We start from the raw sequence: 45,068 nt of genomic DNA, 5'->3' as shown, positions 1-45,068 counted from the left end.
GCGCATCTCCCGCACGGCCCCGAGCCCGTGCCCCATGATCACCATCGGACGCGGGCCGTTCAGCTCGCGTGCGGTGTACAGCCACGCCGCACACTCATCCTGCCCAGAGGGGAACGAGACCTCACGCCGCCGCACCGCTGCCGCCTCGCGCCGATCGTCAGGCCCACTGATTTCCATGACTCGCGTCCTCCCGCTCCACCACCACTCTTCTTGGACGTCGTCCAAGAAGCAGGTCGCGGTTACGGTAAAGGCTTCTTTGACGTCAGTCAAGAAGGCGGCTGCAGGGTCACGGTCCGCGTTGGCGGCAATCCAAGTGACGTCGGCGGTGTCGATGATGCGGTGGCAGCTGCTGAAGGGCGGTCCGGCCGGGGGCCGTCACGGCCAGAGTGTCGGCGACCTCGACACGGTCGGCTCCACGCGTCCGAACACTGTTCATCAATTGATGCATTCCTGGACAGATGATGAGGTAATCATCGCTGGTCAGCGATGATTATTGAGCATTCGTTGTCCATGTACAGCCTTTTTGTGGACATTGCTCGGGCGGACCTGAGTCTACAAACAGCACTCGATTGCGGTCAGCAGGACGCCGCCGGGAAGCACGCCGGCGGTGGTGGGTTCAGGGGGTGACGATCGGGAAGGCGGGGTCGAATTCGTCGAGCAATGCCGCGAAGGTGTCGAGGATCTTGTGGTCGCCGTCGAGGCCGATCTTGCCGGCGGCAGCCAGCTTGCCCGATGTCTGTGGTTCCAGCAGTACCGACACCAGCAGCGGTTTCGGTCCGGACACCGTCAGCTGGGGCGCGTCGGATCTGCCGCGGCGGGCGTTGAACACACCGCGGCGGACCCAGGTGGTCCACTGTTCGCCGAGGTCGGCGAAATCGAAATCGATTCGCAGGTCGACTTGTGCGGCCTTCTCGCCGATGATGTGCACGGCGACGAAGTCGAACAGGATATCGATCGGCATCGCCAAGATGGTGTCCTTGCTCGCCGAGACATACGGCGGCGGCTGGGTCCCCTCCCGCAGTTCCAGCGCCGCGGTCAAGAAGACGCCACGCCACTGCGGGCCCTCGGCCTGGTACCCCATCTGCTCGTAGGCATCGGCCTGTAGTTCCTTGGCCTGCTGGTTGTCCGGCTGGGCGAAGACCACCTTGTGCAGGATCTCGGCCGCCCACCGATAATCGGCGGCCTCGATCGCCCGGCGGGCTTCGGCGAGGATGTTGTCGACCCCGGCGAAGGCGACGAACCGTTGGGCGGACTCGACCGGTGGGTGCGGGTGCAGGGAGACCGGGTCGCCGTCCCACATGCCCAGCTCCTTGGTGAACACCGCGCGCACATCGTGGTGCACGGTCCCGTGATAGCCGCGGTTGACCCAGTTGCGTCCCAGCTCGTCGGGCAGCTCGATCACCTCGGCCGCCTCCAACGGTGTGTAACCCTTGTTCGCCAGCCGGAGCGCTTGGTCGTGGATGTATTTGTAGGTGTCGCGCTGGGATTCCAGGAACTCGGCGATATGCGCGTTACCCCATACCGGCCATGTATGCGGCCCATAGTGCACTTCGGCTTCCGCGCCCCAGCGCTGCAGCGTCTCGTCGAGGTAGCGGGCGAAATTGCGGGCATCGCGAGTGCGGGCACCGCGCAGGGTCTGGATATTGTGCAGCGAGTGGTTGGCGTTCTCCGCGCACGTCAACGCCTTCAGCTGCGGAATCCAGATATGCATCTCCTCGGGTGCCTCCGTATCGGGGGCATACAGGAACTCGAACTCGATGCCCGCGAGTTCGCGGCGCGTACCGGTTTCGGTGATCAGGTCGGTCGGCGATATGTAGGACACCGTCGGGCCCTTGCTGGCCTTGATCCCGATCCCGCAGGTGACCAGGCCCTGCGGGCCCGCCGGCAGCATGGAACCGAAAGCATAGAAGCTGCGGCGTGCCATCGCATTGCCTGCGACCACGTTCTCCCCGATCGCGTACTTGTCGAACTGGTGACCCGGGGCGATGATCGGTACCTTCCCTGAGGCCACGTCCTCAGCCGACACCACGCCCTTCACTCCGCCGTAGTGATCGATATGGGTATGGGTGTAGATCACCGCCACCACGGGCTTGTCGGTGACGTGCGCGCGGATCAACTCCATACTCTGGCGCGCGGACTCGACCCCGGCCATGCAGTCGACAACCACGATCCCGTCCTCACCCTCGATCACGGTGAGGTTGGCGATATCGTTGTTGCGGGCCTGATACACCCCGTCGGTCACCTTGAACAGGCCACCGACGCTGATCAACTGCGACTGCCTCCACAAACTCGGGTGCACCGAGTCCGGCACCGGCGGGTCACCGGCGAGATAGGCGAACTCCTCAGGATCGAACACCACCTTCGAACTGTCGGTATCCGAGTACACCGGACCCGGCAGAGGCGCGATCAAGCCCCGCTGCACATCAGCGAAATCGGCTCGGTTGCCCATATCGTAGAAATCCGCCGCCGACCGATTGACCTCTGCGGTGACCGCACTGGGCGGCTTCGGCTTCTGACACATGAGCACTCCTAATCGGGTCGAGGATGCCGATCACCTCGACCCTGTCCCGCCCGCGACAAACCGTCATCACCCACATCGGATGAATCCACCCCGCACCTGATCCACCCGAAAGCGATGTTCGTAAAACGATTGTTTCCTGAACAGTCGGCTGATCCGCTTTCCCGATCGGGAACCACCAGGTCGCGTGACCTCGCCATGCGTTCATAAAACGTGTTGTGAAGTTCGAACGCCAGAGTCGCCGAGAGGCCCATTTCTGAACATTCGACCGGCGGACCGTTCCCTGGCAAGTCGCCAGCCGCCGAGTTTCGTCACGTGGCGCCGGTGCCGACCTCGTACACAAGCAGCGGCAAGGAAGCATGCGTCGAAGTCGCATGGCTACCGGGCGGCGATATCGGAGTCCGGGATTCCAAGAACCCGGCCGGCCCTGCACTGACCTTCACTCATACCGAACGGGCAGCATTCACGGCCGGCTTCCGGAACGGCGGCTCCGCCACCGTCGGGTCCCCGTGACACCGGACATCACCGTGCCGACAGAGATCGCCCACGACGGTGAAGCATATGCCGCACCTCAGTCGAGCACGGCGTATGCCTCGACCTCGACCAGCACATCGGGTTCGAACAGGTAGTCGACGCCGATCGCCGACAGTGGCGGTAACGGCTGCGGTATCCCGAGCTCGTCCACCACGCGTTCGATACCGGCGACGAAATCGTCGTACTTGTCCGGGCTCCAGTTCGTGACAAAGAAGCGCAGGCGTACGACGTCGGCGAAGGTCGCGCCCGCCCCCGCCAGACCGCGGGCCGTGCTGCGCAACGCGTGTGCCAGCTGGCCGGCCAAGTCGCCGGGCGCGACGGGATTGCCTTCGGCGTCGCGGGCGATCTGGCCGGCGACGTGCACGTGGCGAGCGCCTGTGCTGATCGAAACGTGGTGGTACGGAACGGGAGCGAACATGCCCTCCGGAGTCAGCAACTGCACTGCCATGGTGTCCCTTTCACTGGTAAGAGCAGGTATCTGATGTCTACCTGGTGCACCGAGGGAACTTCAACGAGACTAGGTTTCATGACGGAAACCGCTTCACCACAGCCGGGCAGCCCGCAGCTCACCCAGCAGCACCGCGACCTGCTCGATCAGGTGCTCGACAAATGGTCGCTGCAGATACTCGACGCGTTGTGCGAGCACGGGCAGCTGCGCTTCAACGAACTGCGCCGGGCCATACCGGTCGTGACACAGAAGTCGCTCACGGCCGCACTCCGGCGGCTCGAACGCAACGGGATGATCGAGCGCATCGTCACCAGTACCCGCCCCGTCGCCGTCGAGTACTGCCTCACGCCGCTGGGCAAATCGTTGCAGGACCTCATCGACGCCCTCCTGAGCTGGGCGACCGGCACCCTGCCCGATATCGAGCGCGCCCGCGCCCGCTACGACGACCAGCTGGCCTGATCAGGCCATTTCCGGGACCCGCAGATGCGCGAGCGCCAGTTCGAACTCGCGTACATCGACAGCTTCGACGCCGGTCTCCCGCGCGGCATCGACCCGCAGCGAAGCCGACTGCTCGCGGCTCGCTCGCATCGCCTCGGCGCTGTTGTAGGTGGTGCACGATACGGCGCGACCGGACTTCCGGTTGATCAGCAGACTCGCACTGCAGAAACCGTCGAGCAATTCCATCGCGGGCAGGGTGGCGGCCTTGTAGATATGAACGGCGGAATCGAGACGACTCGGATCGGTCTTGACCCAGGTCGCCCGCACACACGCACCCTCCTCAGAGTGGTGCACCCGGTGCAGGCCTGCTATCTCCCATTCCTCGACCTGGGCGCTTTCGCCGAACTCGGCGATGGCACGTTCCCGGATCGGGCCGATCCGTTCGCTGCTGTCGTGCATCGCTTCGACGGACTCCCATGAACTGGTCGCGATGCAATGCCCGGTTGCCCGGTCGACCATGAGGGACAGCCCGACGCATCCGGGGATCTCCCGGAGCGCGGGCAGGACTACATCACGCATATGCGCAATTCCGGTGTCGATAGCGGAGGGTTGCGCCTGAATAGTGGTAGATCGCGCGAACACGATCCACCCCCTCTCTCTTCAGGGCAGCGCCCCGGTGGCGCCACCGGTGTCTTTCACCCTTCTCCCCCGCCGCCACGGAGGCAAGAGCGGAAACCGGCGACGCCGCACCGACCCCGAACCGTGACTCACCAGGCCACGAGCAGTTCCTTCGGACCCCGCACCAGCAGCCCGGACTTCCACGGCACCTCGTCGACCGGCACCGCGAGACGCAGTTCCGGGAAACGTTCCAGCAACGCCTCGAGCGCGACCTGGAGTTCGACCCGTGCCAGCTGCGCACCGAGGCAGTGGTGTGCCCCGTACCCGAAGGCCACGTGCGGATTGCGCTGCCGGGTGAGATCGAGCGTCTCGGGATCGTCGAAAACGGCCTCGTCGCGGTTGGCGGACTGGGTGTGCACGAACACCGCGTCCCCCGCCCGGACCGTGACCCCGCTGAGCACCACGTCTTCGGTTGCCACCCGCGGCTGCCCACCGCCGGCACCGAGCTGGGTATGCCGGAGCAGTTCCTCGACCGCACCCGGGATCAGCTCGGGTTCGGCGCGCAGCTGCTTCCAGTATTCGGGCTGGGTGAGCAGCACATAGGTGAAGTTGGCGATCTGGTTGGCCGTGGTCTCGTGGCCCGCGATCAGGATTCCGACACCCAGATTGACCAGTTCGCGCTCACTGAGGCGGTCTTCGTCGTCTCGCGCGGCGACCAGGGCGCCGAGCAGATCGTCGGTGGGGTTGCGCCGGCGCTCGGCGACCTGCTCGGCGAGATAGCCCTCCAGTGAATTGCGGGCGTCTTCGATCTGTTCGCGGGTGTAAGCGGTGGTCGACAGGATCGCATCGGAGAAATCGCGGAAGCGGTGCTGATCCTGCGGCGGTACGCCGAGCATTTCGCAGATGACGGTGACGGGCAGGGGTAGCGCGAATCCCTGGACCAGGTCGGCGGGTGCGCCGGCGCGTTCGAGTGCGGTGAGTTTCTCGTCGACGATCTGGCGCGTGCGCGGGCGAAGTTCCTGGACCCGGCGGCTGGTGAACGCCTTCGCGACCAGTTTGCGCAGCCTGCTGTGTTCGGGCGGGTCCATGCTCAGCAGCGAATCGGGGCGGGTCGGCGCCGGGGTGGCGCGGGGAACATCTTCCCGGTCGACGGTGACGGCGCGGCTGAAGCGCGGATCGCCGAGGACCAGTTTCACGTCGTCATAGCGGGTGACCAGCCAGCCCTGTCCGCCGTAGGGCAGTTCGACCCGGGATACCGGCTCTTCGCGGCGCAGCTTCGCGTAGAGCGGATCCATATCGAGGCGAACCGGTTCGCCGAAGGGGTACTGACGCACCTCGGTGTTCACGGACATTCGGTCTCCCTTCCCGGCACCCGACGGCTCGAAGCCGTTGTAAGCGATTGCTTACTTAGGCAGGGTAAGGGGTTGCGTACTGGGTCGTCAACGATGAAACAGCGTTATGCCGGAGGGAATCTCGCATCGTTGCGTTCCAGCAGAACTCCTGCCGCACGTAGCACATGACCAGCAACTTCACCCGGATCCGCACTGTTCAACGGCTCCCGGTGCAGTACCGAACGGACCAGCCCGATCCCGAGCAACCAGGCCAGCACAAGATCGGCCCGCACATCCCCGTCGTCCGCCTCGGTGAGAGTCGACAGCGCCCGGATGTACTCCTCCCCCAGTTCCCGGCGGATCACCGACGCCCCCTCTTCGTGCCCACTGGAACGTAACGCTGCCTGCAACCAACTCCCGGGCGAAAGCGCCTCATTCGGCTCGAGCGCCCGTTCCAGCAACCTGGACAACAACGCGTCCACCGGCCCCGCATCGAGCACCGACCGGCCGCGGTCGGTCATGGTCGCCCGGAAGAGCTCGTCTTTATTTCCGAAATATCTGAACAGCAATGCCTGATTGACCCCCGCACGCGTCGCGATATCCCGCACGGTCGCCCGCTCGTATCCACGTTCGGCGAACAATTCCTGCGCGGCCGCCAGAATCGCGGCCCGCGTGGCCGCGGAATCCCGCTTACGGCCGCTCGGCTCGTTTCCGCTGACCATTCGCCCTCCGATTCATCCGATGTCCGGAAAAGCAGCGTAAGGCACAGGATCAGGACAATGCGGGCGACCGGCCACCTGGACGCAGTACAGAACCCGCCCGGTGGATTCCCGAGCCCACCGAAATGGTTCGTAAAACCCGTCGGACAGACCCGGATCAGGCGGGCACCGCGGCACTTCGTTCCGGGCGGCCGGAAAGTCATCGGATACCGACTGCCGCCGAGCGTTACTCCTGATAGCCACCGAGGGAGTTCAGGTCCGCAACACCTCGCGTGCCTCCATCAGCGCGAACCCGAGAAGGTTGGTCCCCTTCCAAGCGGTCGGGTCCTCGATTCGCGGGTCGTCGGCCGTCAACCCGACGCCCCAGATCCGGTCCACCGGACTGGCTTCCACCAGGACTCTCTCCCCGGTTTTCAGCAGGAATCGCCGCAACTCCTTGTGCTGACCGAATTTCGCCAGGCTACCGTCCACGACGATGCCGTACCGGTGCTCGGTCCACAGATCCTCTACGAACCCCCGGATACTTCGCCCCAATGCTTTCGCCTCACCCGGATGCGCCGCGGCCAGAATCTTTTCCGCGCTGGCCCGGTCGTCGAACAGCATCGCCTTACGCCACATCATGTAGTGCTCGGCCGTCCGGAAATCTACACCGCCGACCGTGAACTCCACCGGCCACCATTGACTCAGGCAACTCGCACCGATCGCCCCGTCCGGACGCGGGTGGTGCCCCCAGAACGGCAGATATTTCACCCGCCGGTCACCGTCCAGGGCGGCGATCAGTTCGCCGACACTCCGAGCCTTCATTCGCCCGAGTCTGCTCCACGCCGTTCGGAAAAGCACCCGGATTTCGGCCGGTGAATCGCGAATCGGTGCGCTGCCGGGGTTACTGGGTGCGACGACGAGCACGCAGGCCCGCGAATCCGATCAGTAGATCGGCGATCACCTCGAAGATCACCGCGAATCAGATGGCGCCGGATCCGGATTCACCGCCAGTGGGCGTCACCGACTGCCGCTGCCTCGGCGCCGCCGTCGGCGAAAATGATCTGTCCGGTGACGAAACGGTTTTCGGTACCGGACAACCAGCAGATCAGTTCGCTGATCCATTCCGGCCGTCCCGGGAATCCTCCGAACGGTTGCGGCGCAGCGGATTCGATCTCGTTCCGAGTGTCCTCGTCGGCGAAGATCCAGGCAGCTGCCGGTGTATCCACGACACCCGGGGCGACGATATTGAGAGCGATACCGGCCCCGGCCCACTCCGCCGTCGGGGCGACGGTACGCACCCACCGATTCAGCGCGCGTTTCGCGATACCGTAGGCGCCGGCCGGCCCGGCGACTGCGGGGTCGGCTTCGAGGTAGGCGAGCGCCGCGGCCTCGTCGTCGTCGAGACAGGCACGTACCACGCGTTCGTCCGCCGGGGCCAGCGCTGAGGTCGACGAGACCGCGACAGCACGCGGTGCCGGGCTCTGCGCCAGCAGCGGCCGGAGCCCCCGCAGGGTCGCGACTGCACCGAAGTAGTTGGTTTCGAGGAGGCCTGTCCGGCCGCCGCCGGCGATGGCGAGCACGGCGTCGATCGGCCCTCGCTCCGTGACCTGATCCACCAGTGACTGCCGGCCCGCGGGCGTGGACAGATCTGCGCGGATATCCGCCTCGTCCAGGTCGCATCCGATGACGGTCGCGCCGCGCGCGCGCAGCAGAGCGGTGGTCGCGGCACCGATCCCGGAAGCAGAACCCGTGACCACATAGGTCCGCCCGGCCACCCCGGGGAACGACATCATCTCTTACGGCCCAATCCGGCGGAGATCAGCCGATCCCATACGGTCAGCTCACGCTCCGCCGCGCCGATGCCGCGGATCGACGGATCGGATCCGTCCGGCATATCCGGCCGCCACAGCACCGCGGGCACTATCCCCGGTTCGAGAATTTCCAGATCGCCGAACAGTGCGCGGATTTCGTCATCGGTACGCCACCTCCCCCGGCCGAATGTCGACTGCAGTTTCTGCTCCGCGGCCTCGGTCTCGGCATTACCGCCGGACCGGAAGTGGGAGATGAAAACCTGGCTACCCGAGGGAATCTGATCGCACCAATAAGAAACCACACCGCCCGGGTCCTCATCGTCGTTGAGGTGGTGCAATATCGCACTGAAGACCACCGCCACCGGCCGGCTGAAATCGATAAGCCGATTCACCTCGTCGCTGTGCCGAATCCGTTCCGGTTCGCGTACATCGGCCCGCAGCACGGTGGTGTTCTCATCGGCGACCAGCAGTGCCCGGCCGTGCGCGAGCACAACGGGGTCACTGTCGACATAGACCACCTTCGCTCCGTCGGTATATCGCGCCGCGATCTGATGCACGTTATCGGCGGTCGGCAGACCGCTGCCCAGGTCGATGAACTGCTCGACCCCGCTGCGGGCGATATCGCGCACGGCGCGGACCAGCGCTTGCCGGTTGCCGAAGGCAATCGCCACCGATCCGGGCAGGTCGACCTTGAAGTGATCGCCGATCTCCTGATCGACGGGGTAGTTGTCCTTACCACCGAGCAGGTAGTCGTACACCCGGGCGATACTCGGCGTTCCCGGATCCACCACGCCCACATCATCGTTCATCACACACTCCCATCGACGCAGTCTGCCGCAGTCTCATGCTAGGCAGCCGGGCAGATCTCTGCCCACACAATCGTTACGCTGCTGATAAACGGGCCCCGGCCGCCGCTCCGATCGGAAGATACCCGCCACACACCGGACCAGCAGATAACCGAATTCCGGTGGTGATTCCCGATACAGGGATCACCCGGTGAGGCTTACGAGCGCCCTGCAGATCACCCCCGTCCCGGAGGGTATCCGGAACCCACGATCGGCCGACCGATATCAGGTCAGGCGCAATGCCGTCGCCCTCCAGCCGGTGATCGTGTATTCGACCCGGCCGGCGAGGGCGAGCCTGCGGGGACCGCGCTGGTACATGGCGATCAACTCGAAGGCCCGGTCGTCGACCGGGAACAACCGATACTTGGTCAGTACCGCGGTACCCAGCATCCGGCTGGGGATGTGATCGCCTGCCACCAGGGCGCCGATGGTGTGAACCAGCGCGGGGACACACAATGTGCTCAGTTGCGCCACGGGGCGGCGGCGATCCAGGACCTCCAGCAGGATTCGCAATGTCTTCCCGGCGAATTCCCGCGCGTCGACCGGTTCGGGCCGGGTATCGGCCGCGTGCGCGGCCCTATGGGCTCGGCGGATACCGGCCGGGGCACTGCTATTGGCACGCAGCGACCTGCGGCCGACGCGGGACCGGCAACCAGCGGGAGTTTCCGCCACCGCCTTCCGGGGCGCGTAGGTCACCGTCACCGCCCCACGGACAGCACCGCCCGACTCGTCCGGCGCCGACGCGAGCGCACCACCGTCATCGGCCTTTCGCGGCTGCATCCGCGCCGACGGAGTCTCGGCGGGTAGACCGGCGGCCCTCGACCGAGGGGGCGCCGCCCCACCGGACTGTCCTGCCGACGGTTCGAAATCAGGCACCCGATGCAGCATCGGCTGGAAATCACGCATTCGACACCCCCTCCATGAACGGATCGCTCCACCCGCGTTCCGGTCGCGCCAGCATTGCATCGATGACGGCTCCGGTACAGACGCATCCCGGGTCGATTTTCCGAAACCACCTTCGGCACGGCGTGTCTCGCGACGAGGTGACTTCGGCGCGTCGTGGGCCGGACCGGCTTGTCGGCATCGATTGCTAACTTTGATCGTTACGCCTGATCGCACCTCGAGACCGGGAGAGTGTTTTGCTCGGCCATTCCCATGCCACCAGCGGCGCGCTGGCTTTCGCTACCGCCGCCACCGTCGTTCCCGTCCCGGTGATGGAATTCGTGAACGGACCCGTCGACGTCAGCGCGCTCGAATTGATCCTCGGCGCACTGATCACGGCAGGTGCCGCATTGCTCCCGGATATCGATCACCCGGGCGGCACGATCGGGGATTCGCTGGGACCGGTGAGCAATGTGGTGGCAAAGGGGGTCGCGGCCGTATCCGGCGGGCACCGCAAGGGGACGCACGGGCTGCTGTTCGTCCTACTCGCTGGCTGGGCGACCTGGGCGGGCGTAGTCTACCTGGGCAGATACTTCACCCTCGGCGTCATATTCGTCATGCTGGCCTTCGGTTTCCGGGCACTGCATCTGACCCCGAAGGGCGATTCGTTCCGCGCCTGGGGGCTGTGTGTGCTGCTGGCCGGCGGCGGAACGGTCCTGATGGACCGCTGGCTCCCGGATTCCCCGTACTGGCTCCCGTTCGCGATCGGCCTCGGTGCGCTCATCCATATCGTCGGCGACTGCCTCACCGACCGCGGCTGCCCGCTGCTGTGGCCGCTGAAGCCCCGCCTGGCCGTCCCGATCATCTCCCGTACCGGAAACAAGGTGGAGACCTGGGTCCTCACCCCGGCGATGGGCCTGGTCACGATCGCCCTGCTGTACATCTACGCGGTGCCCCGATAGCTCCGTCCGAACCCTCCCACATACGCGCATACCGCGGTATGATCGGGTCATGACATCGACCCGGATCACCGTGACGCTTCCCTCGGAGCAGGTCGACGAACTGCGCAATATCACCGACAATCTGTCCGGCTATGTCGCCGCCGCGGTAGACCGACAGATCAGACACGACCTACTTGCCGAGGACCTCCGTCGGTACGAGGAGGAACACGGCCGTTTCACCGACGAGGAACTACGCTCCGCGCGAGCTGAACTCTACGGCGGAACCGCTGACAGCAACGTAGCGTGAACCAGCCATTCGCCGCCGTGGTCCTGGACTCCGAGGGGCTTTCGGCCTGGGTCCGCGGGGACCGCTCGATGCTTGCGCGGCTACGCCTGTACAACGATATGGACGCCGAATTGGTGGTCTGCGCGAACACCATCGTCGAGGTCAGCCACTCGAAAACGAATATGCCGCAGCTGCAGTGGGTGCTGTCACGTACCAGAGTCGAGCCGGTCACCAAAGCAGGTGCGCATGCGGCCGCAGCCTTGCTGAAGCAGGCCGGGTTACACGGCCACAAATACGCGATCGACGCCACAGTAGCCGAACTGGCCCTCCGTCAGCCCACCCCCGTCGCGATCATTACCTCCGACCATGACGATATGACGAAGCTCTGCGGTGACAGAGTTCGTATCGTGGCAGTCTGATCGGCTCCCCGCAGTCCGAACAATGCGACCGCCCGAGAAAGCATGTCCTCACCTGCGGATATTGGAATAGTCTGCGGCTATGACCGACGCAGCGGCGGACCGTTACCTTCCGCAGACCGGACTTGCGGCCAAACTCAACTGGTTGCGGGCCGGGGTGCTGGGCGCGAACGACGGGATCGTATCGACCGCGGGGCTCGTGGTGGGCGTGGCGGCGGCCGCGTCCAGTACCGACACGATCCTCACCGCCGGTGTCGCCGGGATCAGTGCCGGCGCCATATCCATGGCGGTCGGTGAGTACGTATCGGTGAGCACGCAGCGTGACGCGGAACGCGCGATGCTCGCACAGGAGTGCCGGGAGCTGGAGGAAGACCCCGCGGACGAACTCGACCAGCTCACCGCGATCTATCACGCCAAGGGCCTGTCCGCCGAGACCGCCCGGCAGGTGGCCGAGGAACTGACCGCATTCGACGCTTTCGCCGCGCACGCCGAGGCCGAGCTCGGTTTGAATCCCGACGAACTGACCAATCCATGGCACGCGGCGTTGTCCTCGGCGGTCTCGTTCACTCTCGGCGCGCTGCTGCCGCTGCTGGCGATCCTGCTGCCACCGACTCCGGCCCGGATCCCGGTCACCATGGTCGCGGTACTGCTCGCACTGGCACTGACCGGCTCGATCAGCGCATGGCTCGGTGGCAGCAGCCGGGTGCGGGCAGTAGCCCGGGTGGTGATCGGCGGTGCGCTGGCCATGACGGTCACCTACTCCATCGGTCAGCTCGCGGACGTCGCCGGGATCTGATCGCCGTGAGATCCCTTGCCCAGCAAGTTTTTATCTGAAGTGAACCAGCGGCGGGTCGCATATTTTGCTGTACTTGGCGGGTGAGTTCTCTTTTCGCCGTACTGCCGGCGGCCGGTCTCGATTCGGCCGAACGGGCATACGAGCGTTATCAAGCCCTTTCGGACACATCCGAGCCCAGCCCGCCGGTGCAGGCGGTGGGTGTGGTGTGCACCTTGATCCACCGTTCCGGGACCGGTTTGCGGGTCTACCATCGGCCGGACGCCCGCGGCGCCCTGCTGGAAGCCACCGTCCCCGACCGGTTCGATTGTCTGCGTGCCCTGCTGGCGCTCACCGCCGACCGTGATCTGGCCGTGCTCGATGTCGCGACCCGCCGCCTCTACAACCCGCGCGGCGCCACCCGGATAAAGGTGACCACGGGAAACTTCACCCTGCCGTATCTCACCGAGAGCATTCTCGACGAGATACTGGAAACTCCCCCCGATCCGCAGGACCCTGCCCTACAGGTCACCCGCGCGCCCATGTGCCATATCCGGGCCCGCCGGCTCCCGGAAGGGATATTCGAACTCGAACACCGCGATCTCGACGCGTTCTTCCAGCTCTACACCGATAACGCCCCCCTGGTCCGCAAAACCATCTGGGCCTGGGCGACCCGCGATCCGTGGTGGCAGCAGGCCATCGCCTGGCAACCGGTCGACGCATCGGACGGACAGCGCACCGAACCCGCGGACGATATCGACTCGGTACTCGCCGAACTCCGCCAGATGGCCGACGAGACCCCGCTCGAACTGGGCGCACTGGACCTGATCTCCGCCCTGGGCGACGTAGACAACCAAGCCCAAGCCATCCTCGACCGCGCCGATACCGACCCCCCGGCCTCACCCGACCCAGCATGAATTGCCGATATCCGTGGTCGAGTCCCGGCCCGTGTCCGTCGCTACCAACAGCCGGAAGCGAAGACCCGGGTTCACGAGGGCCACCCCTGGCAGCTCCAACTCTCGGTCAACCTTTACGGGCGGGGCCCGCCCCTGGTCTGCAGCGACAGAGCGAAGGAGCGCAGCGACTGAGCGCCGGAGTGAAGACCAGGGGTTAATAGGGCCCCGCCCTCGAGCCGCGGAGCGGCTCCAAAATTACAGCCCGCCCCTTCACGAATGGTCCACGCCGAGACCAGTCCCATGAGCCTTGCTAGTTCATACAGAGACCCTCGACGCCAGTGAGCACCACCAGCTCCTCTCCGCGGTTCCTCTCGCCGCTACCACCACCACGGCATCGGCGCGATCAACAGTGCCCCGCCCCGAAATGCCGCAGACGGCCCGATATACACAGCCCCGCAACGCAGAAGGCAGAAGGCGGTGCCGAAAGTCCCCCTACTTCAACCCCACCCGAACCTGCACCGAATCCTCGTCCGTACTCTGCAGCGCCTGATCGATCAGACTACTGATATTCACCTGCGGCCCCGCAGCGCCCAGCGATTCGGTGAGCGGGGCCAGCCCCGGCTGCAGCGAGGCCAGTTCCGGCCCGATCTCGTCGAGCACAGTACGCAAACGCTGCAGCAGCGGGACGAGCCCGTCCCCTTGGAGGTAGGTTTCCGGCGACCCCTCGGCGCCGGTGAACCTGCCCACCGACTCGACGAAATCGTCGAGAACTTCGGCAAATCGGGTGAATTCGGTGGCCGCCGACGAGGTCGCCGGACCCGCCCATTCGCTGTCGCCGGCGGCGGTTTCGAAGTTGTCCAGTAGTTCGGCGATCCGGGGTTCGCGGGACATGATGGTGGCCGCGAGCAGGTCCGCCGCGCGGGTGAGTTCCGGGAGCACCGCGTCGGTGCCGTGCAACGCCTCGCTCATTGTGCGCACCAGTGAGCCCATCGTGGCCGGGTCGAGCTGGTTCATGGTGCGGGTGACCATGCGCGCCGCCTCGGGGATCGACAGTGGACTGTGGATATCTTCCGATTCCAGCCGCTGCCCATCCGATATATAGGGCCCCGCACCCGTTTTCGGTACGAACTGCACATAAGGTTCGCCGAGCGCGGACAGGTGCTCGATCGTGACGACACTGTCCGCGGGCAGCCGGTGCGAATCATCCACCCGGAAACCGACTTCCACACCGTCGGTGACCCGGTCCACAGCGGTCACCCGGCCCACCTCGATACCGGTGAGCAGCACCGGTGACCCCACGCCGAGACCGCCGGAATCGTCGAGAACCAGGGAGGCGTTCACGAAATCACGGAACGGGTCGGCGCGTACCACACCGAAAGTCAGGTAACCCGCGCCGAGCACGGTGATGGCCGCGATTCCGCCCAGCGACGCCAAGGGACCGAGTTTCATCGCACGGCTCCGATCATGCGCAGGGTTTCGATGATCCGGTTCACCTGGTCGTCGGTGGACAGTCCCGGGGTGTGCACCGCGCCGATATCCACCTTCGGCCCGTTCTGCACGAACGGGATGATCTTGTCTCGTAACAGCTCGACCAGCATGTTCAGATTCGAGGGTTGACGCAGATCCAGCGGGCCTCCGGTCGCCAGCGGTACGAACGCCGCGGCGGCCGCCCCGCCGGATTGCGCGAGCGGCGCGAGCCAGCTCAACGACTGACCGACCGGGCCCAGTCCGCCGAAGATCTCGGTGACTCCGGCGATGGACGCGGTGGCGTCGTTCATCTGCTGCACCGATTCGGGCCGCAGAATATTGTCCAGCTCGTCCTGGATCCCGTGCATGACCTGCGCGTTATCGGCGACACCGTTGAGCAGGAGATCCACTTGGTCCAGGTGTGCGGCCAGGTCCACCGCGTCGGTCGCCAGGACCTGCGCTATCCGCTGCGTCTGCGCCGGGTCCTGGGGCAGCACCGAGTTGAAGCGGTTGACGATGTCCTGTAGCTGCCCGACCGCGCCGCTGTTGACGAAGAACGCGATCGAAGCCATGGTGTCCTCGAGCTGGACCGGCGGCTTGGTGCGGTCGCGGGTGATGGTGTCGCCCGGCCGGAGCAGGGTGTCGTAGCCGTCGGGCGGTGTGGTCAACGCGACGTGGATATCGCCGAGCACGGTGTTCTGACGCAGTTCGGCGACCGTGGTCGCGGGAAGTTCGACCGCATCCTCGACCTGGATATCCACCACGACGTACCCCGGTCCGGCGGCGGTACCGGGAACGACCTCGACCTTCTCCACATTGCCGACCTGTGCTCCGTTGGCGATAACCTTCGCGCGCGCGGGCAGGTTCAGCACATTGGCGAATTCGATACGCAGCGGATAGCTCCCACCGGCGACCGTGGCGCCGGGTACCGGAATATCGGAGGGATCGAACGCGCACCCGGAAACAGCCAGCGCCGCGGCGAGCCCGCAGGCCGCCAGTCCGCGCCGCAGCCGGGTGCGGTCGAACGTGATTCGTCGTGTCGTGTCGAATCGAATACGAAATGTCATCGCGCACCCGCCGATCCCAGGACCAGCCGCACCAGATCCAGATCCATCATTCCGTTGGCCGCGCCGGCGCAGCGCCCGGGCGACAGTGCGTTCGCCGCGGCACAGACCTGCTCGGCGTTCTGCTGCGGTATCGCGACCCGCGGCGGTGCGTAGGTCAGCCCGGGCGCGCCGGTCGCCGGGTCGGTGACGGTGCGCAGTGCCGAGGTCAGCACCGGTGTGGTGCGCACGATATCGCTCAGTGAACCCACATTCGCGCGTAGCAGTTTCACCAGTGGCACCAGATTGTCGAGGGTGGACATGAGCGGATCGGACAGGATCACGGTCAGGTCGTTGAGCATCGGCAGGATTTCGCGCAGGCCGTCGAACAGGGCGATACCGGGGGTGAGCAGTTCGGAATGCGCCTGGTTCAGGGTCGGTCCCAGCCGGGTGAGCATCGATTTCAGGTCACCCCAATGTTCGGCGACCTTGTTCGACACCGACGCGTAGGCGTCGAAAATACCGGCCAGATGGGCGATATCGGCGTCCGGGGATTCCAGTACCCGGCCGAGCTGGTTGATCAGATCGTTGATCTGCGTACCGGTTCCGGCCGTGGCCGAATCCACCGCGTCCAAGCCGCCCGCCAGCGCGTTCGGCTGGTTTTCGGTACCGCCGACCTGATCGGACAGTTCGGCCAGGGCGGTGATCGTCTGGGTGAGACTCTTCGGGGTCAGGGTTTTGGTGAGGCACTGCCCCGGATCCTGTTCCGCGGCGGAGTCCGCGCCCGGCAGGACCGCCAGTTCCCGGTCGGCGACCACGGTATCGGACACCGTGGTGGCACCGGCATCGGCGGAGACCGGGTGGTCGGCGTCGATCTCGAAATCGACCCGCACCTTCGCGCCCGCCGGGGCGATCCGGGTCACCGAACCGACCGTTATCCCCCGCATCGAAACCTGATTGCCCTGGTAGAGCCCGATACTGTCGGGCATGATCGCGCAGTAGGCGCGGGTCTGCTTGAGCGGTTCGAAGGCGATCACGTACGCCGCGGTCACCGCGAGCACCAGTACCAGTGCGCCGGCGATCGACATCAGGGCCGGCGAGGCCAGCACCTTTCTCAGCATCAGCACCCCTTCCCGGGGAGGGGGACGCAGACGAGGGCGCCCGGATCGAGGCCCGGTGCGGTCACCGTGGTGCCCGACTGGTCGACCCGCACCCCGCCGTCCGGTCCGACCAGTTCACGCAGTTTCCCGCTCAGGCTGTGCGCCGAGGCGATCATCGGCTCCAGCTGGTCGCCGTACTCCTGTAGCCGGGGCAGCGCGTCGGCGAGCTGCTGAACTTTCGGTTTCAGCGTCTCGTTCCAGCTCGGCGCCAGTGCGCTCACCCGCTGCACCACCGAAGTGAGCAGGCTCAGGGCCTGGCGTAGTTCGGCCCGCTTGTCCTGCAGCACCGTCTCCATCAGGTTGGTGTTGTCCATCAACCGGCCCAGATCGGTTTTCGCGCCGTCGTACATGGTCACGTATTCGTCGGCGGTCGCGATAGCGTTCGATACCTGGTCGCGCTGGCGTTCGATGGCGTCGAGGTAACTGCCGACGGTATCCAGCACACTGCGCAGTGATTCCGGTGCCGCGTCGATGGAGGTGTCCAGCGAGGCGAGATTACGGCGCAGGGTATCGCCGTCGGTTTCGCGCAGCGGCGCCGTGGCGTCCTGGAAGGTATCCATCAGGCTGTAGGGCAGGCGGACCCGGTCGGCCGGAATCGGATTGTCTTCGAGGGGAGCGTCACCCGCCGGGAACAGTGCGACATAGTGACCGCCGACCAGGGTGAGCATGCGGATATCCAGTGAACTCTGATCACCGACGAAGACGTCACGGTCGACGGTGAAACTCATCAGAACCCGGCCGGGCTGCAGGTCGAGCGATTTCACCTCGCCCACCGGTACCCCGGCCAGGCGGATATCGTCGCCGGTTTTGACCGACTGCGCCTCGCTGAGTTCGGCGGTATAGGTCTTCTTACCGAGCGGCACCACATACAGCGCGCCGACCGCGACCCCCAGCGCCACCACCGCGCAGACGCCGATGATCCCCAGCCGCAGTTGTTTCCGCAGTTTCGTGGGTTCGTCGGTGATCAACTGATCCCGGTCGAACCAGCGCCCGAGCGCCGAGGGGAACCGGGCGAAGGTCATCCGTTGCATATCGCCACCTGCTGTCCGCCGATCAGCACCCGCACCGGTGCCGGAACCTCGGCCACGCCCTTACTGCATTCCGGCCGGAACCCGGCCGGGGTCCGCGGGAAGGCCGTATCCACCGCGGCCAGCAGGCCCGGCATCCGGCCGAACGTATCGAGGGCCTGCTGCGGATCGGGGAAGAGGTTCCGGATCATGGCATCGATATCGGGGCCCATCTCCGGGCTCAGCCCCAGCGCGGCCAGCAGGCGGTCCACCGGTTCGAGCACCGACGGCGCGCTCATCGCGAAATCCGCGAGCCCTCCGACATTGCGTTGCAGCGCCTCGAAGATATCGGTGAGCCGGGCCAGCAGCGGTACCAGGTGATACAGCCGGCCGCCCACCCGTTCGGCGAGGTCGGACATATTGCGGACCAGCGTTCCGATGACGTGCTGACGGTCCTCCACGTACTCGCTGAGTGTGCCGATGGCGTCCAGCGCCGGCCCGATCCCCGACCCGTCGCCCTCGATCACCGCGAGCATGCTCTCGGTGAACTGGTTGACCGCCTCCGGCGACAGGGTCGCCAGCACCGGTTGCAGACCGTTGAACAGGCTGGTCACATCGAAGGACGGAACCGTCTGCTCCGGGCCGATATTCGCGTCGCCGGCGAGCCGGACACCCGGATTCGGCTGCTGCTGCAGATCGATATAGCGCTGGCCGGTGAGGTTCTGATAGCGGATCGCCAGCGTGCTGTTGTCGTAGACCGGGGTGTCGGTGGTGACGGTGAGGCGGACGTTCGCCTTATCACCCTCCAGGGTGACGGCCTCGACCTTGCCGACCTGCACCCCGAACATCCGCACATCGTCACCGGTCTTCAGACCGTTGGCGTCGGTGAACAGCGCGTGATGGGTTTCGGTTTCACCGTCCACGGGCCGTTTGATGGCGCCGATGACCAGGGCGAGGACCAGCGCCATCACACCGGCGAAGAGGGCCAGCCGCCACGCGGCGCGCCGGGCGGTCACCGGGCACCTCCCCCGACTCCGGTCAACTCGACGTCGAGGTCGAGCACCGGCCCCTCCGGACCGTCCTTGAACGCGACCCCCAGCCGTGTGAGCAGCGTGCGCAGATCAGCGGCCGATTGCTGCGGGTCCGGCACAGCCAGGGCCATCAGGTTCAGGGTGGGCGCGAGCATATCGGTGTACCCGGACAGCTGTCCGGCGCTGTTCATGGTGTCCGCGAGGGCGGGCAGGATCTCCCCGGTCAGCGCCTTCACCCCGGCATCGAAATCGGCCCGGTCGGTACGCAGCACATCGATATCGACGATCTGGTCGAGAACTTCGATCGTGGCACCGGCGAACTGCCCGCCGCCTTCGAACGCCGGCCCGAGCCGCCCCACGAGTTCGTTCGCCGGCATCGACTGGTGGTCGGCGATCACCCGGCCGGCCGTGATCAGGGCCTCCGCCAGCGGTGTGAATGCTTTGACGTCCGCCGCGGCCTGGGAGATCACCTGAGCCATATCCGCGGTGAACACGGTGCCGCTGGTCTGCGACAGGCTGCGCAGCAGCGCCCCCATGGTCGCGTCGTACACATCGGCGGCCCGGCGACCCGTCAGGTCCACCACGGCACCGGAACGCAGCGGCGCACCGCCGGACCCGGGCCGCAGTTCGATCTCGCTGATCCCGAAGAGGTTCGCGGGCGCGTAGTCCACCACCATGCTGTCGTCGATCCCGTGCAACCGGTTCTCGTCCAGGGACAGGCTGATCTGCTGGGTGCCGCGCCCGGCCGGGACGATATCGGTGACCGAACCGACCTGTACGCCGTCCACCCGCACCAGCGTCCCGGCCACGACACCGTCACCGATCTGCTCGGTCCGCAACGCGACCCGCAGCCCGTCGTCCGAGGTCATCGTCCGGTAGCCGTATCCGGCCAGCGTGACCACCGCCAGCACCGCGACCACGAGCACGCCGACCCGCCGCGCGCTGCGCGGACCGGCGGCGACCCCGGGCATTCCGTACTTCGGCATCTGTCCCTATCCCGTGAAGCTGATCGCCGCGTTGAATCCCCACAGCACGATCGTCAGGACCATGTCGATGGCGATGATGGCGACGAAACTGGCGCGTACCGCCCGCCCCGAGGCGATACCGACACCTTCGGGCCCGCCGGTGGCGAAGAATCCGTAATAGCTGTGCACACAGATCACCACGGTGCCGAACACCGCCACCTTCACCGTGGCCGCGATGATGTCGAACCCGGCGATGAACTGGAAGAAGTAGTGGTCGTAGACCCCGGCGGACTGACCGTGTACCAGGGTGATCAGGCCGCGGCAGGCGAAGTAGGAGCCGATCAGCGCGATCAGGAAGGTCGGCACGATGGCGATCGCGCCGGCGATGACCCGGGTGGTCACCACGAACGGCACCGACCGCAGCCCCAGCGCCTCGATGGCGTCGATTTCCTCGGAGATACGCATCGAACCGATCTCCGCGGTGATCCGGCAACCGGCCTGCGCGGCGAACCCCACCGCGGCGGCGATGGGTGCCAGTTCCCGCGTGGTCGCGAAGGCCGAGACGATTCCGGTGACGGGCCCCATCCCGAGCATGTCCAGGGTGGCGAAGGATTCGACTCCGATCGAGGCGCCGATCACCAGCCCCAGCACGATCATCATCGGCACGGTCCCGCCGCCGACGATCACCGAGCCGCGACCCCAGGTCATATTCGTGATGACCCGCAGCGTTTCGCCCCGGTAGCGGCGCAGCGCCAGCGGTATCGAGGAGAGCACCTGCCAGCAGAACACCACGACGAAACCCAGCGAATCCACCGCGCCCAGGACCCGGCTGCCGCGCCGGAAATAGCGCGCGACGAGGCCGAGCCCCTTCGGGGCGTACGAGGTGGCCGCCATCATGCCAGCCTGGTGGGCAGGAACATGGCGGTCACCTGGGTCATCGCCAGATTGACGATCACGATCGAAACCACCGACAGCACCACCGCGGCGTTCACGGCGTCGGCGACCCCGCGCGGGCCGCCCTTGGCCTCCAGCCCGCGCTGACAGGCGATGATCACCACCAGGAACCCGAAGATGATCGCTTTGAGCAGTGAAACCCACACATCGGCGGCGGTCGTGAACGATCCGAAGGTGGCCCAGTAGGACCCCGGCGTCACGCCTTGCCCGCCGATGGCCACCAGATACCCGGCGACGATACCGACGAAGATCACCAGAATGTTCAGCAGCGGGGCGACGAGCAGCATCGCCACCATGCGCGGGATCACCAGCCGGTGTATCGGACTGATCCCCATGGTGTGCAGGGCGTCGATCTCTTCCCGGATGGTGCGGGCGCCCAGGTCGGCCGCGATGGCCGCGGCCCCGGCTCCACCGAGCAGGAATCCGGTGGCCATGGGGGCGCCCTGTTTGATCACCCCGAGGCCGCCGGTGGCGCCGAGCAGCGAATCGGCACCGAGATTGTGGATCAGGTTGCCGACCTGGACGGAAACGATCACACCGAACGGGACCGCCATCAAGATGGCCGGGAAGGCGGTGACCGTCACCAGTCGCCACGCCTGGATCAGCATCTCCTGCCACTGGAAGCGGCCGCGGGCCAGGTCCGAAGCCGTGCCGGCAACGGATTCCTGGGCCATACCGACGGCCCGGCCGAAGGTTCGCACCGAGGACACGATGGTGCCCGAGAAGTTCTTGCCGACGATCTCCCGTGCGGATTTCTCCCGGGGTACCGGCGGCGGGGTTCCGGCGGAATCGGAACGGGGGTCCGAATCGATCGCCGCGGTATGGCTCTCGGGAATCATCGCCGAGATCCGCATACCGCCGCCGCGGCACACAATATTGCGAAGTTCATGCGCTCAATCTCTCCGGTCCGGCATCGATGCCAACGGAGAGGAAGCTAATCGTTACGGGAGGTGACAAACAAATTCGCGGCGGTGTGACAGTGCCCACGAGAAATATCCCCGGCGCATCAACTATCGCCAATTGTGTGGACAGTCACTCGACCGCCGAAAGTAAATGAGAACAAGTTCTACCTGAATTTCCGCCGCCCCGACAAGAAGAATTCGCACCGATTCGCCGGCCGTCCGAGCCGGCGCGAATCATTCGTCCAAATCGACGCGAACGGATAACAAATCCGTGCCCATTACCCGGACGACGGCACTGTTGCCACGGGGTAGCGAAGACAGCCGTCGCACCGGATCGTCATCGGGCACCAGATGCGCAGTGCCGGAGTACCATTCACCGCGCAATCGCACCCGGACCCGGCCGTCCGCGCGAATATTGCGCACGTAATCACTGCGATCACCGAACTCGGAGACGAACCAGAACTCGTTACCGCTACGGCGGCCACCGATCGGGACCACCCGGGGCCGGCCACTGACCCGGCCGGTCGTCTCCAGCAACTGCTGCACGGGCACCCGCCGGTTCAGCGGATTGGCCACGCGGCGCTGAATAGTTGTGACGACGCGATGTTTGATACTTCGCAAATCGGTCATGTGGCGACGGTAACACCGGAATCGGAGTACGCGCCCGCCCGCGCACCCGAGACAACGAATCATCGGATCATTCGACCGATACGCGCGCTATGGGCCACAATTCCCCCGTGCGAACTCAGTTCACCAACGAGCTCGTCGCGTTGACCGCGGATCTGACACAGATGTGCCGCCTGACCCACGAGGCGGCCGAACGTATGACCGATGCCCTCGTCGGGGCCGATCTCACCGCGACCTACGAGGTCTTCGCCCTCGACGAACGGTTACAGACGATGTACGGCGCATGCGAAGCCCGCACCGTCGTCCTGCTGGCACTACAGGCGCCGGTGGCGCGCGACCTGCGCCATGTGGTCACCGCCATCCAGATCGCCGGTGAACTGTCCCGCATCGGCCACCTGTTCAGCCAGGTGGCCGACCAGGTGTACCGGAGCCATCCCGAACCGATCGCCGCGGCGCCGGTCCTCGATCTGCTCGGCCGGATGTCCGGACGCACCGCGCAGGCCACCGCGCGAGCCCAGGGCGCGGTCACCACCGGCCGGCACACCGTCGATGACGACGACGGACAGGCCACCATGCAGGCGCTGAATCAGAAGCTGCACGCCACACTGTCCGCCACCGACAACGCGACCGAAACGGCCATCGCCCTCGCCCTCGTCGGCTACCAACTCTCACGCACACTCGACCACACCGACCGTATAGAGCGGTTGATCCATTTCCTGGACACCGGAGTCCCCCCGACCGCCCAGATCGTCCCGGACGACGAAGCCACCGGCTGAAAGCGCCGGAAAACTCGCACGGATACCCCACCCGCTCCCAATCATGGGAATTCCCTATGCTTTTCACGGGCCTTGGGCAGTTGGACACCGAACGTCGACGAAATGTTCACCTGCCGGCACATCTTCATACCACCGAACGCACCGGACCAGCTCCGGTCGAAAAACGTCACGACGAGCGCATCCGGCGTACCGGCAGCCACGGGACTCCCCCTCATCAAGCCCCGCGGCCGCCACGCGGCAACCGGCCCGGACAGCCGGCCCGCGATTCGCGCCGGGTATACGAGCCCTCGTTCGTGGCAGGCTCACCCCCGAGTCGGCGCCGGCACGGCGGCTCGGGGGTGGTGCCGCGGGGCGAGTATGCCGAATCTCACACAGCGCAGTAGCTTCGAGTTAGCTGGGCGACCGGTAGCTTGACGCTCGGCACAACCCGGAACTCGGCAAGGAAATTCGTTGAAGCCCACAGCATATGAAGAAGGTCCGGGCGTATCGCCCACCCCCGCACGATTCTCGGAGGTGGCGCGATGAAATCGCTGCTCTCCGTACTCCCCGCACCGATACGTAAGTTCGCCGCCGTCGCCGTACCGATTCTGATCGTGGTGGTCCTGGCCGCGGGATATTTCGTCGAAGGACGCGACAGCACAACCGACCCCGCGGCGGGTGCCGCGAAATCCGTCAGCGGCTCCGCCACCGAAATGCGTTCCGCGCTGGACCGCCTCCCGGTGAAAGCCGAGGCCGGGATGGCCGGCTACAGCCGGGAGAAGTTCCCGCACTGGGACAACAACGAAGCAGAACACGGTTTCGGCCCGGAATTCGCCCAGTACAGCAAATGCACCACTCGCGAAGTGATGATGCTGCGCGACGCCACCGGCGAGGTCACCCTGGACGCGAAGACCTGCGATCTGAAGATCGGCAAAGGTGGCGGCTGGCAGGACGCCTACGGGGTCATGGACTCCAAAACCGGCAAACTGAAGCCGTACAAATTCATTACCAACCCGGCCGGTGTCGACGCCGAACATATCGTCCCTCTCGCCGAGGCCTGGCGGTCCGGTGCCAAGGACCTGGATACCGACACCCGCCGCCGGATCGCCAACGACGCGGTGAATCTCATCGCCTCCGACCCCTCCGCCAACCGGTCCAAAGGTGACCAGGACCCCTCGGACTACCTGCCACCGGGAAGTTTCCGGTGCGGATATATCTCGCACTACGTCCAGATCAAGTTAAAGTACGGGCTGAGCGTCGATCAGGACGAGCAGACCGCATTGCGTACCGCGGTGGACGACTGCGCAAAACGAGGTGAGTTCAAATAGCCGAAGTCATCGAGTTGCCGGCCGAAACGTCGGTTATGACCCGGGAAGCCGGGACGATATCGGGTGCCCTGGATATCACCCTCGATCCGGGCGGTCACGGTCTGGTGCGCTATCGGGAAACCGAGGAGTGGTACACGATCGGCAATCTCGATGACACCCCACCCCGCACCTGGAAAACCTGCGCCGAATTGGCGGAGGCCATCGCGAAGGGGACGGGTGCCCGCGATGCCGCGGGCAACACCATCCCCTTCGAATGCTGACGGGACAGCCGGTGCGTCAGCGCGCCGGCACCCTTTCGTCCCAATCGATGCGGTAGCGCTGTTCGGTGCCGACCATCTTCTCCGGGTTAATCGTCCGGGCCATGATGGGCATGATCAACTGCATTATTTTGCGGGCCACCGGGCCCGGGGTCTTACTGTGGTTGATCTTCGCGGCGCGCGCCGCCACCCCCTCGACCCGGGACCGGCGCGATCGTTCGTAGGCGGCGAACGCGGTCTCGGGATCGGGGATATCGCGGAGACAGCGTGCCAGTTCGACCGCACTCTCGATCGCCAGTGAAGCCCCCTGGCCGGAACTGTTGGACGGCGCGTGCACCGCATCGCCGACCAGCACCATGCGCTGCCGGTACCAGCGCGGCACCGGCGGCATGATGTGCAATGCGCCGGTGACCTCCAGTTGTTCCGGAGTGGTCGCCCGGGCCAGTGGGCCGCCGGGATGATCCGCACCGTAGGTCTCGCGCAGGATCTCCAGCCAGCGCTCTGACGGGATATCGCGGGCCTCGGTCAGCGAAAGATATTCCGCGCTGGGCAGATTCGCCCCCCAGCCGATCCTGCCGTCGCCGATCGGCCAGTACAGGTAATATGCCCGCTTCCCGTAGGCGAAGACTATCGTTTCGTCCGGGGTCTCGATATCGCATTCCACCGTCGCGCCGAATCCGAGCATGCCGGTGAATTCCGGGCCCGGAGCCGCCGGATCGACCAGCTCTCGCACGGTGGAACGGATCCCGTCGGCGCCGATGAGCACATCGGCTGAGGCGGTACTGCCGTCGGCGAACCGGGCGGTGACCCCCGAATCGGTCTGGTCGACGGCCACCAGGCGTTTGCCGAACTCGACAGGCACCCCGGCAGCCAGGGCGTGCTCGTGCAGTACGCGATGCAGCTCGGCGCGATCGACCAGCTGCATCGGCGGCTGATCCGGCAGGCTGGGTGCCGGAAGCAGTTTGCCACCGACAGACAGCGACATTCGCGGTATCGGCACGGCGATATCGCGGACAGCGTCGCCCGCACCGATCACATCCAGGGCGGCCACGCCGTTCGGCGCCAAGGCCAGCCCGCTGCCGATCGTGAACGCGGGCCCGGGATAGGCCTCGTAGACGCGGGCCCCGATACCCGCCTTCCGCAGTGCGGTGGCCGCAACGGGCCCCGCGATTCCGCCGCCGATCACCAGCGCGGTCTGTATTCCGGACACAGGAGTACTCCTTGTTTATGGCGCCGCCTCCGGCGGCGCGGGGTTCGGGGCCCCCTTGGTCTCGTTCTTCACTCCCGGCGGTCGGTCGCTGCGCTCCCTTCCGCTGGTCGCTCCAGAACGAGACGGGCCCCGAACCTCTGTGGTTGGCGAACCGTCCTGCGCCCCGCCTCGACGGGTGCGCTCGAGGAGCCCATCCGCAGCCGGTCGATGACCGGACCGCAGGCGGACGTACGCCGACCCGGTTATCCTGTGTTCTGCCAAACTCGTGGCCGGGTGTGCGTACGCGCGGACAGGGTCCGAGACGGTGATCCGGTCTCGGTGGTGGTGTAGCCGCACCACCTCCGAGCCCGGTGTAATTCACTGGTCGGTGGGTCTATCAGCTCCCTCCACATATGCGCGGGCACGAGCCGCGTCCACACCTTTCCCGGTATGCCACGACTGCCATTCCGCCTGGCCGGAGAAGGTTCCGTCGAGAAGTTCGGTGCGCAGCGCCCGGGTCCATTCGGCCTCCGCTTCCAGCACTGCCAGCCCGTACTCGGATTCGATGAGGAAAAGCCTGGGCAGCGTCCCGGAGAGCTCGGCGAACTCCTTTTTCACCTGCGCGATCTGTTCCCGCAGCGCGCTGAGCCGCCTGCCCAGCAACTCCGCGACTTCGTCCGGGGGGAGCGCCGCCAGTATCGACAGGCCGGCGATATAGCGGCCACGTTCGGGCTGCGGTTCGGCGATCAGCTCCCGGGTCCAGTCCACGAGTTCGGCCCGGCCGGCCTCGGTGATCCGGTAGATCACCCGTTCGGGCCGCGCACCCTCCCGTTCGCTGCCCACCACCTCGAGAAAACCGGCCTTGGCCAGGTTCTGCACAACCGTGTACAGCGACCCCCACTTGATATCCATATCCCGGTCTTTGCCGTACTCCCGCAGCCGCGCCGCGATCTGGTACCGGTGCATGGACTCGTCCCGCATCACGGCGAGCACGGCCAGCGCGAGCAGGTTGTTCACCTTGCGCTTCTTCGCCACCGCAACCTCCTTACTCGTCTACGAATATACGTCTACGAGCAACCTGGTTCAACAGTCACTCCACTGCGGCGGTCTCCACCGCGCGGTATATCGATGGGCCGGCCACGCCCGCTACGCGCCGGTCGGCCGGTCCGCCGGAGGGGACCCCCCGGGGAGCTCGACCGCCGTGCTGTCGTCCAACGCGCGTATCTTCGGCGGGACATCGAGTTTGTGAATATCGCCGAACTGGCCGAATACGGCGTACCCCTCGTCCACCAGGTTTTGGTACAGCTCCGCGAAGTGTTTGTCCCGCCGCTGATTACATTCCAGGGAGACTTCCTGCACCGGAGTCTCAGCTCCCTTGATCGCGGGATCGTTCGTTTCGCGCATCAGCCAGTGCTCATCACCTTCGCGGAACTGCCCATCGAAGCCGGTGTGGGCGTACTCGCGGGCCATCAAATCGTTGAACGTGTGCCGAGCATCCATGCCCTTGGGCATATGCGGGGCGAACCTGTCGAGCGTCTCACTCAGATACGTATCCATATCGAGAGCGGGCTCCCCGGCATCGAGCGCCTTCTTCCGCGCCGCGAGCGCCTGCGGCATCTGGCGTAGTACGTAATACCCGAGAACATGCTCCGGTCGATGGTTTTGCAGTAGCGCCGCGAACTGGAGGCCCTCGCCCTCTTCCCCCGATACGACCTTGACGCGCTCCACTTTCCCTTTGAGGACGATAGCCGCGACCTCACCTCGTTCGGACGCGAACACCCTCTCGAGAAGGGAGTCGTATACCTTCCGGAAACCAGCCGGCACATCCGGCACTCGTCCTTCGACGATTATGATGCGTTTTTTTCCCGCGGTCGCCCGGATCCACTCATCCAGGTGCCACATCAAAGCCCTGGATTGCGCAAGGTTGTAATTTTTGTTGTGCACCGTCGACGCGTACACATTATCGCCCGCGTAGAGCAACCAATGGGATCGCCGGTCTCCCTCACCGCTCGTGAGCCGGGCCTGCACCTTGTTGTCGAATATGCTGGAGAGCCGCTTCCGGGCGGCCTCCTCGAGGCCATCTGCCGTATCCGCTGCCTCTCGCAAAACTTTCCCAACATTTGTGGGGTAACTGTGGACGACCCGGCCCATGCTGACGCCTGCCTCCAATGCTCGGATGCGCATCATTTCGACGACCCTGTGAATGCCGGACATGGCGGCCATTTTCACCTATACACACACAGTTGCGATGAACAGTAGGTCCCGGAGTTGGCAACAGCGACATCAGGAATCGGGCAATAGGTGTTCCGGGCGGACGCCCCGCGGCGAAAGGTCACCCACGCTCGAGCAGATGAGGTGGTGCGGCCTGGCGCCACGAATCGTGGATTATGGCCCATAATTCGTCGTGGTCGTCGAGGGCGGACAGCCGCACCCGGACCCACGCGTTCCCCGATTCGTGACCGGCGATCCAGAACTTGTCGGGTTCGGCGACCACCAGTTCGTCACGGTCGATGATCGGGCAGCGCACGGCCATCGAGGTTTCGTCTTCCGGAAGTGTGAGGAACAGCCGGCGTTCCACTCGGAAGATCGGCATCCCCCAGGCGAACTCTTCGCTGGTTCCCGGCAGCGAAAGAGCAAAGGCGCGAACATCATCCCCGGTCGCAGTCATGGACGTGAATTGTGCCCGGGAGCACCGACAAACGTTTCCGTGCCGGATCGACGCGATGCCCGGTCAGCCACCGGCCACTGTCCCCGCGAGTTCGACCCCGGCCCGATCCAGTTGGCGCAGCGCCGAATCGACCGTCGCCGGGGCGACGCCCGCGGTCAAGCCGAGCAGCACCCGGGTGGAGAAACCGGCCGCGGCCGAATCCAGGGCGGTGGCCCGGACACAGTGGTCGGTGGCGATTCCGACGATATCCACGGAATCGATATCGCGTGCCCGCAGCCAGTCGGCCAGGGCGGTGCCGTCGGGCGCGGCGCCTTCGAAACCCGAATAGGCGGCCGAATACTCACCCTTCGAGAAGATCTCCTGCACGGCGCCGGTATCGAACCCGGGATGGAACTCCGCGCCGGGCGTGCCGACCCGGCAGTGCGGCGGCCAGCTGTCCACGAAATCGGGGGTATCGGAGAAATGCGCGCCCGGATCTACGTGATGGTCGCGAGTGGCCACCACCACGTCGTACTCGGAGTCGCGCAGGTACTCGCTGATCAGCCCGGCGACCCGGGCGCCGCCCGCCACCGCCAGGGAACCCCCCTCGCAGAAATCATTCTGCACATCGACGACGACCAGCGCGCGTTTCATACTGTCAGTTTCCTCTTCGCGTGCGGTTCAGGCCACAAATGTGGTCGGCACCGCCGGATCGCCGTCCGATAGTTTGAGGCCCTCCCAGGGCAGGCTCACCAGTCCCCGCGCCACCAGGTCCCGGGATTCGGCCAGCGGCGGCCGGTCGAGCAACTTGCCGCCGCGCACCAGCGGGACCATCAGATCCCGTACTTCGAGACCATCGGCATCCGGGGTCCGGCCGGTCGCCGGGTAGACGATCTCTTCGAGGATCGTGCCGGTGGACCGTGCCAGGCGCACTGCCCGTTTCGCGCCGCCCCGGGATTCCTTGTGACTCGACCGCTTGGCCACCGGCACACCGTCCACCTCGACCAGCTTGTACACCATGCCCGCGGTCGGGGCCCCCGACCCGATCACCAACTGGGTGCCCACCCCATAGGCATCGACGGGTTCGGCCCGCAAGGCCGCGATCGCGTACTCGTCGAGATCACCGGAAACGACGATCCGGGTGTTGCGGGCGCCGAGATCGTCCAGTTGCCGGCGGACCTGGCGGGCCAGTTCGCCCAGGTCACCGGAGTCGATCCGGACGGCACCCAGCTCCGGCCCGGCCACCTGTACCGCCAGTGCCACACCGCGAGTGATATCGAAGGTGTCGACCAGCAGCGTGGTGCCGGAGCCCAGCGCCGCGACCTGACTGCGGAAGGCTTCGATCTCGTGCGCACCGTCGCGGCCGCTGTGTACCAAGGTGAACGCATGCGCACTGGTACCCGCGCCCGGCACCCCGTAGCGGCGCACGGCCTCCAAATTGGAGGTCGCGTGGAAACCGGCAAGGTACGCGGCCCGCGCACTCGCCGGCGCGGCCTGTTCGTGGGTGCGGCGCGAGCCCATCTCGATCATGCGGCGCCCGGCCGAGGCACTCACCATCCGCGCGGCCGCGGACGCGACGGCACTGTCGTGGTTCAGTACCGACAGCGCGAGCGTCTCCAGCACTACGCATTCGGCGAACGAACCGGTCACCGACAGAATCGGTGAACCCGGAAAATACAATTCGCCTTCCGCGTAGCCGTCGATATCACCCGTGAAACGGTAATCCCGCAGCCAATCGACGGTCGCGGCGTCCAGGAACCCGGCGGCGATTTCCAACTCCGCCTCGCCGAACCGGAATCGCGCGAGGGCGTCGAGCAGGCGGCCCGTACCGGCTACCACGCCGTAACGGCGGCCGTGCGGCAAACGCCGGGCGAACACCTCGAAGGTGCACCGTCGAGCCGCCGAACCATCGGCCAGCGAAGCTGCCAGCATGGTGAGCTCATATTGGTCGGTCAGCAGGGCGGTACTGCCGGCCGTATCGCGCGGGTCCACGGTTGTTCACTGTAAACAGGCCGGGCCCGGGACCGCCGAAAGCATCCCGGCGCGGCCGGGACGGCACCATTCCGGACAGGGACTTTCCGGGCGTTGTGCCACGAAGTTCGCCCATTATCCACGGTGGCCCGGAGGCAGGCGTATTCTCGCTGCTCCGGGTGTTGTGAATTACTCCTCGAGTCGTACCCTTGGATTCATGGCCTTGTGCAAGACAGCACCCCGCTCCCGGACGATCGTGGTCCGCGCAGGCGCCGCCGGCGCCGCGTTGTCGGCGGCACAGGCGACCCCCGAGGCAGTGGAAGCCACCGAGATCCTGGAGGCAGAGGACCGCCCGTGGGTCACGGTGGTGTGGGACGATCCGGTCAACCTCATGCACTACGTCGCCTATATCTTCCAGAAGCTGTTCGGCTACAGCAAAGCCAAGGCGACCGAGTTGATGCTCAAGGTGCACAACGAGGGCAAGGCGGTCGTATCGTCCGGTTCGCGGGACAAAATGGAACAGGATGTCCGCCGGCTGCACGCGGCCGGGCTGTGGGCGACCATGCAACGAGACGACTGATCGGACGGTTACCGTAGCGACGTGCGTAAATGGAGCCGGAAGAACTCATTGAGCGGTCTCAAACTGCGGTCGGAGATGGACGCGCGCGAAGCGAGCGTGCTGCGCTCGCTGGTCGGCGCTGTGTCCGGATTGCTGAGTGAGCGAGCGTCGTCGGCCCCCGAGGACGAACTCGCCGCCCTGACCGGACTGCGCAGCGGTAACACCGTCCCGCCGGACGATCCGCGACTCGCCCGGCTGCTGCCCGAATTCCATCGCGCCGAACCCGGTTCCCCGGACGCGGACCGCGCCGACCTCAACAGCGCGCTACGCGGACTACACGAACCGGAGATCATCGACGAGAAACTCGCGGCCGCCGGGGTCGTCCTGCGTACCCTTCCCGAAGAGGGCGGCAAGATCGCACTCACCCCGGAGGAAGCCGACGCCTGGCTCGCCGCGCTGACCGACGTCCGGCTGGCCCTGGGTGTGGTCCTGGAAATCGACGCCGACACTCCGGAGCAGTTCCCGCCCGACGACCCCCGCGCACCGCATCTGGATGTGTACCACTGGCTCACCTGGATGCAGGATTCACTACTGCAGGCGATGGCGCCGTGACCGGCGCACCCGGACCGCGTAACGCGCTCACCGATATCTCCGGTCTGCTGGTCGGCCACCACCATGTACTCGACCCGGACGCGACCCGCGGATCCGGCGCCGCCACCGGCTGCACCGTGGTCCGCGCGCCGGGCGGGGCGGTCGCCGCGGTCGATGTTCGCGGCGGCGGCCCGGGCACCCGGGAGACGGATCTCCTCGACCCCGCGAACACGGTGCGGCAGGCGCACGCGATCCTGCTCACCGGCGGCAGCGCCTACGGCCTGGCCGCCGCGGACGGCGTCATGCGCTGGCTGGAGGAACACGGCGAGGGCATCCCGATGGACCCGAGCGACCCCGGGCGGGTAGTGCCGATCGTGCCCGGTGCCGTCATATTCGATCTTCCGGTCGGCGACTGGTACACGCGGCCCACTGCCGAATTCGGTTATCACGCAGCCGAAGCCGCGGGACCGGACTTCCTGCGTGGTTGTGTCGGTGCCGGAGTCGGCGCGCAGGCGGGTGCCCTCAAAGGCGGGATCGGTAGCGCGAGTATCCGGCTCGAGGACGGGGCGGCAGCCGGGGTCACGGTGGGCGCGCTGGTGGTCGCGAACCCGGTGGGTTCGGTTTTCGATCCGCGTACCGGGTTGCCGTGGGGAGTCGGGACGGACGGCCCTGAATTCTCCGGGCTGCGGCGGGCCGGCGAGGAACAGCTGGCGGCGGCCAACGCGCTGCCGGTGAAGAGCACTGTCCTCAACACCACGATCGGAGTAGTGGCGACCGACGCGCCGCTGGACCCGCTGGGATGCCGGCGGCTGGCCACCACCGCGCACGACGGGCTGGCACGGGCGGTGCGGCCGGCGCATTCGCCGCTCGACGGGGATACGTTCTTCGCGCTGGCGACGGGGACGGCGACACCGACGGGATTGCCCGCGCTACCGGCGGCGTTTCCCGGTGACCTGCCGCTGGTCGACGAGTTGTGCACGGCGGCGGCGGTCTGTGTGGAGCGGGCGGTGGTGGATGCGATTCTGTCCGCGGTGTCGGTGGCGGGGATACCGGCGTACAGGGAGCTGTTCGGGGGGTGATGGCGCTGGCCTACGCCAGCGTGGAGTCGGTCTGTCAGGGCGGGAAGGCGGGCCGGGCCGTGAAGATGGGGAGGTGAGCCGGGCCCTGAAGGCGGGAACGTGAGCCCGGCCGCGAAGGTTGCTGTATTTTTTGGCGCCGCCTGCGGCGTCGCGGGTTCGGGGCCCCCTTGGTCTCGTTCTTCACTCCCGACGGTCGGTCGCTGCGCTCCCTCCCTCTGGTCGCTCCAGAACGAGACGGGCCCCGAACCACCAACGCGGACCGGCCGCATGCGGGAAACGGGGGTGCGGTCGGACGCGGACCGGCTGGCGGTAGGGGATCAAACGCGCCGGGGGCGACGGCTGGAGTCGATGCGGGGGATCAGGTGGAGTCGCGTGTGCAGGAAGCGGGTGGAGTCGCGTGCGGACAGGTCTGTAGACGGATCTGGCGGGCTGGGCGGCGGTGTTGAGCAGGTTGGAACGGGGTGGGTTCAGAGCGGTGAGGGGCGCTGGGATCGGCGGCTGGGGGCGTTCGGTCGGGGCCGGCGGGCGGGGGGTGTGCGGCGGGCCGGGAATAGGTGAATATCCTCGGTGGTTGTCGGCTGTGATGGGTCGGCGAAGGGCCGAGACGATATGCGGAGAGGTTCGATTGTGCTCGTGATCAGGGCCGACCTGGTGGATTCCATGGTGGCGCACGCTCGCGCGGACCATCCCGACGAGGCCTGCGGGGTTATCGCGGGGCCCGAGGGGTCGGACCGTCCGGAACGTTTCGTGGCGATGCTGAATGCCGAGCGTTCACCGACCTTCTACCGGTTCGATTCCGGTGAACAACTGAAGGTGTGGCGGGCGATGGACGACGCGGACGAGGAGCCGGTGGTGATCTACCACTCGCACACCGCCACCGAGGCCTATCCGAGCCGCACCGATATCTCCTACGCTTCCGAGCCCGGCGCGCACTATGTGCTGATCTCCACCCGCGACCCGGAACGGCACGAGCTGCGCAGTTACCGGATCCTCGAGGGCGAGGTGACCGAGGAACCGGTCCAGATCGTCAACGCCTACGAATCCGCCTGACCACCACGATTTCCGACAGATAACACAGCGAGGAGTACCCATGCCGGTCACCGTGTCCATTCCGACCATCATGCGCACCCACACCGGTGGCGAGAAACGCGTCGAGGCCAAGGGGTCCACGCTCGCCGCGGTGATCGACGATCTGGAGACCAACCATCCCGGTCTGGCCGAGCGGCTGCTCAACGAGGGCAAACTGAACCGCTACGTCAATATCTACGTCGACGACGAAGATGTCCGGTTCTCCGGCGGCCTCGAGACCACGGTCGGCGAAGGTGCGACGGTGACGATTCTCCCGGCCGTCGCGGGCGGGGCCTGACGCTCCGGTGGCGCGCTACGAATCCCTGATCGCCACCCTCGGCGATACGCCGCTGGTCGGTCTGCGCAATCTCTCGCCCCAGTGGGAGGGCGATCTGCCGGTACGCCTGTGGGCCAAACTCGAGGACCGCAACCCCACCGGCTCCATCAAGGACCGCCCGGCACTGCGCATGATCGAACAGGCCGAAACCGACGGACGGCTCACCCCCGGCTGCACGATCCTGGAGCCCACCAGCGGGAATACCGGGATCTCGCTGGCCATGGCGGCGAAACTCAAGGGCTACCGCCTGGTATGCGTGATGCCGGAGAACACCTCGGTGGAACGGCGTCAGCTGCTCACCATGTTCGGCGCCGAGATCATCGATTCGCCCGCCGCCGGCGGCTCCAACCAGGCGGTGGCCAAGGCCAAGGAGATCGCCGCGGCGAATCCGGACTGGGTGATGCTGTACCAGTACGGCAACCCGGCCAACGCCCTGGCCCACTACGAGACGACCGGTCCGGAGATCCTCGCCGATCTGCCCGAGATCACCCATTTCGTCGCCGGCCTGGGCACCACCGGCACCCTGATGGGGACCGGCCGGTTCCTGCGCGAAAAGGTCGCGGGTATCGAGATCGTCGCCGCGGAACCCCGCTACGGCGAACTGGTCTACGGCCTGCGCAACATCGACGAAGGTTTCATCCCCGAACTGTACGACGAATCCGTCCTGACCAGCCGGTTCTCCGTCGGCCCCTACGATGCCGTCCGCCGGACCCGCGAGCTGGTCCTGGAAGAAGGCATCTTCGCCGGAATCTCCACCGGCGCGATCCTGCACGCGGCCCTGGGGGTGGCCCGCAAGGCGATCACCGCCGGAAAGCGCGCCGATATCGCTTTCGTCGTCGCCGACGGCGGCTGGAAATACCTGTCCACCGGGGCCTACGACGGCACTCTCGAGGAAGCCGAGGAACGCCTCGAAGGGCAGCTCTGGGCTTGAGTGTGTTCTCGCGGCGCATCCGATGCCGCGGGGCTCGGACCGTAACCACGGAAATTGCGGGCCAAGGCCCGAACCCGCGGCGCCGGAGGCGGCGCAAGAAAACACAGTACCCTCGGAATCAGTACGGCCGCGGCTCGGCGCGCTGAGGAGGAGATCGTCATGACCGGTGGCGCACCGCTGGGCGCTTCATTCGACCCAGACCGTATCTCCGCCCTGAGGCCCGGCCCAGGCAATGCACCCGGGACCCCGCCGCCCGGCTCCCGGTTCACCGCTACCCGCCGCACCTGGTCCCTGGCCGGTGTCCTGACCTTCGCCTTCCTGGTCCTGCTGTATCTGATCGAGTTCGTCGACTCGATGATCGACTACTGCATCGACTGCACATCCGGGATCGAGCCCCGCGAGGTCGACGGTCTGGACGGTATCCTCTTCGCTCCCCTGCTGCACGGCAGCTGGGACCATCTGCTCGGCAATACCCTGCCCGTACTGATCCTCGGGTTCCTGACCCTGGCCACCGGTATCCGGCGGGGACTGGCGGCCACCGCGATCGTGTGGATCGTCGCCGGCGTGGGTACCTGGCTCACCGGCGGCACACATACTGTGCACATCGGGGCGTCGTCGCTCGTTTTCGGCTGGCTCACCTATCTGATCTGCCGCGGCTGGTTCGCCCGGCAGGTCGGCCAGATCGTGCTCGGTCTGGTGGTGCTCGTCTTCTATGGATCCCTGCTATGGGGCGTCATCCCAGGTCAGGACGGAATATCGTGGCAGGGGCACCTTTTCGGCGCGATGGGTGGACTGTTCGCCGGCTGGGTACTCTCCAGTGATGAACGTCGACATCGCCGACAACTGCGCACCGGGCCGCTCGCCTCGCCTCGGTGACCGCGGATGCGGCCAGTATTTTCGGGGGATGCCGTCTTGAATCGGGAAACATCGTGGCAGCATGGGGACATGCGCCTCACGGTCCTCGGGTGCTCGGGCAGTGTGTCCGGCCCGGATTCCCCAGCGTCGGGATATCTGCTCACCGGTCCGGATATGTCGCCGGTCGTCATCGATTTCGGTCCGGGGATCCTCGGTGCGCTGCAGCGATACGCCGATCCGGGCGAGGTCGACATCTTCCTCACCCATCTGCACGCCGATCACTGCCTGGATCTGCCCGGGCTGCTCGTCTGGCGGCGCTACCACCCGAGTCCGCCCACCGGGCTGGCTGTCGTCCGCGGTCCGTCCGACGCACCGGTGCGGATCGGTAATGCCTCGGCCGAGGTCGGCGGCGAATGCGACGACTGGTCCGATGTGATCGATTTCCGTGCCTGGACAGAAGGGGAAACCGTCGAGTTCGGTCCCGGCCACACGATCACCGCGCGGCGGATGTTCCATCCGCCGGAGTCGTACGGTCTGCGGATCGTCACCGCCACGGGTCGCACTTTCGTCTACACCGGTGATACCGCGGTCTGTCCCGCGGTCCAGGATCTGGCCCAGGGCGCGGATGTTCTCATGGCCGAGGCCTCGTGGACCCATGACCCCGCGAATCGTCCCGAGGGCATACATCTTTCGGGTACCGAAGCCGGCCGTATCGCCGCCACGGCCGGAGTCGGGGAACTCCTGCTCACCCATATTCCGCCCTGGACCTCCCGCGAGGACGTTATCGCCGAAGCCAAGGCCGAGTTCACCGGCCCGGTTCACGCCGTAACCCCCGGCGAGATCTTCGACCTCTAGCCCCAGGCACCGCCGGGCCGGGGTCTCCCACTACGCTGAGCGCGTGTCGAGACGAGCCGATGGCAGGGCGGACGACGAACTCCGCGAGGTACGGATAACCCGAGGTTTCACCACGCATCCGGCCGGTTCGGTGCTGGTCGAGTTCGGGCAGACGCGGGTGATGTGCACGGCCAGCGTCACCGAGGGCGTACCGCCCTGGCGACGTGATTCCGGATTGGGCTGGCTCACCGCCGAATACGCGATGCTGCCGGCCGCCACGCACACCCGCAGCAGCCGGGAATCGGTCAAGGGGAAAGTCGGCGGACGCACCCAGGAGATCAGCCGGCTGGTCGGGCGGTCGCTACGCGCCTGTATCGACCTGGCCGCGATCGGGGAGAACACCATCGCCGTCGACTGTGATGTGTTGCAGGCCGACGGCGGCACCCGCACCGCGGCCATCACCGGCGCCTACGTCGCACTGTCCGATGCCGTCACTTATCTCGGCGCCGCGGGCGGCCTGGCCGACCCGCAGCCGATCTCCTGTGCGATCGCCGCGGTCAGCGTCGGCGTGGTGGACGGCCGGGTCCGGCTGGATCTGCCCTACGAGGAGGATTCGCGCGCCGAGGTCGATATGAATGTCGTCGCCACCGATACCGGCACGCTGGTGGAGATCCAGGGCACGGGCGAGGGCGCGACCTTCCCGCGGTCCACACTCGACAAATTGCTGGATTCCGCGCTGGCGGGCTGCGAGCAGCTGTTCGTCGTGCAGAAGGAAGCGCTCGCTCTCCCCTATCCCGGGGTACTGCCGGAGACGCCCGAACCGGCCAAGAAGAAGTGATGAAGCGCCGGGTTCTGCTCGCCAGCCGCAACGCCAAGAAACTGAACGAACTGCGCCGGATCCTGGACGAGGCGGGGGTGTCCGGTCTCGAGATCGTCGGTCTCGACGATGTCCCGGAATACCCGGAGGCGCCGGAGACCGGGGCCACATTCGAGGAGAACGCGCTGGCCAAGGCTCGCGACGGGGCCGCGGCCACCCGGTTGCCGTGTATCGCCGACGATTCGGGGATCGCGGTGGACGCGCTGAACGGTATGCCGGGAGTGCTGTCGGCCCGCTGGTCCGGCCGGCACGGTGACGATGCCGCGAACAATGCGCTGCTGCTGGCCCAGCTGTCAGATGTTCCCGATGATCGCCGGGGCGCGAACTTCGTCTCGGCCTGTGCGCTGGTGATCCCGGCCGGCGCCGAGATCGTGGTGCGCGGCGAATGGCCGGGAACAGTCGCCCGGGCCCCGCAGGGCGACGGCGGTTTCGGCTACGACCCGCTGTTCCATCCGGACGGCGGTGCACTGAGCGCGGCTCAGCTCACCCCGGCACAAAAAGATGCCGCATCGCACCGGGGTCGCGCGCTGGCCAAGTTGCTACCGGCGCTCACCGCGCTGGCCGGCTGAACCTCGCGGGTCCAGTGCCCAGTTCACGCGACCCGGCCCGCCCCGCCTGTCCGCGACGGGTTTCGGTCACACCCCGAAATCGCGTTTGACCTGCTGGGTGTTGCGATGCTCGACGAAGAACGACAGCAGCGGAATCGTGCCCGCGAGCAGCGTGCCGACAGTGCGTTTGATCGGCCAGCGCACCTTCACCGCGAGGTCGGCGGTGAGGATCAGATAGATGAAGTACGCCCAGCCGTGCACCATGGCGATCCACGACGGCGTATCGACCCCGAATCCGTACTGCGCGATCATCTCGGCGGTGAGCAGCAGCAGCCACAGACCGGTGGTCCACGCGAGGACGCGGTAGCGCAGCAGCGCCCCCGCGATCTTGCGGTCGCCGGTGGGGCGGGCCGCGACGGATTCGGGGGCGGTGGTGGTTTCCTCGCTGGCGGTCAACCCGCGCTCCTCTCAGAATCGCGGGCTTCGGTGCCCGCCTGATTACCCGCGGTATCGCCGGCGGCGTTCAACCGGGCCAGGTAGCTGTTGTATTCGGCGAGCACCGGATCGGCGTCGTCGGCGGCTCGCGGTCGTTCGGGCAGGAATCCGGCCGGGATCTCGCGGGGCTCCCGGGCCGCGGCGGTCCGGCGTCGACCGAACAGGGCGGCCGGGCCGGACAGGGTCGCGGAGCCGACCGCGCCGGAAGTGTTCGATGGGCCGGTGACTCGATCGGCCGGCTCGCCTGCGGTGGTCCGGTCGAGGTCCTCGTCCGACTCCCGCTCCAACCGTACGAATCGGAAATAGGCGAACAGGGCGAACCCCGCGAACAAGGGCCACTGCATCGCGTACCCGAGATTCTGCGCTGTCCCGCTGGCCGAGGAGAACCGCTCCCACTGCCACCAGCCCAACGCCAGCGCCGCCACCGCGAGCACGACCACCAGGACGATCAGAGCCGGGCGGTGCACGGTGTGACGGGGCGTTTCGGACACGGCTACCACGGTACCCGTCTACTACACCGGCCGTAGTGTGAGGTGGGCATCGCGACAGCCGCCGTCGTCGCCGGTCAGAAGTCGTATACGACGCCGGTCATCCGCTCCGATTCCGACCACAGCCGCCGCCACAGATCGGTGTCCTTCGACAGCCGGGTCGACGGTGAGGCCTCCACCGGCCCCTGGGACTGGAACAGCCGGGTCGGACCCCAGTACGTCTGCGGATCGGCGTCCGGCATCGTCGCCGCGAACAGAGTGGAATGCGCCGCTTTCGCCGGTGCGTGCCCGACCAGCCGGATAACCGGTTTGCTTATCAGGTCCAGCGGGGTCTCGGTACGGGTGAACAGTTCCGTCGCCGAAACGCCGGGGTGCACGCCGTAGGACCGTTTCGCCGATCCGGCCGCGGCCAGCCGGCGCTGCAGTTCCCGCGCGAACATCAGGTTCGAGAGTTTGGCCTGCGCGTAGGCGAGGTTGCGCTGGTAGCGCCGGTGCTCGTAGTTCAGGTCGTCGACCCAGAATTTGGGGGTCTGCTTATGGGCGATACTGGCCAGCGTCACCACCCGGTCGCGTATCCGGTCCAGCAGCAGACCGGTGAGCGCGAAATGCCCGAGATGGTTCACTCCGAACTGGGTCTCGAAACCGTCGACGGTATGCGAGAAGGGCACGTTCATCAGACCCGCGTTGTTCACCAGCACATCGAATTCACCGGTGGCGTCGGCGAATTCGCGGATCGAGGACAGGTCGGCCAGATCGAGGCGGCGCACCTGGAGGTCGCCGCCGATCGTATCGGCGACTTCGCGCGCCTTGTCGGTGTTACGGCAGGCCATCACTACGGTGGCACCCTTACCGGCCAAGACCTTGGTGGTCTCGGCACCGAGGCCGCCGTTGGCTCCGGTGACGACGAAGGTACGCCCGCGCTGGTCGGGTATCTGATCAGGTTTCCACGCCATGGCCCGACCTTACTGCTGAGTAAGATCGCTGTGAAGTACCGGGACCCGGTGCCGACCGGCGGGTCGGCGCACACGCCGCGGATCGCACGGTTCCCGGCTCCGCGCACGGGTGTCGGTGCAGCGCAGTAGGCTGCCCGAGTGCCCGAACTTCCACCCGTATCGACCCTGCTGGCGACAGCCGTAACCGCGCTCGGCGGTAAGGAGCGCCCCGGTCAGATGACCATGGTGGCCGCGGTGGACAACGCCATCGAGACGAAACAGCATCTCGCGGTACAGGCCGGCACCGGCACCGGCAAATCCCTCGCCTATCTGGTACCCAGCCTTCGGTACGCGGTACGCACCGGTCGCACGGTGGTTGTCTCGACCGCCACCATCGCCCTGCAGCGGCAGTTGGTGGACCGGGATCTGCCCCGGCTCGCCCAGACCCTGGCGAAACCACTCGGGCGCCCACCCGAGTTCGCGATCCTCAAGGGGCGCAACAACTATCTTTGTTTGAACAAGATCAACAGCGCTATCCCGGAAGAACCCGCCGAAGCGGAACTCTTCGACGCGTTCGCGGTCTCCCGGCTCGGCCGTGAGGTCAAACGACTCAACGAATGGGCCTCCGATACCGAGACCGGCGATCGCGATGAACTCGCCCCGGGGGTGAGCGACCGCGCGTGGCGGCAGGTCAGTGTGTCCTCGCGGGAATGCCTGGGCAAATCCCGGTGCCCGTTCGGTCAGGACTGCTTCGCCGAACGCGCCCGCGCCGAATCCGCGCAGGCCGATGTGGTCGTCACCAATCACGCACTGCTGGCCATCGACGCCATCAGCGGTATCCAGGTCCTGCCCGAACACGATGTGGTTGTCGTCGACGAGGCGCACGAACTGGTCGATCGGGTCACCGGTGTGGCGACAGCCGAACTGTCGGCGACGGCCATCAGCGCCGCCGCCCGGCGTTGCGCCAAACTCATCGACGAACAGGAGGTCGACCGGCTCGAGGCCGCGGCCGAGGCCTGGCACGGCGCCCTCGAGGATCTCGGCCCGAGCCGCTGGGAAGTATTACCCAACGGAATCGGCCAGGTCCTCGCCCTGATCCGGGACGCCGCCTGGAACGCGCGCACCGCACTCAACCCGCAGGGCTCCAACGCTCCCGGCTCCGATCCGGAGGCCGCCGCCGGCCGCAATATGGCCGTCGCCGCTGTCGAGGAGATCCACGACAGCGCGGTCCGTGCCCTCACCGCCTTCGACGAACCCGATCCGGCGGCCCGTCGCGATGTGGTGTGGTTATCGGCCGATGAGATCCGCGGCGTCACCCGCCGCTCCCTGCATATGGCGCCCCTGGCCGTCGGCGGACTACTACGCAGCCAGTTGTTCGGTACGGCGACGGTCGTGCTGACCTCGGCGACTCTGCAGATCGGCGGTTCGTTCGACGGTTTGGCCCGCACCTGGGGGTTGCCGCCACAGTCGGGCGGCAAGGTCGATCCGGCCCTGGCCAACAGCGCGGAAGCCCCGAGCGATACGGATACCGTGCGCTGGACCTCGCTGGACGTCGGCTCACCGTTCGACCACGCGAAATCCGGGATCCTCTATGTCGCGAAGCATCTGCCCGCCCCCGGCCGGGATGGTCTACCCCCGGCCTATCTCGACGAGATCGAGCGGCTGGTATCCGCCGCGGGCGGCCGTACGCTCGGCCTTTTCTCCTCCATGCGCGCCGCGAAGGCCGCCTCGGAAGCGCTGCGCTCCCGGCTGAAAACGCCGATCCTGTGCCAGGGCGAGGATTCCACCGGCGCCCTGGTCCGCAAGTTCGCCGACGATCCGGAAACCTCCCTGTTCGGCACGCTGTCCCTCTGGCAGGGCGTCGACGTCCCCGGCCCGTCCCTGAGCCTGGTCATCCTGGACCGCATCCCCTTCCCCCGCCCCGACGATCCACTTCTGGCGGCCCGGCAACGCGCCGTCGAATCTCACGGCGGTAACGGCTTTCTCACTGTCGCGGCCAGCCACGCCGCACTCCTGCTGGCCCAGGGAACCGGCCGCCTACTGCGCAGCGTGGACGACCGCGGCGTCGTCGCCATCCTCGACCCCCGCCTGGCCACCGCCCGCTACGGCGGCTACCTGCGCGCATCCCTGCCCCCATACTGGGAAACCGCCGACCCGGAAATTGTGCTGAAGGCCCTCCACCGCCTCGACGCCGCCGCAACGGTCTGACACCGAACTTCCAGCAGCGCAGCCGATCTCAGCGCCATCACCGCCCCCGGCCGACCCGGCGGGGCTTATTTCCCTATTGCCAGCCGGTCCGCATGCAACCCCCACCCCCGTTTCCCCGCATGCGGACAGTCGGCCCACTTGTCACCTTCGCCGCCAAGCGCGCCGACAACAGCCCAACGAGCTACAGCACCCCTTTGAAGATCAGCGTGACCACCGCAGCAACGACCGCAGCACCCACAGACACCAACCCCCACGTCAGCCCCGTACGCGCCCACGGCCGCCCCGAGTCCACCGAGAGCCGCCCCGGCCCCGTGAACGCGATCACCAGCGCGACCACAGCGAAAAGCAGCCCCATTTCGTAGCCGCCGAGCAGTCCTTTGCTGAACCCCGTGTTCACGATGACGATCCCCGTCCCCAGGACGATCGCCGCGGCCAGCGGCGTGAACGCTCCGAGAGCCAGTAGCAGCCCGCCCGCGAATTCGCTGAGCCCGGCCAGCGTGCCGAATAGGCTGCCGGGGTTGAATCCCATCTTTTCGAAGCCCGCGTTGTTGGCTTCGAGCCCCTCACCACCGAACCAGCCGAACAGTTTTTGTGCGCCGTGGGTGGCGAACAGGAGTCCGAACACCACCCGCAGGATCAGCAGCCCGATGTCGCCGGACAGAGCCTGATCTCTGGTCGTGGTGTCATCGGTGCGGTCGAGCGTCGAACTGGCAGTCATCGGAACCCCTCATCTACGGCAGATCGTTAGCCACGGAAACAAACGGACCGAGGTCCGAATCCCATAGCTAGGTTAGCCTAACCTGCCGCGCCGCAGGCTATTCTGCGAGCAGGAAGAAATATCCGAGGAACACCAGAGTCAGCACCCACATCACCGGATGCACTTCCCGGAACCGGCCGCGCGCCACCATCACCACCGGATAGAAGATCATCCCCATGGCCAGGCCGTTCGCGATCGAATAGGTCAGCGGCATCATGACAATCGTGATGAACGCCGGCACCGCGAACTCCAGCCGGCTCCAGTCGATATCGCCCAGGGACCGCGCCATGAGCACCCCGACCACGATCAGCGCCGCCGCGGTCACCGCACCAGAACCCGCCACCACCGCGAATATCGGGAAGAAGAACATGGCCACCGCGAACCAGGCGGCGGTCACCACCGCGGTGAGCCCGGTCCGGCCGCCCGCGGAGACACCGGCCGTCGACTCCACATAGGCCGTTGTTGTCGATGTACCGATCACCGCGCCGGCCATGGTGCCCACCGCATCGGCAGACAGCGCGCTCGACGCTCGCGGCAGCTCACCCTTCGCGTTCAGCAGACCCGCCTGGTTCGCGACCCCGATCAACGTTCCCGACGCATCGAAGAAATCGACGAACAGCATGGTCAGCACCACCACCGCCATCTGCGCGGTGAACGCGTCGGGCAAGTGGATCACCGCTTGCCCGAAGGTTTCGTCGAGCCCGTGTGGAATAGCGGCCACCCCGTCCGGGATGTCCACCAGCCCAGTGATCATGCCGAGAGCCGCCGTCGCCACGATGCCGTACAGCACCGCCCCGTGCCAGCCACGCACCAGGAAGACAACGGTGAGTACCAGCCCGAACAAGGCCAGCGCGGTGGTGCCCTGGGTGAAATCACCGAGACCTACCAGGGTCGCCGGATCGGCCACCACGATCCCCGCGTTCTTGAGCCCGAGGAAAGCCACGAAGGTACCCACCCCCGCCGCGACCGCCAGTTTCAACTGCAGCGGGATCGCGTTGAGGATCTTCTCGCGGATCTTGGTGACAGCCAGAATGAAGAAGATCACGCCCGACAACAACGTCCCCGACAACGCGACCTGCCACGGGATCCCCATCCCCAGCACCACCGAGTACGCGAAGAACGCGTTCAACCCCATACCGGGGGCCAGCGCGATCGGATACCGCGCCCACAACCCCATCACCAGCGAACCCACCACCGCCGCCACCGCGGTCGCGGTGAACACCGCCTGGGTCGGAATGCCCTGCGCACCGAGGTCGCCCTGATCGCCGAGGATGGACGGATTGACCGCGAGCACGTAGCACATGGCCAGGAACGTCACCGTCCCCGCCATCAGCTCACGTCTCACCGTCGAGCCGTGAACTCCGATCCCGAAGAACGTATCGACCCGTCCGCGGGTCCGGGTCAGTAGACCTGTGGCCATCGGCCCTCCAGTCGCTCAGCGTTACCTATCCGTCCAGGCGCCGGCCACATTCGGGCGGAAGATCGAGCGGACCACGGCGACACCCGCCGGGTCCTTCCGTCGGCGTACCCGCTGGCCACCGTGACCGGCAGCTCCCACTCTGCGGGCAACCCTCCACCCGGTGCGGACGCAACGCCGGTCAGCGCCAGTGGAACGGTATCCGAAACTTGTTACGAACCGAAGTCCCTGCACCCCGACGCGCGAACCCCCAACCTCCGATAACCCCCCTCCCCACCGTTCCCCCCCTCCCGGGCGGGGCCCCCCCCGGGGCGGGGGGCGAGCGCGGCGCGCGGCCGCGCCGCGGGGGCGC

General features: G+C 66.5%; 50 protein-coding genes and 1 pseudogene. 21 read left to right on the top strand and 30 right to left on the bottom strand.

From position 1 onward, the window contains the following. Both ABZ827_RS29915 and ABZ827_RS29910 read right to left on the bottom strand, forming a co-directional pair. Positions 1–177: pseudogene (locus tag ABZ827_RS29915) on the bottom strand (alpha/beta hydrolase); the annotation flags it as partial. 439 nt (positions 178–616) lie between these two features. Continuing rightward, entirely contained in the window at positions 617–2,521 is a 1,905-nt protein-coding gene (locus ABZ827_RS29910) for an alkyl sulfatase dimerization domain-containing protein (protein ID WP_357243946.1), read from the bottom strand. Between the two features lie 312 nt (positions 2,522–2,833). Here ABZ827_RS29910 and ABZ827_RS29905 point away from each other — a divergent pair, with 312 nt between their 5' ends. Then, positions 2,834–3,031 carry a DUF397 domain-containing protein gene (locus ABZ827_RS29905; protein ID WP_357243944.1) on the top strand — a complete coding sequence of 66 codons (198 nt, stop codon included), beginning with the start codon at positions 2,834–2,836 and terminating at the stop codon, positions 3,029–3,031. Positions 3,032–3,089: 58 nt separating this feature from the next. On the opposite strand, the gene ABZ827_RS29900 is transcribed toward ABZ827_RS29905, so the two are convergent. Next, positions 3,090–3,500 (bottom strand): RidA family protein, encoded by a 411-nt coding sequence (locus ABZ827_RS29900; protein ID WP_357243941.1) that lies wholly within the window; start codon positions 3,498–3,500, stop codon positions 3,090–3,092. 78 nt (positions 3,501–3,578) lie between these two features. Here ABZ827_RS29900 and ABZ827_RS29895 point away from each other — a divergent pair, with 78 nt between their 5' ends. After that, complete coding sequence (locus tag ABZ827_RS29895) at positions 3,579–3,959, top strand: helix-turn-helix domain-containing protein (protein ID WP_357243938.1); 381 nt, start codon at positions 3,579–3,581, stop codon at positions 3,957–3,959. On the opposite strand, the gene ABZ827_RS29890 is transcribed toward ABZ827_RS29895, so the two are convergent. The 7 genes from ABZ827_RS29890 to ABZ827_RS29860 all read right to left on the bottom strand — a co-directional run bounded on the left by ABZ827_RS29890 (position 3,960) and on the right by ABZ827_RS29860 (position 10,150). Beyond that, positions 3,960–4,580, bottom strand: coding sequence for a hypothetical protein (locus ABZ827_RS29890; protein WP_357243936.1), 621 nt, complete (start codon positions 4,578–4,580; stop codon positions 3,960–3,962). It lies immediately after the preceding gene. Between the two features lie 125 nt (positions 4,581–4,705). Then, positions 4,706–5,908, bottom strand: coding sequence for a cytochrome P450 (locus ABZ827_RS29885; RefSeq protein WP_357243933.1), 1,203 nt, complete (start codon positions 5,906–5,908; stop codon positions 4,706–4,708). A 104-nt stretch (positions 5,909–6,012) separates the two neighbouring features. Beyond that, entirely contained in the window at positions 6,013–6,609 is a 597-nt protein-coding gene (locus ABZ827_RS29880; protein ID WP_357243930.1) for a TetR family transcriptional regulator, read from the bottom strand. 249 nt (positions 6,610–6,858) lie between these two features. Further along, positions 6,859–7,410 carry an NADAR family protein gene (locus tag ABZ827_RS29875; protein ID WP_357243927.1) on the bottom strand — a complete coding sequence of 184 codons (552 nt, stop codon included), beginning with the start codon at positions 7,408–7,410 and terminating at the stop codon, positions 6,859–6,861. 179 nt (positions 7,411–7,589) lie between these two features. Beyond that, positions 7,590–8,381, bottom strand: a complete 792-nt coding sequence (locus tag ABZ827_RS29870; RefSeq protein ID WP_357243924.1) for an SDR family oxidoreductase — start codon at positions 8,379–8,381, stop codon at positions 7,590–7,592. Beyond that, positions 8,378–9,208 carry an SAM-dependent methyltransferase gene (locus ABZ827_RS29865; protein ID WP_357243921.1) on the bottom strand — a complete coding sequence of 277 codons (831 nt, stop codon included), beginning with the start codon at positions 9,206–9,208 and terminating at the stop codon, positions 8,378–8,380. Before ABZ827_RS29865 ends, ABZ827_RS29870 begins: the two co-directional genes overlap by 4 nt. A gap of 261 nt (positions 9,209–9,469) precedes the next feature. Next, positions 9,470–10,150 carry an Rv3235 family protein gene (locus tag ABZ827_RS29860; RefSeq protein ID WP_357243918.1) on the bottom strand — a complete coding sequence of 227 codons (681 nt, stop codon included), beginning with the start codon at positions 10,148–10,150 and terminating at the stop codon, positions 9,470–9,472. 233 nt (positions 10,151–10,383) lie between these two features. On the opposite strand from ABZ827_RS29860, the gene ABZ827_RS29855 reads away from it, so the two are divergent. From ABZ827_RS29855 to ABZ827_RS29835, 5 genes are all read left to right on the top strand, one after another. Further along, complete coding sequence (locus ABZ827_RS29855) at positions 10,384–11,088, top strand: metal-dependent hydrolase (protein WP_357243915.1); 705 nt, start codon at positions 10,384–10,386, stop codon at positions 11,086–11,088. 49 nt (positions 11,089–11,137) lie between these two features. Further along, positions 11,138–11,374 (top strand): type II toxin-antitoxin system CcdA family antitoxin, encoded by a 237-nt coding sequence (locus ABZ827_RS29850; RefSeq protein ID WP_357243912.1) that lies wholly within the window; start codon positions 11,138–11,140, stop codon positions 11,372–11,374. Continuing rightward, positions 11,371–11,772, top strand: a complete 402-nt coding sequence (locus tag ABZ827_RS29845) for a PIN domain-containing protein (RefSeq protein ID WP_357243909.1) — start codon at positions 11,371–11,373, stop codon at positions 11,770–11,772. Before ABZ827_RS29850 ends, ABZ827_RS29845 begins: the two co-directional genes overlap by 4 nt. Before the next feature lie 79 nt (positions 11,773–11,851). After that, positions 11,852–12,565 carry a VIT family protein gene (locus tag ABZ827_RS29840; RefSeq protein ID WP_357243906.1) on the top strand — a complete coding sequence of 238 codons (714 nt, stop codon included), beginning with the start codon at positions 11,852–11,854 and terminating at the stop codon, positions 12,563–12,565. A gap of 80 nt (positions 12,566–12,645) precedes the next feature. Continuing rightward, positions 12,646–13,458: a hypothetical protein gene (locus tag ABZ827_RS29835; RefSeq protein ID WP_357243903.1), complete on the top strand. Its 813-nt coding sequence runs from the start codon at positions 12,646–12,648 to the stop codon at positions 13,456–13,458. Positions 13,459–13,929: 471 nt separating this feature from the next. Here ABZ827_RS29835 and ABZ827_RS29830 read toward each other — a convergent pair whose 3' ends face one another. The 9 genes from ABZ827_RS29830 to ABZ827_RS29790 all read right to left on the bottom strand — a co-directional run bounded on the left by ABZ827_RS29830 (position 13,930) and on the right by ABZ827_RS29790 (position 22,596). Continuing rightward, entirely contained in the window at positions 13,930–14,886 is a 957-nt protein-coding gene (locus tag ABZ827_RS29830) for an MlaD family protein (RefSeq protein ID WP_357243900.1), read from the bottom strand. Next, positions 14,883–15,971 carry an MlaD family protein gene (locus ABZ827_RS29825; protein WP_357243897.1) on the bottom strand — a complete coding sequence of 363 codons (1,089 nt, stop codon included), beginning with the start codon at positions 15,969–15,971 and terminating at the stop codon, positions 14,883–14,885. Before ABZ827_RS29825 ends, ABZ827_RS29830 begins: the two co-directional genes overlap by 4 nt. Then, positions 15,968–17,068 (bottom strand): MlaD family protein, encoded by a 1,101-nt coding sequence (locus ABZ827_RS29820; protein ID WP_357243894.1) that lies wholly within the window; start codon positions 17,066–17,068, stop codon positions 15,968–15,970. The genes ABZ827_RS29825 and ABZ827_RS29820 overlap by 4 nt, the downstream gene beginning before the upstream one ends. Further along, positions 17,068–18,138, bottom strand: coding sequence for an MCE family protein (locus ABZ827_RS29815; protein WP_357243891.1), 1,071 nt, complete (start codon positions 18,136–18,138; stop codon positions 17,068–17,070). The genes ABZ827_RS29820 and ABZ827_RS29815 overlap by 1 nt, the downstream gene beginning before the upstream one ends. Continuing rightward, on the bottom strand, positions 18,126–19,130 hold the full coding sequence (locus tag ABZ827_RS29810) for an MCE family protein (RefSeq protein ID WP_357243888.1): 1,005 nt from the start codon (positions 19,128–19,130) through the stop codon (positions 18,126–18,128). The genes ABZ827_RS29815 and ABZ827_RS29810 overlap by 13 nt, the downstream gene beginning before the upstream one ends. Further along, positions 19,127–20,131 (bottom strand): MlaD family protein, encoded by a 1,005-nt coding sequence (locus tag ABZ827_RS29805; RefSeq protein WP_357243885.1) that lies wholly within the window; start codon positions 20,129–20,131, stop codon positions 19,127–19,129. The genes ABZ827_RS29810 and ABZ827_RS29805 overlap by 4 nt, the downstream gene beginning before the upstream one ends. 6 nt (positions 20,132–20,137) lie before the next feature. After that, positions 20,138–21,004, bottom strand: coding sequence for an ABC transporter permease (locus tag ABZ827_RS29800; RefSeq protein ID WP_357243882.1), 867 nt, complete (start codon positions 21,002–21,004; stop codon positions 20,138–20,140). Next, positions 21,004–21,903, bottom strand: coding sequence for an ABC transporter permease (locus tag ABZ827_RS29795; RefSeq protein ID WP_357243879.1), 900 nt, complete (start codon positions 21,901–21,903; stop codon positions 21,004–21,006). Before ABZ827_RS29795 ends, ABZ827_RS29800 begins: the two co-directional genes overlap by 1 nt. A 297-nt stretch (positions 21,904–22,200) precedes the next feature. Further along, entirely contained in the window at positions 22,201–22,596 is a 396-nt protein-coding gene (locus ABZ827_RS29790; RefSeq protein WP_357243876.1) for a nitroreductase/quinone reductase family protein, read from the bottom strand. A gap of 107 nt (positions 22,597–22,703) precedes the next feature. On the opposite strand from ABZ827_RS29790, the gene ABZ827_RS29785 reads away from it, so the two are divergent. From ABZ827_RS29785 to ABZ827_RS29775, 3 genes are all read left to right on the top strand, one after another. Continuing rightward, positions 22,704–23,369 (top strand): PhoU domain-containing protein, encoded by a 666-nt coding sequence (locus ABZ827_RS29785; RefSeq protein ID WP_357243873.1) that lies wholly within the window; start codon positions 22,704–22,706, stop codon positions 23,367–23,369. A gap of 521 nt (positions 23,370–23,890) precedes the next feature. Continuing rightward, complete coding sequence (locus ABZ827_RS29780) at positions 23,891–24,676, top strand: HNH endonuclease family protein (protein ID WP_357243870.1); 786 nt, start codon at positions 23,891–23,893, stop codon at positions 24,674–24,676. 35 nt (positions 24,677–24,711) lie between these two features. Beyond that, positions 24,712–24,936 carry a hypothetical protein gene (locus ABZ827_RS29775; protein ID WP_357243868.1) on the top strand — a complete coding sequence of 75 codons (225 nt, stop codon included), beginning with the start codon at positions 24,712–24,714 and terminating at the stop codon, positions 24,934–24,936. A gap of 16 nt (positions 24,937–24,952) precedes the next feature. Here ABZ827_RS29775 and ABZ827_RS29770 read toward each other — a convergent pair whose 3' ends face one another. The 6 genes from ABZ827_RS29770 to ABZ827_RS29745 form a co-directional block, all read right to left on the bottom strand. Then, on the bottom strand, positions 24,953–26,143 hold the full coding sequence (locus tag ABZ827_RS29770) for an FAD-dependent monooxygenase (RefSeq protein ID WP_357243865.1): 1,191 nt from the start codon (positions 26,141–26,143) through the stop codon (positions 24,953–24,955). A gap of 357 nt (positions 26,144–26,500) precedes the next feature. Continuing rightward, positions 26,501–27,157, bottom strand: coding sequence for a PadR family transcriptional regulator (locus ABZ827_RS29765; RefSeq protein WP_357243862.1), 657 nt, complete (start codon positions 27,155–27,157; stop codon positions 26,501–26,503). Between the two features lie 111 nt (positions 27,158–27,268). Continuing rightward, positions 27,269–28,345: a hypothetical protein gene (locus tag ABZ827_RS29760; protein WP_357243859.1), complete on the bottom strand. Its 1,077-nt coding sequence runs from the start codon at positions 28,343–28,345 to the stop codon at positions 27,269–27,271. Between the two features lie 109 nt (positions 28,346–28,454). After that, a complete protein-coding gene (locus tag ABZ827_RS29755; protein ID WP_357243856.1) occupies positions 28,455–28,790 on the bottom strand; it encodes an MmcQ/YjbR family DNA-binding protein in 336 nt (111 codons plus the stop codon). 63 nt (positions 28,791–28,853) lie between these two features. Next, entirely contained in the window at positions 28,854–29,423 is a 570-nt protein-coding gene (locus ABZ827_RS29750) for a nicotinamidase (RefSeq protein WP_357243853.1), read from the bottom strand. Positions 29,424–29,450: 27 nt separating this feature from the next. Continuing rightward, complete coding sequence (locus tag ABZ827_RS29745; protein WP_357243850.1) at positions 29,451–30,761, bottom strand: nicotinate phosphoribosyltransferase; 1,311 nt, start codon at positions 30,759–30,761, stop codon at positions 29,451–29,453. 196 nt (positions 30,762–30,957) lie between these two features. Between ABZ827_RS29745 and clpS the strand changes: the two genes are divergently transcribed. The 10 genes from clpS (at position 30,958) to rdgB (ending at position 38,440) form a co-directional block, all read left to right on the top strand. Then, positions 30,958–31,320: an ATP-dependent Clp protease adapter ClpS gene (clpS, locus tag ABZ827_RS29740; RefSeq protein ID WP_357243847.1), complete on the top strand. Its 363-nt coding sequence runs from the start codon at positions 30,958–30,960 to the stop codon at positions 31,318–31,320. A 21-nt stretch (positions 31,321–31,341) separates the two neighbouring features. Then, positions 31,342–31,911 carry a DUF2017 domain-containing protein gene (locus ABZ827_RS29735; protein ID WP_357243844.1) on the top strand — a complete coding sequence of 190 codons (570 nt, stop codon included), beginning with the start codon at positions 31,342–31,344 and terminating at the stop codon, positions 31,909–31,911. Then, a complete protein-coding gene (locus tag ABZ827_RS29730) occupies positions 31,908–32,969 on the top strand; it encodes a P1 family peptidase (RefSeq protein ID WP_357243840.1) in 1,062 nt (353 codons plus the stop codon). The genes ABZ827_RS29735 and ABZ827_RS29730 overlap by 4 nt, the downstream gene beginning before the upstream one ends. Positions 32,970–33,596: 627 nt before the next feature. Next, positions 33,597–34,019 carry a M67 family metallopeptidase gene (locus ABZ827_RS29725; protein ID WP_357243837.1) on the top strand — a complete coding sequence of 141 codons (423 nt, stop codon included), beginning with the start codon at positions 33,597–33,599 and terminating at the stop codon, positions 34,017–34,019. Between the two features lie 40 nt (positions 34,020–34,059). Next, on the top strand, positions 34,060–34,335 hold the full coding sequence (locus ABZ827_RS29720) for a MoaD/ThiS family protein (RefSeq protein ID WP_357243834.1): 276 nt from the start codon (positions 34,060–34,062) through the stop codon (positions 34,333–34,335). 7 nt (positions 34,336–34,342) lie between these two features. Further along, positions 34,343–35,305 (top strand): cysteine synthase, encoded by a 963-nt coding sequence (locus ABZ827_RS29715; RefSeq protein ID WP_357243831.1) that lies wholly within the window; start codon positions 34,343–34,345, stop codon positions 35,303–35,305. A 159-nt stretch (positions 35,306–35,464) separates the two neighbouring features. Beyond that, positions 35,465–36,181, top strand: coding sequence for a rhomboid family intramembrane serine protease (locus tag ABZ827_RS29710; protein ID WP_357243828.1), 717 nt, complete (start codon positions 35,465–35,467; stop codon positions 36,179–36,181). A 69-nt stretch (positions 36,182–36,250) separates the two neighbouring features. Next, on the top strand, positions 36,251–37,015 hold the full coding sequence (locus tag ABZ827_RS29705; RefSeq protein ID WP_357243825.1) for a cyclic nucleotide-degrading phosphodiesterase: 765 nt from the start codon (positions 36,251–36,253) through the stop codon (positions 37,013–37,015). A gap of 43 nt (positions 37,016–37,058) precedes the next feature. Further along, complete coding sequence (gene rph, locus ABZ827_RS29700) at positions 37,059–37,832, top strand: ribonuclease PH (protein ID WP_357243822.1); 774 nt, start codon at positions 37,059–37,061, stop codon at positions 37,830–37,832. Then, entirely contained in the window at positions 37,832–38,440 is a 609-nt protein-coding gene (gene rdgB / locus ABZ827_RS29695) for an RdgB/HAM1 family non-canonical purine NTP pyrophosphatase (RefSeq protein ID WP_357243819.1), read from the top strand. The genes rph and rdgB overlap by 1 nt, the downstream gene beginning before the upstream one ends. A 66-nt stretch (positions 38,441–38,506) precedes the next feature. On the opposite strand, the gene ABZ827_RS29690 is transcribed toward rdgB, so the two are convergent. From ABZ827_RS29690 to ABZ827_RS29680, 3 genes are all read right to left on the bottom strand, one after another. Continuing rightward, positions 38,507–38,806, bottom strand: a complete 300-nt coding sequence (locus ABZ827_RS29690) for a DUF3817 domain-containing protein (protein WP_357243949.1) — start codon at positions 38,804–38,806, stop codon at positions 38,507–38,509. Between the two features lie 65 nt (positions 38,807–38,871). Next, positions 38,872–39,405 carry a transcriptional regulator gene (locus tag ABZ827_RS29685; protein ID WP_357243816.1) on the bottom strand — a complete coding sequence of 178 codons (534 nt, stop codon included), beginning with the start codon at positions 39,403–39,405 and terminating at the stop codon, positions 38,872–38,874. A gap of 74 nt (positions 39,406–39,479) precedes the next feature. Next, entirely contained in the window at positions 39,480–40,355 is an 876-nt protein-coding gene (locus ABZ827_RS29680; protein ID WP_357243813.1) for an oxidoreductase, read from the bottom strand. Positions 40,356–40,493: 138 nt separating this feature from the next. Here ABZ827_RS29680 and ABZ827_RS29675 point away from each other — a divergent pair, with 138 nt between their 5' ends. Further along, a complete protein-coding gene (locus tag ABZ827_RS29675) occupies positions 40,494–42,542 on the top strand; it encodes an ATP-dependent DNA helicase (RefSeq protein WP_357243809.1) in 2,049 nt (682 codons plus the stop codon). 181 nt (positions 42,543–42,723) lie between these two features. On the opposite strand, the gene ABZ827_RS29670 is transcribed toward ABZ827_RS29675, so the two are convergent. Together ABZ827_RS29670 and ABZ827_RS29665 are read right to left on the bottom strand one after the other, a co-directional pair. Beyond that, entirely contained in the window at positions 42,724–43,260 is a 537-nt protein-coding gene (locus ABZ827_RS29670; protein ID WP_357243806.1) for a DoxX family protein, read from the bottom strand. Positions 43,261–43,357: 97 nt separating this feature from the next. Then, entirely contained in the window at positions 43,358–44,719 is a 1,362-nt protein-coding gene (locus ABZ827_RS29665; RefSeq protein WP_357243803.1) for an NCS2 family permease, read from the bottom strand. Positions 44,720–45,068: the final 349 nt, after the last annotated feature.

Source organism: Nocardia sp. NPDC019395 (assembly GCF_040632335.1).
Classification (GTDB): Bacteria; Actinomycetota; Actinomycetes; order Mycobacteriales; family Mycobacteriaceae; genus Nocardia.
The sequence above is the reverse complement of the archived record's forward strand: the minus strand, read 5'-3'. Positions and strand labels throughout refer to the sequence as shown.

Coding starts and splice junctions, on each gene's coding strand:
- ABZ827_RS29680 (WP_357243813.1), bottom strand. CDS start 40,355: ATGGCGTGGAAACCTGATCAGATACCCGACCAGCGCGGGCGTACCTTC.
- ABZ827_RS29815 (WP_357243891.1), bottom strand. CDS start 18,138: ATGCAACGGATGACCTTCGCCCGGTTCCCCTCGGCGCTCGGGCGCTGG.
- ABZ827_RS29860 (WP_357243918.1), bottom strand. CDS start 10,150: ATGCGTGATTTCCAGCCGATGCTGCATCGGGTGCCTGATTTCGAACCG.
- ABZ827_RS29850 (WP_357243912.1), top strand. CDS start 11,138: ATGACATCGACCCGGATCACCGTGACGCTTCCCTCGGAGCAGGTCGAC.
- ABZ827_RS29790 (WP_357243876.1), bottom strand. CDS start 22,596: ATGACCGATTTGCGAAGTATCAAACATCGCGTCGTCACAACTATTCAG.
- ABZ827_RS29830 (WP_357243900.1), bottom strand. CDS start 14,886: ATGAAACTCGGTCCCTTGGCGTCGCTGGGCGGAATCGCGGCCATCACC.
- ABZ827_RS29820 (WP_357243894.1), bottom strand. CDS start 17,068: ATGCTGAGAAAGGTGCTGGCCTCGCCGGCCCTGATGTCGATCGCCGGC.
- ABZ827_RS29755 (WP_357243856.1), bottom strand. CDS start 28,790: ATGACTGCGACCGGGGATGATGTTCGCGCCTTTGCTCTTTCGCTGCCG.
- ABZ827_RS29875 (WP_357243927.1), bottom strand. CDS start 7,410: ATGAAGGCTCGGAGTGTCGGCGAACTGATCGCCGCCCTGGACGGTGAC.
- ABZ827_RS29705 (WP_357243825.1), top strand. CDS start 36,251: ATGCGCCTCACGGTCCTCGGGTGCTCGGGCAGTGTGTCCGGCCCGGAT.
- ABZ827_RS29895 (WP_357243938.1), top strand. CDS start 3,579: ATGACGGAAACCGCTTCACCACAGCCGGGCAGCCCGCAGCTCACCCAG.
- ABZ827_RS29665 (WP_357243803.1), bottom strand. CDS start 44,719: ATGGCCACAGGTCTACTGACCCGGACCCGCGGACGGGTCGATACGTTC.
- ABZ827_RS29885 (WP_357243933.1), bottom strand. CDS start 5,908: ATGTCCGTGAACACCGAGGTGCGTCAGTACCCCTTCGGCGAACCGGTT.
- ABZ827_RS29900 (WP_357243941.1), bottom strand. CDS start 3,500: ATGGCAGTGCAGTTGCTGACTCCGGAGGGCATGTTCGCTCCCGTTCCG.
- ABZ827_RS29825 (WP_357243897.1), bottom strand. CDS start 15,971: ATGACATTTCGTATTCGATTCGACACGACACGACGAATCACGTTCGAC.
- ABZ827_RS29805 (WP_357243885.1), bottom strand. CDS start 20,131: ATGCCGAAGTACGGAATGCCCGGGGTCGCCGCCGGTCCGCGCAGCGCG.
- ABZ827_RS29760 (WP_357243859.1), bottom strand. CDS start 28,345: ATGGCCGCCATGTCCGGCATTCACAGGGTCGTCGAAATGATGCGCATC.
- ABZ827_RS29780 (WP_357243870.1), top strand. CDS start 23,891: ATGAAATCGCTGCTCTCCGTACTCCCCGCACCGATACGTAAGTTCGCC.
- ABZ827_RS29865 (WP_357243921.1), bottom strand. CDS start 9,208: ATGAACGATGATGTGGGCGTGGTGGATCCGGGAACGCCGAGTATCGCC.
- clpS (WP_357243847.1), top strand. CDS start 30,958: ATGGCCTTGTGCAAGACAGCACCCCGCTCCCGGACGATCGTGGTCCGC.
- ABZ827_RS29710 (WP_357243828.1), top strand. CDS start 35,465: ATGACCGGTGGCGCACCGCTGGGCGCTTCATTCGACCCAGACCGTATC.
- ABZ827_RS29800 (WP_357243882.1), bottom strand. CDS start 21,004: ATGGCGGCCACCTCGTACGCCCCGAAGGGGCTCGGCCTCGTCGCGCGC.
- ABZ827_RS29795 (WP_357243879.1), bottom strand. CDS start 21,903: ATGATTCCCGAGAGCCATACCGCGGCGATCGATTCGGACCCCCGTTCC.
- ABZ827_RS29670 (WP_357243806.1), bottom strand. CDS start 43,260: ATGACTGCCAGTTCGACGCTCGACCGCACCGATGACACCACGACCAGA.
- rdgB (WP_357243819.1), top strand. CDS start 37,832: ATGAAGCGCCGGGTTCTGCTCGCCAGCCGCAACGCCAAGAAACTGAAC.
- ABZ827_RS29750 (WP_357243853.1), bottom strand. CDS start 29,423: ATGAAACGCGCGCTGGTCGTCGTCGATGTGCAGAATGATTTCTGCGAG.
- ABZ827_RS29870 (WP_357243924.1), bottom strand. CDS start 8,381: ATGATGTCGTTCCCCGGGGTGGCCGGGCGGACCTATGTGGTCACGGGT.
- ABZ827_RS29720 (WP_357243834.1), top strand. CDS start 34,060: ATGCCGGTCACCGTGTCCATTCCGACCATCATGCGCACCCACACCGGT.
- ABZ827_RS29910 (WP_357243946.1), bottom strand. CDS start 2,521: ATGTGTCAGAAGCCGAAGCCGCCCAGTGCGGTCACCGCAGAGGTCAAT.
- ABZ827_RS29880 (WP_357243930.1), bottom strand. CDS start 6,609: ATGGTCAGCGGAAACGAGCCGAGCGGCCGTAAGCGGGATTCCGCGGCC.
- ABZ827_RS29775 (WP_357243868.1), top strand. CDS start 24,712: ATGACCCGGGAAGCCGGGACGATATCGGGTGCCCTGGATATCACCCTC.
- ABZ827_RS29840 (WP_357243906.1), top strand. CDS start 11,852: ATGACCGACGCAGCGGCGGACCGTTACCTTCCGCAGACCGGACTTGCG.